Origin of the sequence: Streptomyces sp. NPDC002795, assembly GCF_042888725.1 — a bacterium.
In the GTDB taxonomy this organism is placed as follows: domain Bacteria; phylum Actinomycetota; class Actinomycetes; order Streptomycetales; family Streptomycetaceae; genus Streptomyces.
Genome location: NZ_JBIAQB010000003.1, coordinates 675,500 through 731,877 on the forward strand (window position 1 = coordinate 675,500; position 56,378 = coordinate 731,877).

Consider the following 56,378-nt stretch of genomic DNA (forward strand, 5'->3'; position numbering starts at 1 on the left):
CTCCGAGGGCGCCGACGACGAGCAACTGCCCTGCGGCCGCCTGCTGTCCCAGGTGTGGAGTACGTGGGAGGAGCAGGCGGACGACCCGCACCTGCACGCCTGCCCGTACTGCCGGAGCGCCGTCGAGGATCTCGACCAGCTGGAGTCCGTGGTACGCGACCTGCGCGGGGAACCCCTGGACGAGACCGCCCACGACGACACGGCCGCGCTGACCCGCCGCGTCATGGACGTCGTACGACTCGAACTGCGTCCCGGCCGCCCGCTCCCCCTCGGGGAACCCGACGAGGACCTGTGGGTGATGGAGGCGGTCGCCGCGCGGACCCTGCGCGCGGCCGCGGAGACCGTGCCCGGGGTGCGGGCCGGTTCCTGCCGCCTTCGGCCCCTGCCCGGGCAGGGCGCACCGGATCGGGTCGAGGTCGGACTCGAGATCCACGCACCGTTCGACGCCTCCCTGCCCGACCTCGCGGAGGACGTCCGTACGCGGGTGTGGCAGGCGGCGGACCGCGACCTCGGGATGCCCGTCGGGGCCGTGGACATCCGTGTCACCGACCTCATCGACAGCACGACCGATGGCCAGGAAGGCCGAGCCCGATGACCAGGACCAGCACCCCCGACCAGCTCACCGACGCCATCGCCCGCGCAGTGGCCGATGTGCCCGGTGTGGCCTTCCTCAAGCCCGACCTCGCCGGGCGCCTGCGCAACGTGGGTGGCGGGCCATCCGGTGTGCGGCTCACCCCTCCACAGGGTGCCGACGGCTTCTGGCACATCGAGATCCAGCTCGTCGCGCTCGCCCGATCCCGCGCGGTGGACGTGGCCCGCGCTGTCCGCCGGACGGCGGAGGAACACTTGGCGAGAGCCGTCCCGGACCAGAGCACGCGGGCCCACGCCACCGTCACGGTCACGGGACTGATCTGACCGGGGAAGGTGGTTCGGTACGCGCGGCTTGAGGGGGCCGCCGTGACAGCGTCGGCCCCAGTCGTAGTCGGACGTACTGGCAGTAAAATTTTTTGAGACAAAACTGAAAGTCTCCTGTAGCGTCGCCGCCATGTCCGAGACCGAAGAGTCTGATGTCACGCTCGGGGACCGCCTGCGACGCCGCCGGAAAGCTCTCCAGCTGACGCTGCAACAGGTGTCCGAAGCCACCGGCATCACGGTTGGTTACCTGTCGCAGCTCGAGCGCGGGCGTGCCAATGGAAGTGTCAGCACCTTGCAGAAGATCTGCGGTGTGCTGAAGCTCAATGTCGGTGATCTCTTCGCGTCCAGCGGTACGCCCGCGCAGCCGGTTCTGCGCTTCGCGGACGCCACAAAGAGGCAGTTCGGCAACAAGGCGTCCAAGGTCAAGCTGACCCCGGCGCACTTCGACCACCTCGAAGTGCTGCTCGGCACCTTTGAGCCCGGTGGTGACACCGGCACGGAGCAGTACACGCACGGCGCTTCCGAAGAGCTCCTCGTGGTGCTGGAAGGCCAGGTCGAATTACAGGTCGGCACCGCGGCCTACATTCTCGGCCCGCTCGATTCGGTGAGCTACAACAGCGGTGACCCCCACAAGGTCATCGAACGTACGGGTACACACCCCGCCAAGGTCATGTGGACCATGGCGCCCCCCACCTACTGACCGGCGGATCCCCCAACCGCCTGCGGCCACCCGGGCCGGACGGGCGAACTCCCGTTCCGGCAGCGGCACTTCGTGGCGACGTATCACTCGGCGTCGGCCCGCGATCATCTGACGAGACACCATGGGAGTTGTTTTGTCCGTTACGTCCCCGCAGCGTGACCAGAAGGCGGGATCCGAACTCCGAGGCGTCGCAGGCATGGCGTTCGCCGAACTCTGGGAACGGTTCTCCTTCTACGGCCTGCAGAGCATCCTCGCGTTCTACCTGCTCGACGCGTTGAGCGAGGGCGGGCTCGCCCTGCCCGCCGCCGCTGCGGTCGGCATCACGGGTGCCTATGGCGGCGCCGTCTATCTGGCCCAACTGCTGGGCGCCTGGGCGGGGGAGCGCCTGGTCAGCCCCCATGCACTCGTCCTCGGCGGCGGCATCGTCATCGCCCTGGGCCACATCGTGCTCGCCGTCGCGCCCGGACTGCTCGGGCTGAGCACAGGGCTCGTCCTGATCGTCTTCGGCACGGGAGCGTTGAAGACCAACATCACCTCCATCGTGGGCTTCATCCTCGCGAGCGAGAGTGCGGCCAAGAAGGACGCCGGTTTCTCGTACTTCTACATGGCGATCAATACAGGAGCCGTGCTCGGCCCGCTGACCACGGGCTTCGCCCAGAACCAGTGGGGCTTCCACATCGGCTTCGGGCTCGCCGCGGTCGGAATGATCATCGCACTCGTGCAGTACGTCCGGTCAGCGGGGGCCCTGCCGCCCCGTGCCCGTGAGGTCATCAACCCGCTGCCCGCGGCGGCGATGCGCAAGGCCCTCTGCATCGCTGTCGCCGCGATCGTGGTCGTCACCCTGGCCGCCCTGTCCGGCATCCTCAAGGCCGAGCGGCTCTCCATGATCGTCACGGTGGGAACCCTCATCACCGCCGCCGTCTACTTCGCGCTCATCCTGCGCTCAGGGAACGTGACCTCCTCCGAGCGCCGCCGCGTGAGCTCCTACATACCCCTGTTCCTCGGCGCATCGCTGTACTTCGGGCTGCTCTTCGCGAAGTTCACCGCCATCTCGCTCCTGGTCAAGAGCCGCGTGGATCTCGACATCGGCGACTGGTCGTTTCCCGTCGGCTGGATCACCATGATCTCGTCCGCGTCCGGCGTGGCCATGCTTCCGGTCGGCGCCGCCATCTGGAAGAAGATGGGGTCACGCCAGCCGAAGGCCGGTACCAAGTTCGCCATCGGTCTCGTGCAGATCGGCCTGGGCTTCGCGTTCATCCTGGTGATCTCCGCGCTGTTCGACGGCACCACCATCCCGTTCGGCTACATCGTCGTCTTCATGTTCATCATGGGCAGTTCCGAGATCTTCGTCGGGCCCATCGGCCTCTCCCTGGCCACGCAGATCGCGCCGAAGGCCTTCACCGCGCAGATGGTGGCCATCAACTTCCTCACGCTGGCCCTCGGTTCCTCGCTCTCGGGCCTGCTCGGGCAGTACTTCACCGCCGTCTCGAACAACACCTACTTCCTGACCCTCGCGCTCGGAGCAGTCGCTGCGGGCCTGTCCCTGTACGCGTTTCGCAGGCCCGTCCACCGTGGCCTGTACGCCGGAATCGAGGCCTGACCCGCATGACCACTCCTCGCATCGCCGTGATCGGAACGGGCACCATCGGAGCGCAGACGCTCTGGCAACTCGCCAAGCACGGCGCGGACGTGACCGGCTACGAACTCTTCAGCCCGGGACACTCGCGTGGAGCCGCCGGCGGCGAAACCAGGCTGTTCCGCCACATCGACGTGGAACACCTGGAGTACCTGGCCGTCACCGGCCGGTCGGACCTCATCTGGCGTGAGCTGGAACAGGAATCCGGGCGCACCCTGCGCAACCTGACCGGCGCCCTCGCCATCGGCAGCACCAACAGCCCCGCGACCCACACCGCGCTCAAGAGCGCGGCCGCGCTCGGCAGCCGCGCCGAGGTCTTCAGCCGCGAGGAAGCACAGCAGCGGTTCCCGCAGTACCGGCTGCACGAGGACGAGATAGCCGTCCTCGACAAGGACGCCGGCATCATCTACCCCGAACGCACCGTGCGTACCGCCGCGGACGCGGCTGTCGCACGCGGCGCACGGATCCTGCGCGAATGCCGTGTCACGGCCATCGACCAGGTCGGCAGCCAGGTCGACATCGTGGCCGACAACGGTACGGAGCGCTACGACCGGGTCGTCGTCGCGGCGGGCGCGTGGACCGCCACCCTCCTGCCGGACATGGCCCCGTACCTCGCGACGCGGCGCCTGATCTCGTCCTGGTACCTGCCCAGGGCAGGCAGCACGCTCGACGGAATGCTGCCCTACCTGCGCACGGAACCCGACTACTCCTACGGGCTGCCGACCGCGGACGGCCTGGCCATGAAGCTCGGCGTCGGATTCCGCGACCACCTGCCCATCGAGTCACCGGACACCGCGCCCCTGCGCATCACCGACGAGGACCTCGAACCGATCCGCGCCGTCGCGCGTGACCTCTTCCCGATGCTGGACGACTACCCGATGCGCGCCCAGGCCTACTTCGAGGCCTACACGCACTCACGCATCGAGTTCCTGCGCGAACACCCGGGCATGCCCTCGGTCTTCGTCTGCGCGGGGTTCTCCGGCAAGGGCTTCAAGAACGCCCCGGCCTTCGGCGAACTCGCCGCCCGGGCCGCCCTCGGCCTGCCACCGGAGAACGACGACGCGGCGTTCATCCTCGACGCCGAGCATGTGTCGCTCGGGACGGAGTTCCGTCCGGTGCGAACGAGTCGGGGAAGGTGAAGGCGTGCGGCGCGGAGCCGTGGGCGTTGAGGTGTTCCAGTTTGGACACACCGTCCCGCCAGGTGGGTGTCACGGCGTCGGTGACCCACCAGAACACGTAATTCGCGTGCCCTGTCCGCTCGAACCAGTCGTAACGCCTGTTCAGCGCCTCACGGTGCAGACCGGTGTAGATGGCGTCGACGGCGAGGCGCAGGTCGGTCCAGAGGGAGAGAGTCGCCGCCAGGGCGGTGGTTTCCGGCGTTCTGCCCTTGTCGTACCACGTCGGTACGGCGAACTCTCCCCACGCGCCCCAGTCCGCCTCGAAGAGCGAGCCACGGTCACCGCCTGCCGCTTCGGCATGTGCGAGGTATCCGGGGTGCTGAGCGATCTTCCCGTAGACGGCTCCACCGATGTCGTAGAACTCGCGCGTGAGGGGTGAGGGGTCGGCGAGAGGTGACTTCAGGACGCCGAATGTGTACAGAGCGAGCTGGGGCAATGTGTCTCTCCCGTTCGTGGTGCGCGGCCGGCCACTGAGCGTGTCCCGAGTCATGACCGCGTAGCGGTTCCGCATCCCTCGTCCCCCGCGCCACCCGCCCGCTCGTCCATCGCGGTGCTCCGGTCGTACGGGTCCACCACTGCGCCGTCGCCCGAGTTCAGGGCGTCGGTGAAGGACGGTGTGAGGTAGCCGGTGTAGGTGTCGCAGCCCGCGTTCGTGGTGTCCACGCGGTTCGAGAGGACCGAGAAGGTGCCCGGCTCCGTGATCACCTTCGACGGGTCGGGCCAGTTCATCACCACTTCGCGGCGGACGATGACGCGCGTGACACGGCCGTCGCCCGCCTCCGGGCTCATGACCGGGTACACGTACGTGACGTCGGTGGTGACTCTCAGCGCCCCCTTGTCGCCTTCGCGGTACGTGACGCGGCCGCGGGTCTTGACCACGTCGCCGACCAGTTCCGCCTTCGATGTGTCGAAGCGGCTGAACAGCACGAGCGGGTTGTACTTCTCGCTCGGCGCGGTCAACGCCCTGTCCAGGAAGGCGCGTTCCTTCGGCTGGTGGGGGTTGATGAGGGCGATGGCCTCGGCGGGGTGCTCGCCGCGCAGCACACCGGGGTCCAGGCTCGAAGCGGCGAGGAAGTCCCGGGAGCGTGCGAGGGTCCGGGCGACCTGTGCCTTGCTCATCCAGCCGGTGGCACGGGCCGCGGGCAGTGTGATCCCGGCCGTTCCGGAGGCCCAGCGTGCGGCGGGTGAGCCCCTGAACGGCTCGTCCGACGTGGGGCGCGTGGCCGCCTCGCCCGGCGGCGGCGCCGCGAGCGGTGTCGCCGCGTCGGAGCCGCCACCGAACAAGTCCGTCACCCGTCCCGGGGCGAGTGCCACGACCGCGAGGGCCAGCGCCGCCACCAGGCCGAGCGCGTACCAGCCCTTGCGGCGGCGCGGCCGGGGCGGCTGGTGCGAGCGCCATGGCTCGGGCCGCGCGTCCTCCTCCTGCAAGCGGCGCGTCACCATGCGGGCGCGCGCCGACGGCTCCTTCGGCGCGTCCCGCACACCGTCCTCGGACTCCTGGAGGAAGCGCTCCCAGTCGTCGTCCGACAGCGACGAACCGCTCTGATCCCCACCCGAATTCACTGGTGAACTCCCCTTGTGCCGTGCCGTTTCCGTGGCCGCCCGTCCCTCCCCAGGGCAGGCCGCCGTCGACGGATGATGGCACATGCACGAAAGCCGGGCGACGCCGGAGGGGAGGGACCGTTCCCGAACGGCCCCTCCCCTCCGGCACTCGGCGAACGGTCAGACGCGGTCCGCCGCGATCAGCAGGTACTGGAACGAGCCGTCCCTGTACGAGTTGATGAACGCGTCCTCGATCCCCGTGACCAGCGACGACGTGGCCCGCAGCTCCCAGTACGGGAGAGTGTCGGGGGTGAGGTCGATGACGGTCTGCGGGACGAGGCGGTTGTCGGCCATCGCGCGCAGATACTCCCGGCGCGAGTGGATGTTGCACTCGAAGTGCGCGTTGATCTGGGACACCCACTTCGAGGGCTGGCCGTACCGCGGGTTCCAGCAGCCGGTGATGGTCACATAGCGGCCGCCGACCTCCAGGATGCGGGAGTGTTCGGCGAACAGGTCGTGCAGGTCGACGTACATGGTCGACTCGTTGTTCCACGACGCCGCGATCTGCCCGCTGTCGAACGGGGTGTCCAGCATGTTGCAGACACGCGCCCTGACGCTGTCCTGGATGCCGAGTTCCTCGGCCCGCCCGTTGGCGAAGTCGGCCTGCTTGGCCGAGAGTGTGACTCCCTCGACCTTGCTCCCGAAGCGCTGGTGCGCCATCACCATCGAGCCGCCGCGGCCGCAGCCGGCGTCCACCAGGGTGTCCTCGCGTCCGATGTCACCGAGGTGCCCGAGCAGGTACGAGGCCTGCGCCGACTCAAGGCGGTGCAGCTCGGCGATCAGCTTCTGCTCGTTCGCGCCACCCGCTCCGTCACCGAGCGCGGAGTGGTCGACCGCGCCGATGCCGTAGTGGTGGTGGTACAGACCGTCGACATCGCCGAGCCGCAGATTGACCGGCCGGGCCTCGCCGTCCCAGTAGCGGGCGATGTCCCCCTGATAGGGCGTGGCCGGCTCGGGGATGTACGGGGAGGTGCTGGGGGCCGTGGCGGTGAGTTCGGTGCTGGTCACTGATGAGTCCTTTTCTCTACCAGAAGTCGGGCAGGCTGTAGCGGTAGGTGTTGTTCTGGTGCCATTGGTGGTTGCCGTCGACCCACGCCGCGACGCCCCGCAGGAAGCGCTGGACGTTCGGGAGCGGGCAGGCGGCGGCCAGGGCCGCGGCCTCTGTCTCGAAGGCGTGCATGAGTTCGTTGTGGACCTCGACCGACTTGAGGTAGGCCTCCTTGTCGGACAGGTCCTCGCGTTCCGCGATCACGACCGGCAGGTTCAAGTGCCGTCCGGGAGCGTCGAGTTCCTTCGTGTACGAGTACAGGTCGTTGACGATGGTCGTCGCGTTCCCCGCGAGCGCGATGACCTTCTGCATGTCCGGCAGGGCGTGCAGATCCGCCGGCAGTTCATAGCCGCCGACGGTGTCGGTGATGGTCGGGCAGGGGCGGAAGTTGTTGAACTGACGCATCGCCAGGTACTCCCACACCTCCGGTACGTGGTCGTGCTCGGACCAGGCCGCTTCGGCGAGGTAGCCCATGTGCAGGCGGGCCATGTCGTGCCGATAGCGGTCGGCCTGCGAGGCGCTGCTCGCCTGGACGAAGTACTCCATGGCGGAGCGGTACGCGCGCCGGGGCGCGTCCGCGTACAGCGACTCGGCCCACTGCGGCTGGTACTCCCGCGTCGTGTACAGCGGGTCGAGGGTGGTGTGTGCGAGCAGTAGCCGCGAGCCGAGGCCGACGGGCGAGCCCCCGTGGTCCTCGCAGTAGCAGTCGTCCAGCGCGTTCTCCGCCATCATCAGCCGGGTGGCGAGCATGAGGTGGTCGACAGTGGGTGCGTCCGGGTGACAGCCGACCATGTAGCTGCCCACGGAGAATCCGTCGAACTGCTCCTCCCAGTCGTCGGGGTACAGGTCGACCTCGTCCATCGCCCAGGACTTGATCCTTCGGCTGACCTCCGCGACCCGTACGGGATCGGGATCGGGCGCCGGGTGGTGGTACAGGCCGGGAACGGGTCGGCCCTTCGCGGTACTTGGAGCCGGGTCCGCGGGAGTCGGCTCCGGCCGCGCGGTCAGCCGCAGCCCCGCCGTGCCGAGGCCACTGGGCCCGCGCAGCAGCCGCCCCAAGTCGGCTCCGGCGGAAGGAACTTCGGGCGCCGGCGGCTCGACCGTAGGAGCCTCGGCGGCCTGCGAGGGCACACGTGGCGGGCCGCCCGTGACGGCGCCGATGTCGCGGGCGCGGGCCGCGGCGTCGGCCAGGACCTGCGCCCCGAAGCGGGAGACCGCTTCCGGCAGGCTCGACTGAGGAGGTGTCGGCTCGGGCGGGGGCATCCATGTCTCCTTGAGGGCTCCTTGGTGGGACGGTCGGCGGCGGCCTCGCCCCGCTACCTGCTGGGCCAGCGGCCGATCTGCACGTTCTCCAGCACACCGACCGCGTCCGGCACGAGGATCGCGGCGGAGTAGTAGGTGCTGACGAGGTACTTGGTGATGGCCTGCTCGTCGACGCCCATGAACCGGACCGAGAGCCCCGGCTCGTACTCGTCCGGCAGGCCCGTCTGGTGCAGGCCGATGACACCCTGGTTGTCCTCGCCGGTACGCATGCAGAGGATCGAGCTGGTCCGCTCCTTGGTGACCGGGATCTTGTTGCAGGGCAGGATCGGCACCCCGCGCCAGGCCGGGACCTGCTGGCCGCCGAGGTCGACGTGGTCCGGATACAGCCCGCGCGCGTTGAACTCGCGCCCCATCGCAGCGATCGTGCGGGGGTGCGCCAGGAAGAACTTCGAGCCGCGGCGGCGGCAGAGCAGCTCGTCCAGGTCGTCCGGGGTCGGCGGTCCCGAGTGCGGCTGGAGGCGCTGCTTGAAGTCGGCGTTGTGGAGCAGGCCGAACTCCCGGTTGTTGACGAGCTCGTGCTCCTGACGCTCACGCAACGCCTCGATGGTGAGCCGCAGTTGCTCCTTCGTCTGGTTCATCGGCTCGTTGTAGAGATCGGCGACCCTGGTGTGGACGCGCAGGATCGTCTGGGCGGCCGAGAGCTCGTACTCGCGCGGCCTCGCCTCGTAGTCGACGAACGCGCCGGGCAGTTCGTGCTCGCCCACGTGTCCCGCCGACATCGGGATCTCGGCCTCGCCGCGATGGTTCTGGCCCCGGCCCGCGAGCGACTTGAACGCGTCGATGTGTGCCTGGAGGGGCGGCGCCGCGGACAGCACGGCCGCGAAGTCGGCGCGCGACAGGGTGAGCAGCGTGCCCGCGGTCTCGGCGACCGCGGTCTGCTCCCAGCGGGCGTCCTCGTCCAGGAGCGCGTGGTCCCCGAAGCGGTCGCCGTCGGCGAGTACGTCGAGCGCGACCTCGTCGCCGTAACCACCCTCGGAGAACTGGCTGACACGTCCGTGGGCGATCAAGTGCAGCCGGTCCGCGGGCGCCCCGCGCTCGACCAGTGTCTCGCCGGCCCGGAAGTCGCGCTGCTCGCACCGGTCGGCGATGGCGGTCAGTACGTCGACGTCGTCGAAGCCGCGCAGCAGCGCCAGTTCGCCGAGTTCGCGGGGGATCACCCGGACGTCGGAGCCGTCCTGGATGAACTCGATGGTCCCGTCGCCGACGGTGTACGTCAGGCGGCGGTTCACCCGGTAGACGCCGCCCTTGGTCTCCACCCAGGGCAGCATGCGCAGCAGCCACCGCGAGGTGATCTCCTGCATCTGCGGGGCGGACTTGGTGGTGGTGGCGAGATTACGGGCGGCCGCCGTGCCGAGGCTGGTCTGCTTGGGCAGGGCCGCCGCGGTGTCCGGGGTGGTCGAGTCGACTGTCATCGGGTGAGCTCCCTTTGGTCGGGCGAAAGCGCGCATGCCCGTTGCGACGGGACAGAAAAAGGAAAGGTGGACAATTCACAGGTAATGCGTCCAGAACCAGAATCACCGTAAGGTCCGCCTCGCCCGCCGGGCCAAGGAAAGTCGGCGACATTCGCTCGATGCGATGATCAAGCTCGCGCGGTGTTTGCCTGGGGACCGACGGAACTCGGCCGGTTTTCCCGGCGAGCCCGTGCGGACGCAGGCCCCCGCCCGCGCGGCGGGAGAGGACCGCGGCGTCGCAAACCCGACGGAACTCGGCCAACGGCTGCGCGGACCTCCTTGCCGACCCCGAGCCGGGCGAGGTAGAGGGGTGGCACCGCGGAACCCCGGAACCCACCCGTGCGACGCCACGAGCCACCGCGTTACCCTGGCCGCCGTAACCGGACACGGGGTGCCCCACCCAAGGGCTGAGAACACACCCGTCGAACCTGAACCAGTTCGTACTGGCGGAGGGATGTCTCATGCCTGTGGCGCATGTTTCCAATGGCCTGCCTGCCGACCGCGAGAGCGGCGCCTTCGACGGGCGGATGCCCGCGGCACCCGGCGACCTCGGCATCGAGGGGCACGGCATCGAACCGGTCCCCGAGGGCAACCGCTACGGCGGAGCCGGGCGCCTGTTCACCGTCTGGTTCGCCCCGAACCTCACGATGACCGGAGTCTTCACCGGCACCGTCGGCATCGCGCTCGGACTCGACTTCACCACGGCGCTCGCTGCCGTCGTCCTCGGAACCCTCGTCGGCGCCGTGCCGACCGCCTACCTGGGGACGTGGGGAAGCAGGACCGGCGCGGGGCAACTGCCGCTGGCCGGGCTCGCGTTCGGGCGCGGAGTCGTACTGCCCGGAGTGCTGCAATGGCTGTCGTCCATCGCCTGGGACGCGCTGATCGGCCTGTTCGGCGGTGACGCGCTGGCCCGGCTGTTCGGCTGGCCGTTCTGGGTCGGCGTCCTCGTCATGCTGCTCGCCCAGGGACTGCTCGGTGTCTTCGGCTACGAGGCCATCCACCGGCTGCAGATCGTCATGACCTTCGTGCTCGGCGCCGCGTTCGCGCTCATCGCCTGGCGGCTGCTCGACGGTGTGCACCCCGCCGCCCACGGCTCCGTGCACGGGGCCGACCGCGTCGGCGCGTTCGTCCTGACCAGCACCATCGCGCTGAGCCTCAGCCTGTCCTGGGCGCCGTACGCCAGCGACTTCAGCCGCTATCTGCCCGCCACCACCTCCCGTACCCGCATGTTCTGGTACACGCTCCTCGGGCTGCTGGTGTCGTTCGTGGCCGTCCAGGCGCTCGGCCTGTGGGGCGCCTCCGTGCTCACCGACCAGACGGCGGCCGGGGTCGACAAGATCCTCGGCGGGGGAGTGGTCGGCGGATTCGGGCTCCTCGCGGTGGCGCTGGCCGCGCTGTGCAGCAACGCCATGAACGACTACAGCGGCTCGCTGGCCCTGCAGACCATCGGGGTGCGCATCCCGCGCCCGGCGGCCGCCGCCCTCGCCGCCGCGCTCGGCTTCCCGCTCGTGCTGTGGATGCACGCCGCGGACACCACAGCGCGATTCCAGAATGTGCTGCTGTTCGTCGGGTACTGGATCCCCGGCTTCGTGGCGATCGTCCTCGTGGACTGGCGCGCGCGGGCGAAGGCGCGGGCCGGAGCACCGATCGACCTCGCCGCCGAGCGCGAGCGGCGACAGCCCGCCTGGCCCGCCCTGCTGGCCTTCGCGGCTGCCTTCGCCGCGGCGGTCCCGTTCATGGACACCAGCCTGTACGTGGGTCCGGTGGCCGAAACGCTGCACGGCGCGGATGTGTCGTACTACGTGGCGTTCCTCGTGGCCGCCGCCGTGTACGCGCCGCTGCGGCTGCGGCGACGCGCCTGACCCGCTGTACGAGCCCGAGCACCTCGCACCTCCTGTACTTGGAGCCACCCCATGCCTCACACGTCCCCCAGCCACCCTGGCCGCCCCGATGACCTCGTCGCGTTCGCGGCGCAGGCGCTCGGGCGCGTACAGAACGAGTCACCGCTGGTGCAGTGCCTGACCAACGCGGTGGTCACCGGGTTCACCGCCAATGTCGTGCTCGCGGTGGGTGCCGCGCCCGCCATGGTCGACATCCCGGACGAGGCGGGGCCCTTCGCCCGCGTCGCCTCGGGCGTGCTGGTCAACCTCGGCACCCCGCGCGCCGAACAGCGCGCCGCGATGCCCGAGGCGGCGCGGGCCGCGGCCGAAGCGGGCACACCATGGGTGCTCGACCCGGTGGCCATCGGCGCGCTGCCCGTGCGCACCGCGCTCGCCGCCGACCTCCTCGCGCTGCGCCCGACGGTGATCCGGGGGAACGCCTCCGAGATCATCGCGCTCGCGGGCGCGGGCGGTGGCGGCCGGGGTGTGGACGCCTCCCACGGTGTCGGCGACGCCGAGGACGCGGCAGCGCAACTCGCGCGCACGGCGGGCAGCGTGGTCGCCGTGTCGGGACCCGTGGACTACGTCACCGACGGGACGCGCAGCGCCCGGATCGCCAACGGGGACGCCCTGTTGACCCGCGTGACCGGCGGCGGCTGCGCGCTGGGCGCCGTGATGGCCGCGTTCGCCGCGGTCGACGAGGACCGGTTCGCGACGACCGTCGCCGCCACCAGCGCGTACACCGTCGCCGCCGAGTCCGCGGCGCGGACGGCGGCCGGTCCGGGCAGCTTCGCCGTCGGATTCCTGGACGCGCTCGCCGCGCTCACCCCGGAGGACCTGGCGAAGCGGGCGGAGGTGTCATGACGGCACGTACTCAACCGATGGGTACCGGAGCCGACTTGTCGGTGTATCTGGTCACCGACCCGGACCAGTGCGCGGCCCGCGGCCGCACCGTGGCCGAGACCGTCGAGCGGGCCGTGGCCGGAGGTGTCACCGCCGTACAGATCCGCGAGAAGCACGCGAGCGGACGGGAGTTCCTGCGAACCGTCCTGGACGTCGCCGAGGTCCTCCCCGACCATGTCGCGCTGATCGTCAACGACCGGGTCGACGTGTTCCTGGCCGCGCGCTCGCACGGCGCACGCGTCACCGGCGTCCACGTGGGCCAGTCGGACCTGCCCGCGGCCTCCGTACGCCAACTCATCGGATACGAAGCCGTGTTGGGCCTGAGCGCCGCCACCGCCCACGAGCTGCACACCGCCGCGACGTCCCCGGCGCGCGTCGACCACGTCGGCATCGGCGCCCTGCACGCCACCCGCACCAAGGCCGACGCCCCTGAACCACTCGGCCGCGACGGCTTCGCCGCACTGGCCGGGCTCAGCGAGCTGCCCGCCGTGGCCATCGGTGGTGTCACCCCCGACGACCTGCCGTACCTGCGGGCCGCGGGCGCGGCTGGAGCCGCCGTCGTGTCCGGCATCTGCGCCGCCGACGACCCACGCGCCGCGGCCCGGTCCTACGCCGACGCGTGGGCCGGCGGCCCGCACCCGCGTACCCATACCCGTAACCGTGCCCGAAAGGATGCCTCCGCATGACCGAGACACCTGTCACCGAGGCCCCCGCGGTCGCGCCGCCCCGCGTGCTGACCATCGCCGGGTCCGACTCCGGCGGAGGCGCCGGGATCCAGGCCGACCTCAAGACCATGCTGGCCCTCGGCGCGCACGGCATGAGCGTGCTCACCGCCGTGACGGCCCAGAACTCCCTTGGCGTGCAAGGCGCTTGGAGCCTCCCGCTGGACGCCGTGCGCGCCCAGTACCGCAGCGTCGTCGACGACATCGGCGTCCAGGCGCTCAAGACCGGCATGCTCGCCGACCCCGACATGGTCGTCACCGTCGCCGAGCTGCTGGCCGAGGCGCAGGCCCCCGTCGTCGTGGACCCCGTCAGCGTCTCCAAGCACGGCGACCGGCTGCTCGCCGACAACGCGATCGACGCCGTACGGGACCGGCTGCTGCCGGTGGCGACGGTCGTCACCCCGAACCTCGACGAGGTCGCCGAACTCACCGGCGTCGCGGTCGAGTCGGACACCGCGGAACGAGACATGCGGCGGGCAGCCGAGCGACTGCTGGCCTACGGGCCCCGCTGGGCGCTCATCAAGGGCGGCCACCTCCCGGGCGAGGCGGTCGACCTGCTGACCGACGGCGCGGACGAGCACTGGCTGCGCTCGCCGCGCCACAACAACGCCCACACCCACGGCACCGGCTGCACCCTCGCCTCGGCCGTCGCGGTCGGCCTCGCACAGGGGCACGGCGTGCCGGAGGCGGTGCGACGGGCGAAGGAGTATGTCACCGGGGCGATCGCGGCGGGGTTCGCGCTGGGGGCCGGGATCGGTCCTGTGGACCATGGGTGGCGGTCCCGCGAGACCGGCTGATGGTGTGTCAGTCGCGCGCTTCGTGGACCACGTCCCCCGCCACCACGACGAGTTCCGCGACGGTGCCGGGGATGTCCTCGGGGGCGGCCCGGAGGATGTCGCGGGAGAGTACGGAGAAGTCCGCGACCTTGCCCACGGACAGTGAACCGCGCTCGTTCTCAAGGAAGTTGGCGTACGCCGAACCCATCGTGTACGCGTGCACGGCGGTGGCCACGTCGACCGTCTCCTCGGGCATCCACGCCTGCCCGCCGGCCAGCGGCTTGCGGGTGATGGCCGTGTAGATGCCGATCATCGGGTCCATCTCCGCGACATTCCAGTCGCTGGAGAACGCCAGCGTCGCGCCGGCCGCGTCGAGTGTGCGCATCGGCCACGCCTTGTGCCAGCGGCCCGCGCCGACGTTCGCCGCCCAGTCCTGTCCGGGCCCCGCGATCTCCGGTGCGCAGTGCCGAGGCTGCATGCATGCGACGACGCCGAGTTCGGCGAAGCGCGGTGCGTCCGCCGGGTCCAGGCACTCGACGTGCACGACCTGGTGGCGGGCGTCGCGCGGGCCGTTGACGGCGCGGGCCTGCTCGACGGCGTCCAGGACGGTGCGGATGCCCCGATCGCCGGTGGCGTGCACGAAGCACTGGAAGCCGCGCGCGTCCAGCTTCGTGAGCAGGTCGGCGAAATCCTCGGCCGGGTAGAACGTCTCGCCCCGGTGGCCCGCGCAGCCGGTCGCGTACGGTTCGAGGAGCGCGGCCGTACGCGGCTCCACGACATCGTCGATGTAGAGCTTCAGCGGGCCGAGCCGCATGTGCTCGTCGGAGTACGCGTGCGTGGCGGCCTCGAAGTCGTCGAGGTCCGCGTCCGAGGTGCCGCGCGGGTGGAACAGGGCGGCGACGAGCCGTGAGCGCAGCCGCCCCTCGGCCCTCGCCCGCTCGAACAGCGCCAGGTCGTCCAGGGAGTTCTGCGGCTCGACCACCGTGGTGATGCCGAACCGGATCGCGTCGTCGAGCGACCGCACGAGCCGCCCGTACTGCCGCTCCGGGGACGCCCACGGCACACCGAGCTCGCGCAGCGCCCGGTGTCCTTCGCGGGACAGGCCGCGCACGGCGAAGTCCCTGACAAAACCGGTCGGTTGACCCGTCGCAGGGTCGGTCTGCGCGACCCCGAAGGGCAGTTCCGTACGGTCGGCGCGCACGCCGAGCCGGTCCAGGGCCGCCGTGTTGAGCCAGGCCGTGTGCACGTCGTAGCTCAGGACCATGGCCGGGATGTCGCCGGTGACCGGGTCCAGGTCGGCGGCCGTGGGCATCCGGCCGTCCGGCAGCGCCGAGTAGTCGAACGCCTCGGCCTCGATCCAGGTGGCATCCGGGTGGTGCTGGCGCCAGGCGGTGATGCGGTCGTGGATCTCCGACAGGCTTGCCGCGCCAGCGAGTTGGACACAGGCGTCGTCCGAACCGAGCCGGACGTGGTTGTGGGCGTCGATGAACCCGGGCAGCACGAGCCGCCCGCCCGCGTCGACGACCCGGGTGTCCGGGCCCGTCCAGCGCCCGGCGTCCGTGTCGTCGCCGAGCCACACGATCCGCCCGTCACGCACGGCGAGCGCCTCGGCCGCGGGCAGTTCCGGATCGACGGTGTGGATGCGGGCGCCGCGCAGGACGAGGTCGGCGGGTTCGGGGGCGTGGTGCTGTGCGGGTGCCATGGGGATGCGGCTCTTTCTCGTACGAGGGTGTCTCGGGGGAGGTGTGTGGTTACGCGGTGTGCGGGCGCGCGCTGGTGCGGGCCAGCGCCGCGTACACGACGGCCGCGACGACGGCGCCGGCGGCGCTGAGGTCCATGCCGCCGAGCGGGGCCACGAGTGGACCGCGCCACAGGGCGCTGTCGCAGGTGAGCGCCGCGAAGGCCATGCCGGTGAGCAGGGCGGTGAGGCCGGCGGGGCTGAACCCGGCGCGGTACCAGTAGCGGCCCGCGCGCCCGGTGTGCAGGGACTCGGCGTCGTAGCGGCAGCGGCGCAGCACCATGTCGGTGAGGAAGACGCCGCCCCACGGCGCGAACACGATGACGAGCAGCGACAGGAACGACAGCAGCGACTCCGTGAAGTCGACGAGGAACAGCGCGGCGAGGGAACCGGCGGCCGTCACCGCCGCGCTGATCAGGATCGCCTTCGCGCGGCTCCAAGGGATGCCCAGAACCTGGAGGTTGAGGCTCGACGAGTACAGCGTGATGATCGAGTTGGTGACCGAGCCGCCGAGTACCAGGGCGAGGAACAGCGGCTGGAACCAGCCGGGCATCAGCCCCTGCGTCCCGGCCACCGCGTCCGTGAGGTCGGCCTGCGTCGCGGCCGCCGCGCCGGCGACGCCGAGGGCCACGGAGGAGATGAGCCCGCCGAGTGCCCCGTTCCAGGTGAGCGCGCGCATCGTGGTCGTGGTCGGCAGGTAGCGGGTGTAGTCGGCGGGCATTGGCACGTAGCTGATCGGCCCGGCGAGGACCACGACGAACGCGAGGGACCAGGCGGCCGCACCGCCCGGCGCGGGCGCGGCGCCGGTGTCCGTGCCCGGCAGCAGGAACAGCAGCATCGCAGCGAACCCGATGGTCAGCGCGTACGCCAGCCAGCGCTCGGCCCACTGCACGGTGGCGTGGCCCCACAGCGCGACGGCGAAGGTGAGGGCAAGGGTGGCGGCGAGGCTCGCGGCGCGGGCGGCCGTTCCGTGCCAGCCGAGTTCGGCGCAGATGGCCTGGAGGGCGAGGACGCCGACGACCGTGTTCACGATCGTGTAGCCGATGCTGACGATCCAATTCAGCAGGCCCGCGGGCCAGTTGCCGCGCACGCCGAACGCGGCACGGGAGATCACCAGGGTCGCCGTGCCGGTCCGTACGCCGCTCATGCCCGCCGCGCTGATGGCGAAGAACGTGAGCCCGCCGAGGACGACCGCGAGCACCGCCTCCCAGAAGGACAGGCCGAAGGAGACGGCGAGCGCGCCGTTGATGACGTAGGTGAACGTCAGGTTCGAACCGAACCAGAGCCAGAACAGGTCCCGGGCGCCGCCGTGCCGTTCGGACTCCGGGATCGGGTCGATGCCGTGCTCCTCGACCTGGAACACCTCGTCCCGGGGCGCCTGTGGAGGTGTGTCCGGCGCGGGGGCGCTGTGCGCGGCCGGGTGTGCCGTCATGCCGTCGCCTCTCGTTCTTCGTCGCAAGGGAACGGCTTGAATGCCGTTCAAGAAACTTGAATGGCATTCAAGATGCGGCGGGGTAGTGTCCTACGTCAAGAGGTAGGCTGCGATCAGTACGAACAGCGGTGAGGGGCGGCGCGAATGGCGGGGTCGACGACGGCACGGCCGGGGCGGTCGGGCGGCGATCTGCGGACCCGTACGCTCCAGGAGGCGACGGCCGTCGTCGCCGAGCAGGGCCTCGCGTCCCTGACCATGGCCTCGCTCGCCAAGCGGCTCGGCACCAGTGGCGGGCACCTGCTCTACTACTTCCGCTCCAAGAACCTGCTGCTCGTCGAGGCCCTGCGCTACAGCGAATCCGCGCTCACCGAGGAACGTGCGGCGCTGCTGGCCCGCCGCGTGACCCCGGCCCGCCGACTCGACCTCTACCTCGACCTGTATCTGCCCGCAGGTCCCCGCGACCCGCGTTGGATGCTCTGGATCGAACTGTGGGCGCGCTCCGGCGCCGACGGCGAACTGCGCGCTGCGCAGCAGGAGTTGGACCAGGGCTGGCAGCGCGACCTGGAGGCGATCCTCGCCAAGGGGGTGGACCGGGGCGCCTTCGCCGTCGACGACGTCCCCGGCCGCGCGGCCCAACTCCTCGCACTGCTCGACGGGTTGAGCACCCGGGTCGTCCTGGGTCAGCCGGGCGCGGACCGGCCCGGGGCGGTGTCGGCGGCGCGCTCCGCGGCGCGGGCGCTGGTCCCGGCCGCCGGCTGACGACTCGCCGCCGCGTTGCGGCCAGTCGTCAGCGGCCCGGCCGGCTGCCCGGCACCGGCGTGGCGTCGGGCTCACGGGTGGCCATCGCCATCGCCATGAACAGTGCGACGAACCAGAACAATCCGGTGAAGGCGCCGATCACATTGACCACGACGACCAACCGCAGGCGCTGAACCCTCCGGTGACGGGCGACGAGCGACGGCACGCTGAGGACGGCCAGCGCCACGAGCGCCGGACGGCCCGTGGGGGCATGTGCGGTCAGCCCCCGTACACGTCCTCCACGTACCGCCCCTCCGCCATCAGCTCGGTGAGCCACTGCTCCGCCGCGGACTCGTCGGCGCCCGGTGTGCGTTCGCGGTGCAGTGTGCGGAACGCGGCGCGGACGCCGGGTGCCATCCGGGCGCCGTCCCCGCACACGTACACCCGCGCCCCCGCGTCGAGGAGGCGGCCGATCTCGGCGGACTCGGCGGCGATGCGGTGCTGGACGAAGGCGTGGCCGTCGACCGGGGCGTCGCTGAAGACGGGGCGCAGCGAGATCGCGCCCGCGGTGTCGGCGGCGCGGAGTTCGCCGGCGTGCATAAAGTCACGCTCGGGGTGGTCGCAGCCGAAGTAGAGGAGGGCGGGCGGAAGTTGGGTGTTCTGGGCCGCTCGTTCGGCGATCACTCCGCGGAACGGGGCGAGGCCCGTACCCGCGGCGATCATGATGACCGGCTCGGGGGCGTCAGGCCCGATGCGGAAGGCGTCGCGGCACGGCTGGACACGGCCCAGGACGGTGTCGCCGGGGAGGGCCCCAGCCAGGTGGTGTGAGCCTGTGCCCCGGTAGCGGCCGGTGCCGGACGCGGCGGGCGCGTCGAGCACGGACACCATCAGGTCCACGTGGCCGGGGAGGTCGGCCGGGGTGGACGAGATGGAGTAGTGGCGCGGGCGCAGCGGCGGCAGCAGGCCGAGCAGCAGGTCCCAGCCGAGGACGTCACGCAGCGCCGGGTGGTCCTCGACCAGCTCCAGGAAAGTGCGCGGGTCGTCGGCGGGCAGCTCCCGCAGCGCGGCGGCCTCCGGCGGGCAGGGGTTGGCGGCGGCGAGCGCGGCCACCTCGTCGGGGCCCGGCCGGTGCTGCAACTCGACGTGGAACGTAAGCAGTTCACGCACCGTCACGGGTCGGTCCAGCGGAAGGGCGTCGCGGCGCGGTCGGGCGTCACGGATGTCGAGCAGCGCGTCCGGGTCGAGGTCGAGGACCTTCAGCGCGCGGTCGACGAGGCCGTCCTCGTGCGCGGGCAGGACGGCAAGGTGGTCGCCGGTCCGGTACGACACACCATCGGGCAGCGCGAGCCGCACGAACCGCTTGACGCGGGGGTGGCCGGGCGCCGTCAGGTCGCGCGCCTCGGTGACGGTGAACGGAACGAGCTCGTGCCTGGTCGCGGCGGCGGTCAGCGGTCCGCCGGTGATCTCGCGGATCTCGTAGGGCGCCGTGGGTGTGTCGGTGGCGGTGGCCTCCGGGTCCCCGTACCGCTCCAGGAGCGCGGTACGCAGGTCGGCGGTGAAGGTGCGGACGGTGCCGCCCAGGTCGCCGGAGGCGTCGGCGGCGGCCCGCTCGCACAGCCGCTCGGCGCCGAGCGCGGCCAGGCGCTCGTCGATGCGGGTGGGGAAGTGCTGGTAGGTGGCGGCCCAGTTGCGGTCACCGACACCGAGCACGGCGTACGAGACACCTTCGTGAGGCGCCCCGGTGTCGAGGCGGGCGGCGAACTGCCCGGCGTCGTCGGTGGGGCGGCCGTTGTAGGACGCGGCGACGATCACCACGGGACGGTCGGTCGGAAGGCCCTCCGCGTAAGCGTCCAGCGGGGCGACCTCCGTCTCGCAGCCCAACGCGGCGGCCTCGTCGGCGAGCTGGGCTGCGAGGCCTGTGCAGGTGCCGTAATTGCTGCCGTGCAGGAACAGGGCGCGGGTGCCGGGGAGTACCCGGGCCGGCAGTGTGTCGGCCGCCAGGTCCGTTTCGGGCCTGGCGGTGGCGCCGGGCAGGGGACTGTGCCGGCGGTCGGCCGGGGTGCGCGGGGCGAGCGTGAGGGTGAAGCCGTCCGGCTTCAGGGTGAGGGTCTCCTTCACCGTCAGCTCGTAGTCGGCGTGGTCGACGAGCCGGTAGCGGTGCACGAGCATCGCGAGCAGCATCGTCGCCTCGTGCAGCGCGAACTGCCGCCCGATGCAGGCCCGTTCACCCGTACCGAAGGGCAGATACGCGTGCGGCGAACGCGCTGCCTCCGCCTCCGGCGTGAACCGGTTCGGGTCGAAGCGCTCCGGGTTGTCACCCCACACCGGCTCGCGGTGCAGCATCGGCGCCAGCACGGTCACCCCCTGCCCCGCGCGCAGCGGGATGCGGCCGCCGAGCAGGGTGTCCTCGCGGGCCTCCCGGCTGAACGCGGCTGCGGTGGGCCACAGGCGCAGCGCCTCGTTGAGGACCTGCCGGGTGTACGTGAGGCGGCCGACCTCGTCGAAGTCCGGCTCCGGGTCCGTGGTGTCACCCCACAGGGCGTCCACCTCACGGCGTACGAGATCGAGGACGGCCGGGTTCTTGGCGAGGTAGTACAGGGCGAAGGACATCGCGCCCGACGTCGTCTCGTGCCCGGCGATCAGGAACGTGATGACCTGATTGCGGATGTTGGCGGTGTCCAGCGTGGAACTGTCCCGCGGGTGCTCGGCCGTCAGCATCAGGCCGAGCAGGTCGTCGGTGTGCCGCTCGCCGCTCTCGACGCGCGCGCTGATCACCTCGTCGACGACCTGGGCGAGATAGTCGGCGTCGGCGCGGAACGCCGCGTCGGCGGCCTCGTAGTCACCGCCGGGCACCCGCGCCAGGCGCTTCATGCTCCACTCCAGGCAGCGCACCATCGCCTCGACGAACGGGTGCGGCTCACTGCTCTCGAAGGACGCGAAGTCGTAGCCGAACCCGGCGAGTCCGATGGTGTCGAGCGTCATCCGTGTCATGTCACCGGGCACGTCGACCGGGCTGCCGTCGGCGGCGGCCACGTCCCAGGACTCGACGAGGCGGCGCGCGACCTCGTACATCACCGGGTGGTACGTACGCATGGAGCCGAGCGCGAAGGCCGGCATCAGGATGTCGTGGGCGCGCGCCCAGTTCGGCTCGTCGTTGTACGCGGTGAACAGGCCGTCGGCGGCGAACTCGCGGACGTTGCGCAGCGCGGGGCCGATGCTCTTCGCGAAGCGGGACTCGTCGGCGAGCTCGGTGACGAGGTCGAGGTCGGAGACGAACAGGGCGTCCCGCCCGTGCACCCGCCGCACCAGCCGCGGACCGTGCTCCCGCATCAGGCCCATGATCTGTTGCAGCGGTCCGGGGCCGAGGCCGGTGGCGGTGACGTCGACGACGGGGACACCGGCGGCGGCGTAGGCGCTGTCGTCGGGCGTGGGGGGAACCGGCATGGTGGGGTGCCTTTCGCGGAGGGGAGCCTGCGGCCTCCAGCTTGATCCGCTTCCCCTGCTGGTCAGCGCCGGTTGACTACATGATTGTGTAGTAGCTGACGGTGTATCGGCCTTGTGCCCGGGTGCCGTCCATGGCACAGGCGACACGTACGGGTGGTGGGAGGCGAGGCATCGGTGGACACCGGGAACGCCGTGGTGTGGCGCAATCGCGCGATGGTGCTGTTCGACCGGATCCCGATGCCGGTCGCGGTGTGCGATCCCTACGGCGACGTACGGCTGGTGAACGCAGCGTTCGCCCTGGAGTGGGGAACCACCGCGGGACGGCTCAAGGGGCGTGCGATCCTCGACCTGTTCGCGCCGGTCGACGCGGCGCAGGTCGACCGGATCGCGCAGGCGCTGAAGGCGCGCCGCCGCTCGCGCTACACGGTGGCGGTGGCCTGGCACGGCGGCGACGGGGTGCGGCGCCAAGGCGAGTTGATCGTCGACACGGTGGGCGAGACCGCGAACAGGGCGCCCGATCTGCTGGTGACGGTACGGGTGCTCGACGCGGCCGTGGTGTCCGCCCGGACACCGTCCGCCACCGCGCCGCCGCACCCGCAGGAGGCGCGGATCCTCGCCCTGCTGGCCGCGGGCGCCACGACGGCCCGCGCGGCCCGCGAGACCGGCCTGACGACGGACGGCGTCACCTACCACCTGCGCCAACTGTCGCGCCGCTGGGGCGCGTCGAACCGCACGGAACTGGTCGCCCGCGCGTACGCGGAGGGCGTCCTGGCCGCGGGAGTGTGGCCGCCGCGGCTCGCGACGCCGGTGAACACGCACGACGCAGACGGGACGGACACGTAAAAGCCCGGGCCGCCCACGACACACGCGGGCGGTCCGGGCTCTTGCGTAGACGGTGGTTACACCGGGCTCTCGCTCGACTCCGAGGCCCCCAGGTCCACGTTTTTCGTCTCCTTGCTGCACAGCAGCGCCACGAACGTGAGGACGGCCATCGCCGACAGGTAGACACCGACCAGCCACGGAGAGCCGTCGCCGGCCTCCCACAGCGCCACCGCGATGAACGGGGCGACGGCCGCGCCGAGCACGGAGCTGACGTTGTACGAGATGCCGGAACCGGTGTAGCGCACGGACGTCGGGAACATCTCCGGGAGCAGCGCACCCATCGGCCCGAAGGTCAGGCCCATCAGCGTGAAGCCGAGGACCAGCCACAGCACCACACCGAGCGTGCCGAGCCCGATCAGCGGCACCCACACCAGGCCGAACACGAAGATGCCCGCGGTGATCCAGGCCAGCGTCCTGCGGCGGCCGTACTTGTCCGCCAGCGGACCGGAGACGAGCGTGAACGCGGCGAAGAAGACCACGCCGAAGATCAGCATCAGCACGAACGTCGTGTAGCTGTACCCGAGTCCGGGCACGGCGGCGTTCTTCGCGGTGCGGCCGTAGCTCAGCGAGAACGTCGTCATCAGGTAGAAGAGCACGTACGTGGCCAGCATCGCGAAGGTGCCGAGGATCAGCTGCTTCCAGTGGTGCTGGAACACGGTCGCCAGCGGCAGCTTGCGGACCTGCTTCGTCTCCTGCGTCTTGGTGAAGACCTCCGCCTCGACCAGGCGCATCCGCACCCACATGCCGATCGCGACCATCACGGCCGAGAACAGGAACGGGATCCGCCACCCCCACGAGAGGAACGCCTGCGACGGCTGCGACGGGTCGGCGCCCGCCGCGGACGGCAGGAGGGCGGCGATGACCAGGAACAGGCCGTTGCCGATGATGAATCCGAGCGGCGCGCCCAGCTGCGGGAACGTGCCCCACAGTGCCCGCTTGCCCGGCGGCGCGTTCTCCGTGGCGACCAGCGCCGCACCGCTCCACTCGCCGCCGAGCGCGAAGCCCTGCGCGAGCCGCATCAGCACGAGGAGCGCGGTGGCGACCCAGCCGATCGACCCGTACGTGGGCAGCACGCCGATGAGGAAGGTGGCGATGCCCATCGTGAGCAGCGAGACGACCAGCGTCTTCTTGCGGCCGAGCCGGTCACCGAGGTGTCCGAAGAAGGCGGCACCGATGGGCCGGGCCACCATCGCCGCGCCGAACACGGCGAACGACGACAGAAGCGCGGTGGTCGGGTCGCTGCTCGGGAAGAACAGCGCGGGGAAGACGAGTACGGCTGCGGTCGCGTAGACGTAGAAGTCGTAGAACTCGATCGTCGTCCCGATGAGGCTGGCGATCAGGACCCGCGAGCGCGGGTTGACCGGCGCGGCCGGGTTCGGGCCGGACGTGGGGGACGGCGCGGCGGACTTGGCAGGTGCCGGGCCGGTGGCAGAAGCGGACATCTCGGGTCAATCCCAGGGGCGTTGCGGTGTACGTCCACCGGCGCTCGACGCCGGCGACCCTCGTACCGATCGGACGGTACGAGGATCACAACCCTTCCATGTGTCTCACTTACCGGTAATGGGTGTTCGATATATGAGACACGGAGCAGGAGGGTGCTCCGCCTACACGGCCATCCACCGCTCCAACCCGGCGGCATCCAGCGGCAGTTCGGCCGACAGCACCTCCGACCCGGCCTCGGTCACCAGGATGTCGTCCTCGATGCGCGCCCCGATGCCGCGCAGCTCCGGCGGCACGGTCGTGTCATGGGCGTGGAAGTACAGCCCCGGCTCGACCGTGAGCACCATGCCAGGGGTCATACGGGCGCCCTGGTACGCGGAGTAGTCGGCGCGGGCGCAGTCGTGCACGTCGAGGCCGAGGTGATGGCCGATGCCGCACACCAGATAGCGGCGGTGGTGCTGGCCCTTGGGGGAGAGGGCCTCGTCCACGGAGACCGGCAGCAGCCCCCAGTCGTCCAGGCCGCGCGCCACGACCTCCATCGACGCCGTGTGGAAGTCGGTCCACTCCCGCCCCGGGCCCACGGCGTCGAGCCCGGCCCGGTGCGCGCGCTCCACCAGGTCGTGCACGGAACGCTGGGCGGAGGTGAAGCGGCCGGAGGCCGGGAAGGTGCGGGTGACGTCGGCCGTGTAGTAGCTGCGCGTCTCGACACCCATGTCCAGGAGCACCGCCGCGTCCTCGGCCACGGGGCCGTCGCAGCGCACCCAGTGCAGGGTCGCCGCGTTGCGGCCGCTCCCCACGATGGTGGCGTAGCCGGGGCCGTTGCCGTACGTGCGGGCGTAGCGGTCGAAGGTGCCCTGGAGCCAGCGCTCGCCACCGCCGCGCACGGCCGCCGGGAACTCGCGGACCACGGCCCGGAACCCCTCGACCGTACGGTCCACGGCCTCGCGCAGCTGGCCGACCTCCCACGCGTCCTTGACCATGCGCAGCTCGGAGAGCGTACGGCCGAGGTCGGGGGAGGCCGCGACGCCATGGCGGCGAGCCGTCTCCGGATCCAGCGGGCCGGTGAGCAGCGGCCCCTGCGCCGCGCACGCGGCGAGTGCCTCGTCCAGGGCGCCCGGTGCGGCCGTCTCCAAGCCCAGCGCTCCGCGCCAGTCGTCCAGGCCGGGGGCCGGGCCCACCCACAGTTCGCCGTGCGCCGCGTCCGCGAAGAACCCGGGCTCGCCCGGCCGGGCCGGCGGCGGCAGATACAGCACCGCGTCGTGACCACCGGGCACGGGCCGCAGCACCAGCACGGCGTCCTCGACCGCGCACCCGGTCAACCAGTAGAAGTCGCTGTCGGGCCGGAAGTCGTACGCGGTGTCATTGCTGCGCACCGGGGCGCGTCCGGCGGCGATCACGAGCGGCCGCCCGGCGAACTCCGCACTGAGCCGCGCACGGTGCGCGGCGGCCGCCTCGGCGGCACCCGGCACGGTCGGCGGCGTACGGTCGGCCTCGTCCCAGCCCTGCCCCATGTACGCGGTGAAGTCCGGCAGTTCGGCCAGGCGCGGCATCCGGGGGTCCGGGGTGCTGGGGCGGGGGACGGAGCTGCCGAGGGTCGTGTCGGTCATGCCGGATCCACTTCTTGGTAGTGCCGTTGCGTCGACGTCGGCGCAACGAACGAGAAACTGTTCGGAACACCAAACGCATCGTGCGGCATAGTGTTCGTCAAAGCGAACGCTGTCAAGGGAGTCAGGGAGAGGCTATGGACGTTCCTCAGGAGTCGGTCCGCGACATGGTGGCGACCAATCTCCGCCGCGCGAGGACACAGCGCGGCCTGTCGATCTCGGAGCTCTCGCGACGCTCCAAGATCGGCAAGGCGACGCTCTCCCAACTGGAGTCCGGCACGGGAAACCCCACCATCGAGACGGTGTTCAGCCTCTCGCGCGCCCTGGAGGTACCCGTCTCCGACCTCCTGGAGACACGGGCGCCCGGCGGCCTGACCGTCGTGCGCGCCAAGGAGGTCGAGGTACTCAGCGGCGAGGGCGTCGACCTGCGGCCGCTGCGCCGGATGGACTTCGGCGACCTGGTCCTCGAGGTGTACGACCAGGTGGTACGGGCCGACAGCAGGCAGGACTCGCTCGGCCACGTGGGCACCGAGCACACCATCGTGCAGACCGGCCGGCTCCAGGTCCGCGTCGACGGCGACGAGGTGGAGCTCGGCCCCGGCGACTATGTGGGCTTCGACGCCACGCTCCCGCACTCCTACACGGCGCTCGACGGCGACGTGCACTCGGTGCTGCTGCTTCAGTACCGGCCGCACGAGCACGCCCACTTGGGGATCCCGCACCCGAAGAGGGGTGCCTCCGAGCCCCAGGGCGACTGAGCACCGCACGCAACCGCACGCATTCTTTGATCACTCACCGCGGACCCGTTGACACCCCCTGACGGGCCGTCCTAGCCTCCGAACTGTTCGATGAAACGAACGGAGGCAGTTCGATGCACGGAACGCGGGCGGTCAATCGGGCGGTCAATCGGGTGGTCATTCTCGGGGCCGGAATCGTCGGAGCCGCCTGTGCGCGGGAGCTGGCCCTCGCGGGCTGCGCCACCACGGTCGTCGACCGCGGCCGCCCGGCCGCCGCGACCACCGCGCACGGCGAGGGCAACATCCTCGTATCCGACAAAGGCCCAGGCCCCGAACTCGAGTTGGCGCAACTGTCCCGCCGCCTATGGCCGCAGATAGTCGCCGAAATCTCCGAACACACCCCAGACATAGATGACTTGACGGAATGGGACCCCAAGGGCGGCATCGTCGTCGCCACCACCGACGACGGCGCCCGCGCACTCGCCAAGTTCGCCGACTCCCAACGCGCCGCAGGCGTACGGGCGGACACTCTGGACGCCGCCTCCCTCGCCGCCGCCGAGCCGTACGTCACCCGCGACCACACAGCGGCGATCCACTACCCCGAGGACGCCCAGGTCCAGCCCGCCGGCGCCGCCGCCGCCCTCCTCGCCGACGCACTACGGGCAGGCGCGACCCTGCGCACCCACTGCGAGGTGCACGGCGCCGTCACCCGCTCCGACCGCCTCACCGCCGTCCGCACATCCGACGGCGACCTCATCGAGGCGGACATCTTCATCAACGCGGCAGGCCCCTGGTCGGGCGAACTCTCCACCCGCCTCGGCGCCCCCATCGACGTCCGCCCCCGCCGCGGCGACGTCCTCGTCACCACACCCCTCCCGCCCACCGTCTTCCACAAGGTCTACGACGCCGACTACGTGGGCGCCGTCGGCAGCAGCGCCGAGGACCTGCAGACCTCCGCCGTCGTCGAATCCACCCGCGCGGGCAGCGTCCTCATCGGCTCCTCCCGCCGCCGCGTCGGCTTCGACGACCGGCTCAGCGTCGAGGCCCTGTCCGCGATCGCCGCCAAGGCACTGCGCCTCTTCCCGTCCCTCACGGACGTACCGGTGATGCGCGCCTACGGCGGCTTCCGCCCCTACGTACCCGACCACCTGCCCGTCATCGGACCCGACCCGCGCCTCGCCGGGCTGTGGCACGCGGGCGGCCACGAAGGCGCGGGTATCGGCCTGTCCGTCGGCACCGCACGCCTCGTGCGGGACCTGCTCCTGGGCCGGCCGGCCGAGATCGACGCGACGCCGTTCCGGGTGGACCGGCCGGCCGTCCTGGGACGCACACAGAAAGGCAGCGCGGCATGAGCCCACGACGCATACCGGCGGCCACGGACGCCGTCGGGCGGCGCGAGACGCCGCTGACGATCACCGTCGACGGCGAGCCCGTCACCGGAATCGAGGGCCAGTCCATCGCAGGTGTCCTGCTCGCCTCGGGCCGCCGCTCCTGGCGCCACGGCCGCTCCGGCGCACCCCGCGGCGTCTTCTGCGGCATCGGCGCCTGCTTCGACTGCCTGATCACGGTCGGCCCCGAGCGCGACGTACGGGCGTGCCGCAGGCGGGCGCGGGACGGGGACGAGGTGCGCACACAGGCACGCGGAGGCGGCGAGGAACTGTGACGCCGAACCACGACCGCACCGAAGTCCCACGTCACAGTCCCCTTACGGCCCCTCTCAACCCGAACCCCACGGAGGGCACATGACACGCCACGTAGTGGTCGTGGGCGCCGGGCCCGCCGGGCTCGCCGCCGCGGATGCCGCGCTCGGTGCGGGGGCGCGGGTCACCCTGATCGACGAGGCCGAGCAGCCCGGCGGCCAGTACCACCGGATGCTCCCCGAGGCCTACGCGGCCGCCCGGCCACAGCACCTCCACCACGGCTGGCGCGCCTTCGACGAACGCCGCCGCCGGGTCCTCGCCCACCCGCGCTGCGCCTGGTGGTCCGAGACCGCCGTGTGGGCACTGGAGCGCCCCGATCCGGCCGAGCCGGGACCGCCGCGCGTGCATGTGCTGCGCGGTCCGGCCGACGGCGGCGGCCGGGACCGGCACACCCTCGACCCCGACGCGCTGGTGCTCGCGGTCGGCGCCCACGACCGCGTACTGCCCTTCCCCGGCTGGGAGTTGCCCGGCGTGTACACCGCGGGCGCGGCGCAGGCGCTGGTGAAGGGGGAGCGGGTGGTGGTCGGCGACCAGGTGGTCGTCGCCGGGAGCGGGCCGTTCCTGCTGCCGGTGGCCGCGTCGCTGATCGAGGCCGGGTCGCGGGTGCGTGAGGTGCTGGAGGCCAATACGTCAGGCACTCTCGCACGGGGCTGGGGGCGGCGGCCCTGGGAGCTGGCCGCGCAGGCCGGGAAGGCGGCCGAACTCGCCGAGTACAGCTCCGTGTTGGCGCGGCATCGGGTGCCGTACCGCGCTGGGCGTACGGTCGTCGAGGCGCGCGGTGATGGGTGTGTGGAGGAGGTCGTCATCGCTCGGTTGCGTGCCGACTGGTCGGTTGTGGCGGGTAGTGAGCGCACAGTCGCGGTCGATGCGGTGTGTGTTTCGCACGGGTTCAGTCCGCAGTTGGAGCTGCCGCTCGCCGCGGGGTGTGCGCTGCGCGCCACCCCGGCCGGGGAGTTCGTCGAGGTCGACGGTGACCAGCGCACCACCTGTCCCGATGTGTACGCGGCCGGGGAGATCACCGGCATCGCTGGCGCGCCCGCCGCCCGGGTGGAAGGTGCGCTCGCTGGGTGGCTGGCCGCGGGTGGTGACCGTAATGCCGTCGCTGTGAGGCGGTTGCGGACCAGTCGTGATCAGGGGCGTGCCTTCGCCGCCCGCCTTGCCCGTGCGCATCCCATTGGCGCCGGCTGGTCCGGGTGGCTGCGGCCCGAGACCGTGGTGTGCCGGTGTGAGGAGACGGACTACGCCACCGTGTGCCGGGCCGCCACCGACGAGTCCACCGCGGCCCCACGCGCCGCCAAGCTCGCCACCCGCGCCGGACTCGGGCCGTGCCAGGCCCGGATGTGCGGGCCCACCGTCGCCGAGATCGGTGCGCGGCTGCGCGGGCCGGGTGACGACGACCGTGTAATCGAGGGCCTGCCTCCGGCCAGTGAGCATCGGCGGCCCATCGTTCGTCCGATCCGGCTCGGCGATCTGGCCGCCGGTCCCGGAACCCGTTCCATGTCCGACAGCAACTCCCGTACAGAGGAGAGCAGTTCATGAGTGACATCAAGCAGCAGAAGCAGGGTTCCATCGGTCTCGGTGGTGTCGTCGTCGCCACCGCCCTGCCCTACTACGAGGACGCCTCCGCCCCCGCCGGGCTCGCCGTCGACTACGACCGCTACGCCGAGCACTGCCGCTGGCTCATCGACAACGGCTGCCGTGGTGTCGGGCCCAACGGGTCCCTCGGCGAGTACTCGTCCCTTACGGATGGGGAGCGCAGGAAGGTGGCCCGGACCGCCATCGAGGCGGTCGGTGACGATGGCGTCGTCGTGGTGGGGGTGCATGGGGTCGGGGCCCATCAGGCGAAGCACTGGGCCGAGGTGGCGGCGGAGGACGGGGCTGACGGTGTGCTGTGTCTGCCGCCCACCCTGTATCGCGCCAACTCCCGTGACGTCATTGACCACTTCGAGGCGGTGGCTTCTGTCGGGCTGCCGGTGATGGTGTACAACAATCCCTTCGACACGAAGGTCGATCTCACGCCGGAGCTGCTCGGGGAGATCGCGCGGATCGACAACATCGTCGCCGTGAAGGAGTTCTCCGGTGACGTGCGGCGGGTGCTGGAGATCAAGGAGAAGGCGCCCGGGCTCGACATCATCAGTGGTGCTGATGATGTGGTGCTGGAAAGTCTGTTGATGGGGGCCACGGGGTGGTTCGCCGGGTTCCCGAACGTGTTTCCCGCCGAGTCCGCCCGGCTGTACGACCTGGCGCTCGCGGGGAAGGTGGAGGAGGCGCGGGCGTTGTACGAGCCGCTGGTGGCCGCCTTCCGGTGGGACTCGCGGACCGAGTTCGTGCAGGCCATCAAGTTGGGGATGGAGAAGGTCGGCCGGTTCGGCGGGCCCTGTAGGCCGCCGCGCGGGGCGCTGCTGCCCGAGATGCGCGAGCAGGTCGAGGCGGACATGGCCCGTGCGATCGCCTCGCTCGACGACCGGGAGGCGTGATGCGGTCCGTCCGCACGCTGAGTGCCGTCGACTCGCACACCGAAGGCATGCCCACCCGCGTCGTCACCGGCGGCGTGGGGCCCATACCCGGTGACACCATGGCCGAGCGGCGTACGTATGCCTTGGAACACCTCGATGAGCTTCGGCGGTTCCTCGTTGATGAACCGCGTGGCCACGCCGCGATGAGTGGTGCCGTGCTCCAACCCCCGACCCGTCCCGACGCGGACTGGGGTGTCCTGTACGTCGAGGTCAGCGGCTTCCTGCCGATGTGCGGGCACGGCACCATCGGCGTCGCCACCGTGCTCGTCGAGACCGGGATGGTGGAGGTGAGTGAGCCGGAGACCGTCGTCAGGCTCGATACGCCTGCCGGGCTCGTCGAGGCGCGGGTGGCTGTTCGGGAGGGGGTCGCTGAGCAGGTGACCTTGCGTAATGTGGAGTCCTTTGCGCTGGAGCTGGATGCCACCGTGAAGGTGCCCGGGTACGGCGAGGTGCGCTACGACATGGCGTACGGGGGGAACTTCTACGCGATCACTGAGCTCGACCAGCTCGGTCTGCCCTTCGACCGGGCCCGCAAGGACGACATCCTCAAGGCCGGGCTCGCCATCTCCGACGCCATCAACGAGCACAACCGGCCCCGGCATCCCGTCGACCCGGTCATCGGCGGCTGCAAGCACGTGCAGTTCCTCGCCCCCGACTCGACCGCCCGGCACTCGCGCAACGCCATGGCGATCCAGCCCGGCTGGTTCGACCGCTCGCCGTGCGGCACCGGCACCTCGGCCCGGATGGCGCAGCTGCACGCACGGGGTGAACTCCCGTTGCACACCGAGTTCGTGAACGAGTCGTTCATCGGGACGCGATTCACCGGACGGCTCGTCGGTGCGGCCGAAGTCGGTCAACTGGGCGCTGTCGTACCGGAGTTCTCGGGACGCGCCTGGATCACCGGCACGGCCAACTACCTCCTCGACCCGCGCGACCCGTTCCCGCACGGCTTCGTGCTCTGACCCCGAAGAGCCCCTGAAGACCCATGAGGAGTAGGCACCGTGTCCCGTACGACCACCAACCCACCCCGTGACCCGGCCGGGCCCGACGGCAGACTCCTCTCTCGCGCCGGCATCTTCCGCCTCAAGCCCGTCGACGGCTCGGAGGAGGTGAGCAGCGGAGGTCTGCAACGCACCATGGGGCTCTGGCAGTTGGTCGCCCTCAGCCTCGGCGGCCTGGTCGGCGCGGGAGTGTTCTCGCTGGCCGGCGTCGTGGCCAACGAGGACGCCGGGCCCGGCGTGATGCTCTCGTTCCTCATCGCCATCGTCGCCAGCGGCGCGGCCGCCCTCTGCTACGCCGAGTTCGCCGGCTCCATCCCGAAGGCGGGCTCCGCCTACACCTACTCCTATGCAGCGCTCGGCGAGTTCGTCGGCTGGGCCATCGGCTGGGACCTGCTGCTCGAATACACCGCGATCGTGGCCGTGGTCGCCATCGCGGTGTCCGGGTACTTCTCGTACATCCTGGAGCATGTGGGCATTGATGTGCCGACCTGGATGCTCGGAGCGCCCGGGACCGGGTCCGGACATCGTGTTGACCTGTTTGCTCTGCTGTTGTGTCTGTTGCTTGCGTTCGTGCTCTCGCGTGGGACGAAGGAGTCGGCGCGGTTCGAGACGATCCTTGTTGTGGTGAAGCTGGGCATTGTCGCGCTCGTGGTCGTCGCCGGGGCCTTTCATATCAAGGCCGGGAACTACACGCCGTTCCTGCCCTATGGGGTGGGTGGCGCGTTCACCGGAGCGGCCACCGCGTTCTTCGCCGTCTACGGGTACGACGCCATGAGTGCCGCCGCGGAGGAGAGCGCCGAGGCGAAGAAGGTGCTGCCGAAGGCCATCATCATCTCGCTGGGCATCGCCGCGTTCATCTATATCGCGGTGTGTGTCGTGCTGTTGGGGATGCAGAGCTATCGGGACATCGATGTGGCGAGTCCGTTCTCCAGTGCGCTGGCGGCCGTTGGGCTTGGTGGGCTCGGGCTTGTGGTGGCCGTGGGCGCCGTCATCGGCATCACCACGTCGGCGTTCGCCAACATGCTGGCGGTGTCCCGGGTCTGGTACTCGATGAGCCGTGACGGGCTGCTGCCGCGGTACTTCGCGCGCAACCACCCGCGCAGGCACGTGCCCACGCGGGTGATCTGGCCCGTCGGCATCGGCTCCGCGCTCATCGCCGGGTTCCTGCCCATCCGGGAGGCCGCCGACCTCACCAACATCGGCATCCTGATGGCGTTCATCGTGGTGGCCATTGCTGTTGTTGTGTTGCGGAAGACCCGGCCCGATCTGCCGCGTACCTTCCGTACGCCGCTGGTGCCCTGGGTCCCGGCGATCGGTGTCGCGTTCTCCGTGTGGCTGATCAGCAACCTGGACTGGGTGACATGGGCCCGGTTCGCGGCGTGGATGCTCATCGGGGTCGGTGTCTACGCGGCGTACGGGTACCGGAACTCGGTAGAGCACCGGGCAGGTCAGCGCAGGTAGGCGAGGCCCGGGTGGGCCTGCCGGTACGCGTCGACCAGGCGGCGTGCCACGTTCGCCGAGTCCACCAGCGGGTGCAGCGCGAACGCCTTCACCGCCGTCGCCCGCGATCCCGAGCGGGCGGCGGCGAGGATCTCGCGTTCGACCGCCTTGACGGAGGTTACGAGGCCCGTGGCATGGCCCGGCAGCGGGTCGACGGCGACGGGGTGCGCTCCGTTGGCGTCGACCAGGCACGGGACCTCGATCACGGCGTCCGCGTCGAGGGCCGAAAGGGTCGTGCGGTTGCGGACGTTGAGGATCAGCGTGGTGCGCTCGTCGCGGGCGATGGCCCGCATCAGGTCGAGCGCCACCTTCTCGTAGCCGCCGGACTCGGTGAGGGACGCCTCGTCGCGCTCGCCGGCGCCCGCCGCCTCCCGGTTCTCCGCCATGTACGTGGCCTCGCGCTCGGCCCGCGTCGCGTCCCACGTCTTGAGCGGCGGGGCCGCCGGGTCGCGCATCCGGTCGTAGAAGCGGGACTGCTGGACGTGCAGGAACGCGCCGCGCGTGGCCTCCGCCTCCTGGTACGCGTGGACCGCCTCGCGGTTGAAGTAGTAGTAGTGCAGGTACTCGTTGGGGATCGAGCCCAGTTCGCGCAGCCACTCCGTGCCGAACAGCTTGCCCTCCTCGAAGGAGCCGAGGAGTGTGTCGTCGGCGAGGAGGCGGGGCAGTTCGTCGCGTCCGTTGACCTTCAACGCGCGTAGCCAGCCCAGGTGGTTGAGGCCCACGTAGTCGACCCACGCGTTCTGGGGGTCGGCGTCGAGCGCTCGTGCCACGCGCTTGCCGAGGCCGACAGGGGAGTCGCAGATGCCGATGACACGGTCACCGAGGTGTGTCGAGAGGGCCTCCGTGACCAGGCCCGCAGGGTTGGTGAAGTTGATGAACCAGGCGTCCGGGGCGAGTTGGGCGACGCGGCGTGCGATCTCCTCGACCACCGGGAGTGTCCGCAGGCCGTACGCGAGGCCGCCCGCGCCGACCGTCTCCTGGCCCAGCACGTCCTCGGCGAGCGCGATCCGCTCGTCCGCCGCGCGCCCTTCGAGGCCACCCACCCGGATCGCCGAGAACACGAAGTCGGTGCCGCGCACCGCCTCGTCGAGGTCGGTGGTGACGGTGACCTTCGGCGCGTCCGGCACCCCTTCGGCCTGTTCGGCGAGGACTCGGGAGATCGCGTCGAGGCGCTGACCGTCCAGGTCGTAGAGGGCGACCTCGGTGACGCGGCCCTCCGCGTGGTCGGCGAGCAGGGCCCCGTACACGAGGGGCACCCGGAATCCGCCGCCGCCGAGAATCGTCAGTTTCATACGTGGACTACTTTCACGCCGGCCTCCGTGAGCGCCGTACAAGTCGGCGCCGGGGCGGAGGAGTTGGTCACGAGAACGTCGAGGGAGTCGGGGCCGCACACCTTGGCCATGCCGGTGCCGGGGAACTTGGAGGAGTCGGCGAGGAGCACCGTGCGGTCGCTCGCCGAGATCATGGCGCGCTTCACCGGGACCTCCACCACGGTGGTGTCCATCACCTGCCCGTCCGGGCGGACGCCGCTGGTGCCGAGGAACAGCCAGTCGGCGTGCAGCTGGCGCAGGTTGTCCTCCGTGAGGAAGCCGACGAGGGAGCGGTACTCGCGACGGACCATGCCGCCGAGCAGCACCAGGTCGATGCCGGTGTCGTCGGCCAGCTCCTCGTACACCACCAAGTTGCTGGTGATGACGGTGAGCCGGCGGCCGTGGAGCTGGCGGGCGAGGCGGTACGCGGTCGTCCCGATGTCGAGGAGGACGGACTGTCCTTCCGATATCAGGGACGCGGCGTGCTCGGCGATGGTGTCCTTCTCGGGGACCCGCACCTGCGCGACCTCGGAGAAGGGCTGGTCGCCCTCCTCCATGACGGCGCCGCCGTGCACGCGGGTGAGGAGCCCGTCCTCCTCCAGTTTCACCAGGTCGCGGCGGATGGTCGCCGGGCTCGCGGTGAGCTGCTCGGCGAGCTCGGCGACGGACGCGGGCCCACCGGAGCGCAGCGCACGCAGGATCAGGTGGTGTCGTCGCTCTGCCAGCATGCGGCGCACACTACTCGTCAAATTCAAGCAATTCCATGCTCACATTTGTCCAGAGCTTGATTGTGTGGTGCCGACATGAGTTCATCCGGTGCTCACCATCCGTACCGTCTGCACTCGTAGCGTCCCTGCGTACCGTCCGCCCCCGCCATCGAACCCAGGAGCCGCCGACATGACCGATCCCCTCTCCAGCCCCGTCTCCCGACGCCGTGCCCTCGCCCTCGGTGCGGGCGCCGTCGGCGCCGCGGCCGCGGGCTCCCTGCTGCCGCCCTCCCTTCAGCGGGCCCTGGCCGCGGAGCCACCGGCCGGCGGGCTCGACGCCATCGAGCACGTGGTGATCCTCATGCAGGAGAACCGGTCCTTCGACCACTACTTCGGCATGCTGCGCGGCGTACGCGGCTTCGGGGACCGCAACGCGGTCCAACTCGCCGACGGCAAGCCCGTGTTCGAGCAGCCCGATGGCGCGAAGAGAGTCCTGCCGTTCTCCGTGCGCGCGGCCGCAGAGGCGCAGCAGCACGACCTGCAGTACATCGACGCCCTCAACCACGACTGGAACGGCGGCCACAAGGCCTGGAACAACGGCTGGATGAATCAGTGGGTCTCCGCCAAGACCTCGGCCACCATGGCGTATTACGACCGCTCGGACATCCCGCTCCAGTACGAGCTCGCCGACACTTTCACCATCTGCGACGCCTACCACTCCTCCATGCACAGCTCGACGAGCCCCAACCGCAACTACCTGTGGAGCGGCAACTCCGGCGACGAACCGGGCGGCGGGCGCGCCATCGGCAACGACGCCTACGCCGAGGGCACGCACAAGGGCTACGACTGGCCCACCTTCGCCGAACTCCTGGAGAAGGACGGCCGCAGCTGGCAGACGTACACCGAGTGGGAGAACTTCACCGACAACCAGATCGAGTTCTACGCCTCCTTCAAGTCGGTCGCCCGCAAGGCGCTGGCGAAGACCGGCGGGCACACGTACATGGAGTCGTTCTACGCCGCCGTTCGCAAGGCTGACGACGCCGACGACGCGGCCGGGCGGGAGCGGCTGCTCGGGCTCCTGGAGGAGGGCGTCGAGGCGCTCACCAAAGCCGAGCGCAGCCTGTTCGAGCGCGCCCTGCGCCGCGTGCCCACCGGCAAGCTCGCCGAGCGCTTCGCCGCCGACGTCGCCGCCGGGAAGCTGCCCGCGGTCTCGTACCTGGTGCCCTCCGCGGTCGACTCCGAGCACCCCAGCGTCTCCGTGCCCGCCGCGAGCGCCAGCGTCCCGTACAAGGTGCTCGACGCGCTGGCCTCGCACCCGGACGTGTGGCGCAAGACCGTCGTGCTGATCAACTACGACGAGAACGACGGCTTCTTCGACCACGTCCCGCCGCCCGTGCCCGAGCCGGGCGACCCCGACGAGTGGTGGCAGGGGCAGCCCACCGGGCTCGGCATCCGCGTGCCGATGCTGGTGATCTCGCCCTGGTCGGTGGGCGGGTACGTGTGCTCCGAGGTGTTCGACCACACCTCCGTCAACCGCTTCCTGGAGAAGTGGACCGGCATCGAGGACCCGAACATCACGCCGTGGCGCCGCCGGATATGCGGCGACCTGACCTCCGCGTTCGACTTCGACACGGCGGAGAAGCAGCCCGCCGTGCGGAACCCGGGCCCGGTGCCACCGGCCGCCGCCCGCTGGAAGCCGACCCCTCCGGCCGACCAGAAGATGCCCGTGCAGGAGCCCGGCACCCGCCCCGCGCGCCCGCTGCCGTACCAGACGGACGCGTACGCACGCCTCTACGACGGCCGCGTCGAGGTCACGCTCTCCAACACCGGTGAGTCCAGCGCCCACTTCGCGCTCTACCCCTACGAGGGCGAGTTCGACGTGCCGCAGCACCGGGACGTCTCCGGCACCCGCGCGCTGACCGTGACACCGGCCAAGGACCGCTACCGGTTCACCGTCACCGGACCCGGCGGCTTCCGCCGCGAGTTCGCAGGCCTCGCCGCGTCCACCGCCGAGGTCACATCGACCGTCCGCTCCAAGACCCGCGAGCTGCGCATCAAGCTGGCCAACCACGGCACCGAGGCCAAGGTGTTCACGGTCCGCCCGCAGGCCTACGTCCGCGCCGCCGACGCCGCGGCCCTGACCCGCCAGGTCCGCGTCGCGCCCGGCGACAGCACCACCGTGACGCACCCCGCCGCGAAGGCCCAGGGCTGGTACGACCTGGTGGTGCGCTGCGAGGACGAACCCGACTTCGCTCGGCGCCTGATGGGCCACATCGAGAACGGGCGGCCCTCGGTGTCCGGGTGACCCTGGGGGACGCCTCCCGTGGGAAAAACGGTCGCCGGGCCCGGGCGTACGTGGCTACGCTCGCCCCGGCCGGAGGCCGCTCCCGCGAAAGGTGACGATGAGCGTACGCAAGCTGCACCAGGACGAGCCGGACATCGACGAGGCGCTCGTCCGCGCGCTCGTCGACGAGCAGTTCCCGCGGTGGGCGGACCTGCCCCTGAAGTACGTCGACTCGCACGGTACGCAGAACGTGCTGTACCGGCTCGGCGAGGAGTGGGTGGTCCGGCTGCCGCGCCTGGCCGGCGTCGTCCCGGAGCTGGCGGACGCGCGGCGGTGGATGCCGTATCTGGCGGCCCGGCTGCCGGTGCCCGTACCGGAGCAGGTGGCCGAGGGGGAGCCGGGGCACGGCTTTCCGTGGCCGTGGGCGGTGCACCGCTGGCTGCCCGGCGCGAACCCGGCCGTGGGGCGGCTCGACCGGCCCGAGGCGCTGGCCGAGGATCTGGCGGGCTTCGTCACGGCGATGCGCGCGATCGACACCGAAGGGGCGCCGGAGTCCTTCCGCGGGCGGCCGCTCGCCGAACGGGCCGACGGAACCCGCGAGGTGATCAACCGTCTGGACGGGACGATCGACTCGGCGGCCGCCCTCGCGATCTGGGACGAGACCGTGAGCACCCCGGGCGCGGGCCGCGCCGTGTGGCTGCACGGGGATCTGCAACCCGGCAACCTCCTGGTGTCGGACGGCGGCCGGCTCGGCGCGGTCATCGACTTCGGGTGCATGGGCACGGGGGACCCGGCCGTCGACCTGATCACCGCCTGGTACGTCCTGGCAGGGCCGGAGCGGCGGATCTTCCGGGAGGCCGCGGCGGTCGACGACGACACGTGGGTGCGCGGCCGTGGCTGGGCGCTGACCATCGCGGTGCACGAGCTGGCGTACTACCGGGACTCGAACCCGTTCATGGTGCGGACGGCGTCCCGCGTGGTCGGCGAGATCCTCGCCTGCGCCGACCACGGCTGACAGGTCCTAGACGGGCGGCGCGAGCGGTGCTTCTTGCTTGTCGCGCTGATGCGGGATGACGATCGACGGGCTGCCCGTCGTCAGCGCCACCGTCCGCACCGGCGACGGGATGGAGATGCCCTCCGCGCGGAAGCGCGCGTGCAGCCGCTTGATGAACTCGTGCTGGATCCGGTACTGGTCGCTGAACTCACCGACGCCCAGGATCACGTTGAAGCTGATCCGGGAGTCGCCGAACGTGTGGAAGCGCACCAGCGGTTCGTGCTCGGGCACCGCGCCCTCGACCTCCTTCATCACCTCGGCGACCACCTCGACCGTCACCCGCTCCACTTCCCCCAGGTCGACGTCGTAGCCGACCCCGGCGAGCACGGTCAGGGTCATCTCCTGTTCCGGGCGGCTGAAGTTGGTCATGTTCGTGCCCGACAGCTGCGTGTTCGGGATGATCACGAGGTTGTTGGAGAGCTGGCGCACCACCGTGTTGCGCCAGTTGATGTCGACGACATAGCCCTCCTCGCCGCTGCTCAGCCGGATGTAGTCACCGGGCTGCACGGTCTTCGAGGCCAGGATGTGCACGCCCGCGAACAGGTTGGCGAGCGTGTCCTGAAGGGCGAGCGCCACGGCCAGGCCACCCACGCCGAGCGCGGTGAGCAGCGGCGCGATGGAGATCCCCAGGGTCTGCAGAACCACCAAGAACCCCATCGCGAGCACCACGACCCGCGTGATGTTCACGAAGATGGTCGCCGAACCGGCCACGGCCGCACGCGACTGCGCGACCGCCCGCACGAGCCCCGTGATCACCCGCGCCGCCGTCAGCGTCGCCACGATGATGAGCAGCGCCGTGAGCGACATGTTCACGTTCCGCCCCGTACGCGGGGTGAGCGGCAGCACCTCGGCGGCCACGGCGGCGCCCGCCGCGACCGCGGCCCACGGCACCAGCGTGCGCAGCGCGTCGACGATCACATCGTCCCCGGCCCACCGCGTCTGCCCGGCACGCACACCGAGCCAGCGCAGCAGAGTGCGCAGCAGCAGCCCCGCCAGCAGACCGCCGAAGAGGGCGACACCGGCGAGGATCAGGTCGTGGAGTTCGACGCCGCGGCTCATCGCGCACCTCCCGCACGCAGGTCGAACAGTGCGGTGGAGTCGGATATGTGATGCTTCGTCACGTGGTACCTGCTCGTTCGGGGCCGGGAGCGGCGCACCGACCGGTATCGCGGTCGCGGGCGCACTGCGGACATACTGCCGTACGTGCCCGAAGTGTGGAGAGGGTGGGGACCTCAAGTGTGCGCGAACCGCTGGCCGCCGCTGACATCGGCGTGAACGCGCTGTCGCGCGCTTTGAGTCGCCCGGAGCCGGTGATCCCGCGCGGCCGGCCACGAGGCCGGGGAGCGGGCCCTACAGGCGCTCCACGGCGCGGAACGCCGACAGGCATGCCAGCAACCGGCGCGCGGGCGGTGTCAGTTCGCCCACGAGGAGCGGTTCGCCGCCGTTCAAGCGGCCGATCAGGGCGCCCAGTTCGCGCGCCGTGAGGCCGGTCCGCGTGACGTGTCCGCACGCCGCGACGAGGCGGTGTCCCCCGGCCCGCGTCCACACCACGCGCTCCGTGGCCCGCACCGAGTCGTCGTCGGTGAAGTACCCGGGCCGCGTGGGCGCCGGCGCCGGGCGAAGGCCGCCGTCCGTGGCGTGCCGCAACACCTCGTGGGCCAGGCGCCGGTGGAGCGGCGCGGGGCGGGCCTCCCGGCGGAGGTGGCCGAGCGTCGCCGCGAGGGCCGGGGGCAGGGTGCCGGGCAGGTCGTCGGGTGCGTCATCGTCCGGTACGAGGGTGTCGACGGCGCTCCATGTCCCTTGTGGGGGCACGTGGTTGGCGGGCGGTGAGGGGGTGCGCGGGACGGTGATGCGCACGGTCGTGGCGGGGGAGCGGGGCGCGTGCATGGTGTGCTCGTGGTCGGCCGGCCAGTACAGCAGGTCTCCGGGGGCGGCCGTGGTCGTCCAGTACCGGTTCTCCGGTCCCGTGAGGTGGACCTGATGGCGGCCGTGGAGGACGTAGAGGAACGTTGCTGCACGAGGATCGGGACGCGGGGGCGTGGACGTCCCGTGGCACAGCGTCGTGCCGACGGCTGCAAGGGGCTGCCCGACCCGGTCCCACAGATCGGCCAGGAAGGCCCGCTCCCTGGCCCACAGCGGATGGTGCCCCGCGTGCAGATCCCGGACGGCGAGGGTGAAGGGTGTGTCGCCCAACTGCCGTCCGAGTCGGCGGTCGTAGGCGGCGAACGAACCGTCCTCCGGCCGTGGCAGCAGATCACCGGGTTCGACGAGGCGGCGCGGCCCCACCGCGAACCGGACCCGTTCGTCGGCGTCCGCCGTGGTGTGGTGTGCGGCGGCCACGGTGCCCTCGAAGACCTCGTGGGGCTCGAAGGGTCCGGCGCCGTGGGTCGGGCGGAGCAGCGCGGGCCGGCGGTCCCAGTGGTCCGCCGCGAGCCGTTGCCAGTCGACCGACCGGCCGACGGGGCCGAGGACGTCGATCGGGAGGGCGGCGCCCGCCCTCACGGGTACGGCTCCAGTGGTGTGACCGCGACGGCCCGTGAACGGCACAGCTCGCGGAGCAGTTCGTCCAGGTGGGGGCCGGACAGCCCCGAGGCGCGCGCCAGGTCGGCCACGGTGGTGTCTTGGTGTGTCGTGCGCAGACAGGAGAGCACGCGGTCGGCCGCGCGGCCCCGGACCGGCCACACATGGCCGTTCGCCGCCCACAGCGCGTCGTCCGGGCCGGTGGCGACCCGGACGATCTCGCTGACGCACAGCAATCGGTGCCGGGAGGTGAGGGGCACGGCGGGCCGCGGCGCGGGCGCCGGGTTCAGGCCTGCCGCGGAGCGCAGCCCGGCCCAGCGTGCGAGCAGGGCCCGCTCGACGTCCGGGTCGGTGAGCACCTCCGTGAACAGCCGGGCGGAATCGGCGAGTTGGGCGGGGAGCGCCAGTCGTCCGTCGGCTCTCGCGGGCAGCGGATGGGGGAGTGTCACCGGGCTGTCCGTGTGCGGGTCGCGTCTTCGCGTCAGCGCGCGGACGGCTTCCGTGACCAGGGGCAGGGCCGAGGCCGTCCGGGCGGGCACGCTCACCCGCAGCGTCGTGCACGGTCCCGTACGGTGATCGAGGTGCCGGCTCCCGGCGGGCCAGTGCATCAAGTCCCCCGCACCGGCCCGGAGTTCGTACTCGGTGCCGGTGTGCTCGGGGCGTACCCGCACGGTCAGTTCGCCGTCGATGACCCAGGTGAGGGACGCGGCGCCGGGGTCGCCCGCCTCGGTGGCGGAGTGGTGCCGGTCGCCGACGGCCAGCTCTGCGGTCACCGGGACCGCGGGCCACCCGACGTACCGCCAGAGCCCTGCCAGGGCGTCCCGTACCCGTGACCACGCCGAGAAGTCCCGGTGCAGCGGATCGGTGGCGGTCAGCAGCCAGCCGTCGCCGCCGAGCTGCGGCGCGCGGGAGAGGCGCGCGATGTACTCGCTGAGGCTCCGGTCGGCCCGGCCGGGCAGCAGTGGCCCCGGCTCGCACAGGATGCCGTCGGCCGTGGCCAGGCGCAGGGGTGTGGAACCGGGGTGCTCGGCCGCCGTGCGGAGGAGCGCGTGGGCGTCGGCCGGGTCGAGGCCGGGCGCCGGGGTGTCGGAGACGACCACCGGGTCCCTGGCCCAGTGTGTCTCGGCGAAGCGCCGCAGCGCGGGGTCGTGGGGAGCGGTCCTGCGGGCGGAGGTGTGCCGTGACTTCATCGGGTGGGGATCTCCTCGGTCCCACGTCGGGTGGTGCCGGGTTCGCGACCCTGCCAGAGCGCTTCCTGCCGCGTCAACGCTTTGCGAAGAACCGGTGAACGCGTGCGGGGAGGGAGGGGGAGGCGAGTGGCGTCCAGGGGTCGGTTGGCGCCGGAAAGGTGTGGATCTTGTGAATTGGCGGGTTGACGCCTGCCGGAATACGCGACTCCGCCCCATTTGGGTAGGCGGGCCGCATGGCATGGTGGGCGCGCTCGTTCAGATGTCCAGGAAAGGCCCCTCATGCCCCTCGCATTGTTCCGCCGTAAGGGCGCCGGTTCGGCAGGGCGGGGAGGTGGGCCCGTCCACTCCATGCCGCAGGGCGCGGGTGGCGTGCACTGCGAGGTGACCGACCCGTTCGGTCAGCCCATGCCGGGCGCCGAGGTCACGGTGACCCAGTCGCAGAGCGGGCGCGTCTCCGTGAAGGCCACGACCGACCCCTTCGGCCTGGTCTTCGTCACGCTGCAGCCCGGCCGCTACAGCATCCTGATCGCGGCCGAGGGCCTGGAGCCGTTCCAGCAGACGGTCGAGATCGTCGCGGGCGAGACGCTGCCGCTCACCGGCATCCAGTTGCACGTGGGCCGCTCGCCGGAGCTGCCGCAGCCCGGCACCTGGATGTTCGACCCGCCGCACACCGCGATCCGCTTCATCGCCAAGCACGTCGGCATGGCCCACGTCCACGGCCGCTTCACGAGCTTCGAGGGTGGCATCCAGATCGCGCCCGACATGGCGGACTCGCGCGTCGAGGTCCGTATCCACGCGGCGTCGATCACCACGGGCAACAACACCCGTGACAACCACCTGCGCTCCGCCGACTTCCTGGATGTCGAGAACTACCCGTACATCCACTTCAGCTCGGACCGCTTCATCTACCGCGGCGGCTCCAAGTGGACCGTCCAGGGCGCCCTCACCATGCACGGTGTGAGCCGCACGGTCGACCTCGAGACCGGCTACCTCGGCGTCGTCAACGGCGGCTACGCCGAGGAGCTGCGCTGCGCCGCTCTCGCCACCGCGGAGCTGCACCGCGAGGACTACACCCTGAACTGGCGCACGATGCTCGCCAAGGGCATCGCCGTCGTCGGCCCCACGGTCAAGCTCGAAATGGACCTCCAGGCCATGCACCGCAGCGCGGACACGCCCACGCCGCCGGAGTAGCACGCCGACCCGCGTATGCGCACCGTCGCGCCGCGTGGTCAGGGGCCCGCTCGCGGCAGGGTGGCCCCCTGTGGAATGGTTAACAGGCGAAATGTCCCATTCCGCCCCTGGAGGTCCCATGTCCTCGAAGCGTCGCCGGAAGAAGAAGGCACGCCGCAAGCACGCGGCGAATCACGGCTCCCGCCCGCAGTCCTGACCGCGGCGGCGGGCCCGGGGTGGGGTCACACGCGCTGTGCGACCCCACTGCCGACCGCGGACGCCCACTCCGTGACCAGCGACTCGTACTCGGCGCGGTCCTCGGGGTTCAGGCGCCCATCGGTGCGCGCCCACAGGTCACGAATCTGCTCGTTGACCACGTCGGCGGACCGTACGGTGCGTGGGGCTGGAATGGCGGACATGTGAAAGAGCGTAGGGGATCCGTACGTGTATTCGCTGCGGTCCGTCACGTGGCTATCGCCATGTGTGAGTTTCGTCATGCCTGTCGGCGTGATGACTCCTGTCCCGCTCAAGTGGCCCGGTCCCATACGCCACTTCAGCTCTTGCGGCCCACCGCCCCGTACATCGGCACCGGGGATCCGTCCCGGTCCTCGTCGACGGCCAACTCCGGGTGCCAGTCGGGGAGCCAGACCACGCCGGGGTCCACGAGATCGAGTCCGGTCCCTGTGAAGAACTTCGTCATCTCCTCGTGCGTGCGCGGCGCGAGTGTGACCCCGCCGGCCGCGTACATGTCGATCGCCTGCTGCGTGCGCGACGGGTCGTAGTCCGCGGCCACGTGCGACAGGACCAGGTGGCTGCCCGAGGGCAGCGCGTCCACGAAGGTACGGACGATGTCGTACGCGCCCTGGTCGTCGGGGATGAAGTGCAGGAGAGCGATCAGCGACACCGCGATCGGGCTCTCGAAGTCCAGGATCTCCCGCGCCAGTTCGAGGATCCGGTCCGGTTCGCGGGCGTCGGCCTGGACGTAGCGTGTGACCCCCTCCGGGGTGCCGCGCAGCAGCGCCTCCGCGTGCCGCAGCACGATCGGGTCGTTGTCGACGTACACGACGCTCGCCTCGGGTGCCGCGCGTTGCGCGATGCGGTGCAGGTTCGGCTCGGTCGGGATGCCGGTGCCGATGTCGAGGAACTGAGTGACGCCGCCGCGCGCCGCGAGCATCCGGGTCGCGCGGTGCATGAACCAACGGTTGTGCCGCGCCGCGTACTTGGCGGTCGGCTCCAGCGTGGTGATCTGCCGGCCGAGCTCCTCGTCCACCGGGTAGTTGTCCTTGCCGCCGAGGTACCAGTCGTACACCCGCGCCGGGTGCGGCCTGCTGGTGTCGATGCGCGGTGGGGTGGGGGATGTGTCGGGCGTCGAGGGCATGGGTGGCTGCAACTCCCTTGTCGTCCGGGCATGTTCGAGCACGTGCACGAGCATCCTGCCGTACGGGTGCGGAATGTGTGGCCGCAATGGGAGAGGACGGCGGGGCGGAGTCGAATCCGAGGCGGGAGCGTGAGCCCGGGTGGAGTGCGCATCGCCGGCTCAGTGCTGCTCCGGCCCGTCGCCCTCGAACGCCCCGTGCCGCCCCGCCCCCGCCGCGAACCGGCCCGCCCCTTCGAGCGCCCCGCCCAACACGCCCATGCCGTAACGGAGTTCCGCGCCCATCGCCGCCGCCTCGTCCCGCCCGTGCTGCTCCCGCAGGGACGACCGGTCGCTGCGCAGGCAGTCCTGCGGGAAGGCGGCGATCTGCGCGGCGAGCGTCTCCGCCGCCGCGCGGGAACCGCCGGGCGGTACGAGGCGGTTGGCGAGGCCGATCTCGTACGCCTCCTTCGCCGGGACGGGGCGGCCGGTCAGGATCAGGTCGCTCGCGCGGCTCTCGCCGACGAGGCGGGGGAGCCGGACCGTGCCGCCGTCGATCAGCGGGACGCCCCAGCGGCGGCAGAAGACACCGAACACCGCGTCCTCCTCCACGACCCGCAGATCGCACCAGAGGGCGAGTTCGAGGCCGCCCGCCACCGCGTGCCCGGCCACGGCCGCGATGACCGGCTTCGTCAGGCGCAGGCGCGTCGGACCCATCGGGCCCTCCCCGTCCTCCGCCACCCGGTTCCCGCGCTCCGTGCCGATCGCCTTGAGGTCGGCGCCCGCGCAGAACGTGCCGCCCTCGCCCCACAGCACGGCGACCCGCGCCGCGTCGTCCGCCTCGAACGCGCGGAAGGCGTCGGCCAGTTGGCTCGCCGTCGGCCCGTCGACCGCGTTGCGGGCCTCGGGGCGGGACAGGACGACGGTGGTGACGTGGCCTGCGCGTTCGACACGGACCGGCATGAGAACTCCCGGGGTCAGGTGACGGTGAGCTTCAGCTTCGCATCCGCCGTCGAGCTGCTGCCCACGTACAGCTCGAACGTGCCCTCCTCGACCCGGAATTCGCCGCTGGAGTCGTTCGTCCAGAAGCCGAGATCCTCCGCGCCGAGCCGGAACCGGACCGTCGTCGACGCGCCCGCCGCCAGCGTGACCCGCTTGAACCCCCGCAGCCTGCGCACCGGTTGGGTCAGGGAGGCCGCCACATCGCGTACGTACAGCTGCGCGACCTCGTCGCCGGAGCGCGAGCCGGTGTTGCGGACCTCGACCGACACCTCGAAGGTGTCGCCCTTGCGCAGAGCGCCCGCCGGGATGGAGGAGCGGCTCAGCTTCGGCGCGCCGAAGGCGAACGTGGTGTAGCTGAGGCCGTACCCGAAGGGGAACTGCGGCGTCGGCGGCAGGTCCAGGTACTTCGACGTGTACTTGTTGTCCTTGTCGTACGGGCGGCCCGTCGACTCGTGGTTGTAGTGGATCGGGATCTGGCCGGTCGTGCGCGGGAAGGAGACCGGCAGCTTGCCGCCGGGGTTCACCGCGCCGAACAGGACGTCCGCGATCGCGTTGCCCGCCTCGATGCCGGGGTGCCAGGCCTCAAGGACGGCCGGAGCGCTGTCCAGCCAGTCGCCGACGGTGAACGGCCGGCCACCCACCAGAACCACCACGAACGGCTTGCCGGTCTCCGCGATCGCCGCGATCAGCTTCTCCTGCGCGCCCGGCAGCGAGATGTCGCTGCGGGCCGCGGCCTCGCCGCTCATCGACGCGGGCTCGCCGACGACCACGATCGTGACGTCCGCCGACTTGGCCGCCGCCACCGCGTCGGCGATGCCGCCGGTGTCCTTGCCGTCCGGGTCGACGCCGCGCGCGTAGCCGACCTTGGCGCCCGGCGCCGCCTTCTTCACCGCGTCGAGCACCTTCACCGCGGGGAACTTCTCGGCCGACGCGGGCACCACCCACGTACCGAGAAGATCCGCGGAGTCGCCGAACGGGCCGACGACGGCGAGGGATTTGACGGTCTTCTTCAGCGGGAGCGTGTCCTTCTCGTTCTTCAGCAGGACCATCGAGCGGGACGCCGCCGTGCGCGCCGCCTTGCGGGCGTCCGCCGACGGCTCGTCGATCGCCTTCGACTCCTCCACGTACGGGTCGTCGAACAGGCCGAGCTCGTACTTGAGGCGGAGCACGCGGGCCACCGCGTCGTCGATGCGCCGCTCCTTGATCTTCCCGGCACGCACCAGCTTCTTGCCGTTGGTGAGGAGATGGGTGCTGGTCATCTCCATGTCGACGCCGGCGTTGAGGGAGAGCCTGGCGGCGTCCGCGCCGTCCTCGGCGAAGCCGTGCGCGATCAGCTCCTGGACGCCCGTGTAGTCGCTGACGACCAGGCCCTCGAACCCCCACTCCTTCTTGAGGATGTCGGTGAGGGTGTGCGCGTTGCCGTGCGCGGGGACGCCGCTGATGGTGTTGAAGGAGGCCATCACCGTGGCGACGCCCGCGTCCAACGCCGCCTTGAACGGCGGGAGATAGAGGTTGCGCAGGCGGGACTCGGACACGTCGACCGTGTTGTAGTCGCGGCCGCCCTCCGCGCCGCCGTACGCCACGAAGTGCTTCGCGCACGCGGCGACGGTGTCCTTCGAGCCGTACCCCGAACCCTGGTAGCCCTTCACCTTGGCCGCCGCCAACTGGGCGGTCAGGTACGGGTCCTCGCCGTTGCCCTCGGCGATGCGGCCCCAGCGCGGCTCGTGCGTGACGTCCATCATCGGCGCGAACGTCCAGTGCACACCGTTGGAGCGGGCCTCCTTGGCCGACACCTCGGCGTCCGAGCGGGCGACGTCCGGGTCGAAGCTGGAGGCCTGGGCGAGCGGGATCGGGAAGTTGGTCCAGAAGCCGTGGATGACGTCGAGCCCGAGCAGCAGCGGGATGCCGAGCCGGGACTCCTCTACGGCGAGGCGTTGCAGCTCGTTGGTGGTCTTGGCGCCGAAGATGCTGAACACGGAGCCGACCCGCCCGGCCCGCGCCGCGTCCTCGACGGCCTTCGTCGTGCCGGAGCCCGGATTGAGGTCGTAGGACCAGGGAAGCTGCTGGAGCTGGCCCAGCTTCTCTTCGAGAGTCATACGGGCCAGCAGGCTCTGGATCTTGCTCTCGTACGGGCTCGGCTGCCGCTTCACCGCGGCGGTCGCGCCGCCGGCCTGGCTGGTCACGACGGTACTCGCGGCGGCGGTGACGCCGATCGCGGACAGCAGGGTGCGCCTGTGCAGCTGCGGCATGTGTTCGCTTCCCGATAGGCCGAGTCCCGCAACTTGTGTGGCGGGCACAAGAATTGAAGCGAAGTTACGTTCCGGTTACTCAAGGGTCAAGAGGTGCGGCCGGGGTGTCGTCCGGCTCTTGACCTCAAGATTGGTTGAGGTCTTAGTGTCATCGGCATGAGCATGGAGAGCACAGCCTGGACGCAGCTGTACAGCGTCATGAATGCCCAGGACGGCGGGCCCAAGGGCCGTCCCTTCGCCCGAGCGACCCTTCGCAGGATCGCCGAATTCGCCCGGCCGCACCGGCGCCGCATCGCCCAGTTCGTGTTCCTGAGCATCCTGACCGCACTGCTCGCCGTGGCGACACCGATGCTCGCGGGCTCGGTCGTCAACGCGATCGTCGGCGGTCACGACGAGGGCCACGTCATCCGCCTCGCCGTCCTCATCGCGGTCATCGCGCTCGCCGAGGCGGGGATCGGGCTGCTGGCCCGCTGGCTCTCGGCGAACCTCGGCGAAAGCCTCATCCTCGACCTGCGGACGGCCGTCTTCGACCACGTACAGCGCATGCCCGTCGCCTTCTTCACCAGGACCCGCACCGGAGCCCTGGTCAGCCGCCTCAACAACGACGTCATCGGCGCGCAGCGCGCCTTCAGCAACACACTGTCGGGCGTGGTCGGGAACGTGGTCACGCTGATCCTGACCCTGGCCGTCATGCTGACGCTGTCCTGGCAGATCACGCTGCTCGCTCTTGTCCTCCTGCCGGTCTTCGTACTCCCCGCCCGCCGCATGGGCTCCCGCATGGCCCGCCTCCAGCGCGAGGCCGCCGCACACAACGCGGCCATGGGGACGCGGATGACCGAGCGGTTCTCCGCGCCCGGCGCCACACTGATCAAGCTGTTCGGGCGCCCCGGCGACGAGTCGGCGGAGTTCGCTGAGCGCGCGCGGCGGGTGCGCGACATCGGCGTCCGCACCGCCATGGCGCAGTCGGCGTTCATCACCGCGCTCACCCTGGTCTCCGCCCTCGCCCTCGCACTCGTGTACGGCCTCGGCGGCTACTTCGCGCTGACCGGCACCCTGAAGGCGGGCGCGGTCGTCTCCCTGGCGCTGCTGCTGACCCGCCTGTACGCGCCGCTCACCTCGCTCGCCGGCGCCCGCGTCGAGGTCATGAGCGCCCTCGTCAGCTTCGAGCGGGTCTTCGAAGTGCTCGACCTCAAGCCGCTCATCGAGGAGAAGCCCGACGCCCGCGCGATCCCGGAGGGCCCGGTCGCCGTCGAGTTCGACGACGTCCGCTTCGGCTACCCCTCCGCCGACAAGGTGTCCCTCGCCTCCCTCGAAGAGGTCGCCTCCCTCGACACACGCGGCGGCGCCGAGGTGCTGCACGGAGTCTCCTTCCGGGCCGAACCCGGCCAGACAGTGGCGCTCGTCGGCTCGTCCGGAGCCGGAAAGTCGACCATCGCGTCGCTGCTGCCGCGGCTCTACGACACCGATGGCGGGGCCGTCCGCATCGGCGGCCTCGACGTCCGCGACACCAGCGCGGTCTCGCTGCGCGCCACGCTCGGCATGGTCACGCAGGACGGACACCTCTTCCACGAGAGCATCCGCGCCAACCTGCTGCTCGCCCGCCCCGAAGCGAGCGAGGCCGACCTGTGGGACGTGCTGACCCGCGCCCGCCTCGCCACGCTCGTCCGCGACCTGCCGGACGGCCTCGACACGGTCGTCGGCGAACGCGGCTACCGGCTCTCCGGCGGCGAACGCCAGCGCATGACCATCGCCCGGCTGCTCCTCGCCCGCCAGCGCGTCGTCATCCTCGACGAGGCCACCGCCCACCTCGACAACACCTCGGAGGCAGCCGTGCAAGAGGCCCTCGCCGAGGCCCTGGAAGGCCGCACGGCCGTGGTCATCGCCCACCGCCTGTCGACGATCCGCTCCGCCGACCTGATCCTCGTGGTGGAGGACGGACACGTGGTGGAGCGCGGCACGCACGTGGACCTGGTGGCAAGGAACGGCCGCTACGCGGAGCTGTACCGGACACAGTTCGGCGGAGCGGAGGTCGCGGAAGCGGCGTAATCCAAGCCCCGCCGGCGATTGAGGCGCGGGGTCCGGGGCAGAGCCCCGAGACGTAGGCACGGCGCCGCGCACCCTGCAATTGGCCCGCAGCAACGACCAGTTGACGACTCCCACCGCAACGTGACCCCGGGTTACCCTGACCGCATGCTGGTAGGCCGCACAGCGGAATGCACGCGCCTCGCCGACCTCGTCGACGGGGCGCGCACCGGGCACAGCGCCGCCCTGATCGTCCGCGGCGAGGCGGGCATCGGAAAGACCAGTCTCCTCGGCTACGCCGAGTCCGTCGCCCGCGACCTCACGCGGCTGCGCACACAGGGCATCGAAGCGGAGCGCGAACTGCCGTACGTGGGGCTCGCGGACCTGTTCCGGCCGGTCACCGACCACCTCGACCGGATCCCCGAACGGCAGGCGGCCGCCCTCACCGGCGCGCTGGCCCTCGGCCCGGCCGCCGCGCAGGACCGGTTCGCGGTCGCCGCGGGAACGCTCAGCCTGCTGGGCGCGATCAGCGAGTCCGGTCCTGTCCTCGTCGTCGTCGACGACGCCCAGTGGCTCGACCCGTACTCCCTGGACGCCCTCGCCTTCGCGACCCGCCGCCTGGGCCGCGAAGGCGTGGTCGCCCTCTTCGCCACCCGCGACAACGAAGAGACCGCGTCCCGCCTCGCGCCCGTGGACTCCCTCAGCCTCCAGGGCCTCGACGCCGGGGCGGCCCGCGAACTCGTCGCCGAGGAGGCCGCTCAGCCGCTGCCGCCGCACGACATCCAGTGGCTGCTGTCCGAGGCCCGCGGCAACCCGCTCGCCCTCGTCGAGCTCCCCGCCCTGCTCGCCCATGGCGGCCACCGCCCCGACAGCGGCGCCCCGCTGCCCATCGGCGACATCCTCGCCCGCACCTTCCACAGCGCCATCACCCGGCTCCCCGACACCACCCGGGACGCCATGCTGCTGCTCGCGGTCCTCGGCCCCCGCCCCCTCGCCGGAACCGAACGGGTGCTGCGCGCCCACGAGTTGACCTACGCGGACCTCGAACCGGCCGAGCGGGCCGGCCTGATGACGGTCGAGGAAGGCGCATACATCTTCCGCCACCCGCTCGTCCGCTCCGGCGTCTACCACGGCGCGACCGCCGTCCGCCGCTGGCGTGCCCACCGCACCGTCGCCCGGGCCCTCCAGGGCGCCCGCGCCCCCGCCGCGCTCGAACGCTACGCCTGGCACCTGTCCGAATCGGGCGCCGACCCCGACGAAGAGGTCGCCACCGCGCTCGCGAAGGCGGCGTCCGGCGGCCCCGCCAGCCTCACCTTCCCGCTCGCCGCCCGCCTGTACGCCCACGCCGCCCGCTTCACCCCCGACGACGAGGGCAAGGCGCGCCGACTGCTCGCCGCCGCCCGCGCCGCCCAGGCCGCGGGCTCCCTCGACGAGGCCGCCGGCCTCCTGGACCGCGCCCTCGACCACGCCGCACACGAACGCACCCGCCTGGACCTGCGTCAACTGCGCTGCTACGTGGACATCCAGCGCGGCCGGCCCGCCCGCGCACGCGAGCAGCTGCGCGCCGCCGTCGACCAGGCCCGCCGCGTCGACCCCGCGCTCGCCGCCGTCATGCTCGGCGGCATCACCCTCACCGAACTCGCCATCGGCGACCTCACGGCGGCCCGTGCCACCTCCGCCGAGTCGATGCAGCTCGCGGACGCCTCCGGCGACGAGGCGGCGGCCCTGCCGGTGCGCCTGCTGCACGCGCTGGTCGAACTCCTCGGCGGCAACGCGGAGGACGGCCGCGCCCTGCTCCACGACCTGGAAAAGCCCCTGGCCGTACCGGACCTGTCCTTCCCCTACCCGGTCTCTGGTGTCGGAGGCCTGTGCTACCTGGCCACCGAAGAGCTCGACCAGGGCCACGCGCTCCTCGACCGCGCGGTGCACGCGGCCCGCTCCTCCAGCACGGTCGGCCTCCTCGCCCATCTCCTCGGCACGCTCTCCGTCGTCGAGTTCTGGCGCGGCGAGTGGAACGCCTCACTCGCCCACGCCGACGAGTCCGCGCGGCTCGGCGAGGACACGGGCCGTGTCATCGAGGTGTGCCGCGCACTGGCGGCCCAGGCCCGTACGGAAGCGGCCCTGGGGCGCGAAGCGGACTGCCGCAGCCACGAGGCGCAGTGCCGCTCCCTGGCCCTGGCCGCCGAACTCCCCATGGACGCGGCACGCGCGCGTGGCGCGCTCGGCCTCCTCGAACTGGGCCTGGGCCACTACGAGGAGGCGGCGGCCCACCTGGAAGAGGTACGCGCCTTCTCCCTCGCCAACGGCCGCGGCGACGGCCTCTACCTCTCCTGGGCCGCCGACCTCGCCGAGGCCTACGTCCATCTGCACCGCACCGACGAGGCGTACGAGGTGCTGCGTGTCCTGGACCACGAGGCGGGCCGCGGCAGGCGTCCCCTCACCGCCGCGGCGGCCGCCCGCTGCCGCGGCATGCTCGAACCGGCCTACGTGGAGCGGCACATGGACCGGGCTCTCGCCGAACTCTCCGACATCCCGGCCCCGTTCGAGCGGGGCCGCACCGACTTCGCGTGCGGTGAGCTGCTGCGCCGTCTCGGCCGCCGCAGCGAGGCCCGCCGCCGGCTGCAACGCGCCCTCGCCACCTTCGAACGCCTCGGCGCGGCCGGCTGGGCGGTCCGCGCCGCCGCCGAACTCCACGCCGCGGGCGGTGACCGCATCCACTCGGGCCCGACGCCCCTGGACGGCCTCACCCCGCAAGAACTCCGCGTGGCCCTGGCGGTCGGCCGCGGTGTCACCAACCACGAAGCGGCGGAACAGCTCTTCCTCAGCGTCAAGACGGTCGAGTTCCACCTCGGCAACATCTACCGAAAGCTGGACGGGGTGCACCGCAGGACCCAACTCGTGCGCCTGCTCAGCGAGTCGGCGCACCCGTGAGCGCCTCTGAAGCACACACGGAAAGTGGGGGTGCCCGCACCGGGCACCCCCCGTCCCCCGTATCCCCCGTGGGTTCCCCGTTGTTCCCCCGTCGGATCCCCCGTGTCGAAAGCCCCCGTGTGCTTTCGTGTCTCCACGATGGACCCGGCCGGACCCCTGGGCCACGGGGAAAACCCTGGGGTCGGGGGCCAGGGGGATACGACGATCGGTGTAGACGGGGCAACGGCGCAGGTCACCCGGCGGCCGCCGACGCGTCGTAGCGGTAGATCCACCCACTGCGCAGCAGCGGATCCGCGTCCCCGAGCGCCGCGTCCCGCTCGCGCTGCTCCGGGCCGTCCGGGAGGTGGTTGTCCTCGGCGCGGGAGTGGCTGGCCCGCTGGAGGCGGGTCGTGCGAGGGAGACGCTCCGTTTCGTAGCGCGACAGGGCCTCGTCGGGGGCCCCGGGGTTGGCGGTAAGGCAGCGGGCCAGGACCGCCGCGTCCTCCAGGGCCTGCGCCGCGCCCTGGCCGTAGAAGGGGAACATGGCGTGTGCGGCGTCACCGAGGAGCGTCATGCGGCCCCGGGTCCAGGAGGGCAACGGCGGGCGGTCGTAGAGCGCCCAACGGCCCGGCACTGAACCGGACGTGATGAGGGAGGTCACCCGGCCGTCCCAGTCGGCGAACTCCGCGTGGAACTCCTCGACCGTCGCCGTCGCGCTCCACGACTCCTCCGTCGCGTCCGTCGCCGGGGCGAACGCCACCACGTTCACGCCGTCGCCGCCGGAGATCGGATAGTGCACGAAGTGGCGGCCCGGGCCGAGCCACAGCGTCTGCGCGCGGCGCAGTGCGAAGGCGGGAGCCGCGGCGGCGGGGACCACCGTACGGAATGCGCACAGGCCCGAGAACCGGGGCGCCTCCGGTTCGGCGACCGTCCGGCGGACGAGGGAATGCATGCCGTCCGCGCCGATCACCAGGTCGGCGTCGGTGCGGGTGCCGTCGGAGAAGGCCAGCCGCACCCCATCGGCGTGCGGCTCGACGGCCGTGCAGCGCGCGCCGAGCCGCACCGCTTCGTCCGGCACCGCCGACCTGAGCGCGTCGAGCAGATGGGCGCGGTGCGCGGTGTACGTACGCTCCCCGTAGAGGCGCTCGCACACGCCGTCGAGACGCTCCACGGACAGCACCGTGCCGTCCTGCCAGCGCCTGAACTCCCAGCCCCAGTCCAGGGGTACGGACCGGCGCAGCGCGGACTCCGCCACGCCCAGCGCGCGCAGCGGCCGCACCGCGTTGGGCGCGAGTACCAGACCCGCGCCGACCTCGGTGAGCGCGGACGCCTGCTCGTGCACGGTCACGCTCAGCCCCGCGCGATGGAGGAAGGCCGCGGCCGCCATGCCGCCGATCCCACCGCCCACGATCGCGATCCGCGGTCCCGTCTGCTGCTTGTCGCGCACTGCTTCCTCCTGGATCCCTACCGTGTACGCCCTTGCCCCCGACGTCACGCTCCCGCCGGGGTACTGCTGTTCTCCGGCTCCGCCCCTGCGCCCGCCAGCGGCCCGTCCCGTGCTGTCCCCTTGAACATCGCCGCAAGCCCCGCCCCGAGTACCGCCGGGACCACGAACGCGTAGAAGCTGGCCTTCGGCCAGGTGAACAGGACGGTGACCGCGCCGAGGTAGCTCGGGCCGACGATCGCCCCGATGCGGCCGATCCCGAGACTGAACCCGAGCCCTGTGCCGCGGAGTTGGGCCGGGTAGTAGTGGGCCACCGCGATGTTGACCAGGTTCTGTGTCCCCAGCGCGCCCAGCCCCGCGACCGCGGACGCGAACAGCAGCACCGGGCGGGGCTGCGGCGTGCTCAGCGTGATCATCGCGAGTGCGGCGAGCAGAAAGCTGGCCACCGTGGCGGCCTTGAGGAAGCCGCGGTCGGCGAGTACGACAGCGGCCAGCGTGCCCAGGACCGCGCCCACGTTGAACGCGATGGAGAACTCCAGGGACGAGCTGAGGTCGTAGCCGTTTCTGACCATCAACGTCGGCAGCCAGGTGCCCGCCCCGTAGACGAGCACGAGGCCGGTGAAGGTGGCCGCCCAGAAGAGGAGGGTCGCCCTGCGGTGCCGGGCGACGAGGATCTCGCCCAGGCGGTTGGCGGAGACGGACGCCTCCTCGGTCTCCCGCGCCGCCGCGGGAAGCACCGCCGGTACGACGCGCCACACCACCGGGACGAGCACCAGCGGGAAGACGCCGAAGAGGAACAGGGTGTGGAAGTCCCAGGCGGGCAGCAGCACACGGCCGAGGACGCCCGTGATGATGCCGCCGAAGGCGAGACCGGTCAGAGCGGTGCCGACGTGCAGATTGCGGCGCGCGGGCGTGGCGGACTCGCTCACGAAGGCGGTGACCAGCGGGATGAGCGCCCCCAGGCCGATGCCGGTGGCGAAGCGGGTCGCGGCGAAGAAACCGAGCGTCCCCGCGACCGAGCTGAGCAGCATCCAGAGGGAGAGCCAGGTCAGGCCGATCACCATCGGCAGGCGCCGCCCGTACAGGTCCCCGGCCCAGCCCGCCGCGACGGAACCCAGGGGCATGCCGAGCGCGGTCAGGCTGCCCAGCAGCCCCAGGGTGGACTGGGTGACCTCCCAGCCGGGGTGGTCGAGGAGGGAGGGGCCGACCGCGCCGAGGATGAACAGGTCGTACCCCTCGATGCACAGCACGGCCAGACCGAGCGCCGTGGCCGTGCGCGCCCCGGTGGTACGCATCGTGGTCACTGGAGACGCCCCTGTTGCCACTGGCGCACCCAACTGCGGCCGTAGTCATTGCCGTGCGGGGTGCGCAGCACGGTGTGGACGTGAAAAGGCTCGGGGGAGTCGTAGTCGAGGAACACGCCGCAGTGGTGGTCGAGTTCGGCGAGGACCACGGGGGACTGGACGCGGTAGTAGAAGACGTCGTCCGGTCCGTGACCGCCGATCCAGCAGAACCACGTCTCGTCGAGGTGTGCGCGAACTTCCCGCATCCGGGCGGCGCGTGGGCCCGCCGGCAGGAGCTTGTGGAACTCCTCCACGATTCCCGCCACCAACTCTCGGGCAGCGGGCGGCATGTCACGCACACACACGCCCTCGAAGGGGATCACGCGGTTGTCCTGGAAGGCGCCGGCGAGATGCCGCTCGTCACCGGGATGCACCCGGTCCTCCGGCATCCCTGGATCGACCATCCGCTCGTACACGGTGGCCGCAGAGCGCAGTTCGGGGGTGAGTGCCGTCATGACCTGTCGGCCCAGCGTGATCCGTTCGGTGAAGGCGGGAGGTCCGGCGTGCGGACCGGCGTCGATCCGGTTGGGCTCCGCCCCGAGAAAGACCGGCCCTATGGCGGAACGGCCCTCTACGACAAGGCAGTTGACTGCACAGTGGTGGCCGAACAGCTGCCATCCCCACGGGGCGGTCTCGTCGGGCGTGCCGTACAGGGCGAAGTTGTAGCTGAACTCGCCCAGGATGTTCTCCAGGCCGACGACCTCTCCGAGGAAGCCGTTGATCCGCATCATCGTGCGGACCTCCTCGTACCCCTGCGCGCTCAGGGACTTCCGTACGAGGGCGAGCGCCGCGCGGCGCACCTGTGGCGGCTGGAGTTCGAGCCGCAGACCGGTGTCGAACTGGATGAACTCCGGGTTGGCCCACGTCTGCCACTCCACCGCGTCCACCGCGTACCGGATCCGCTCCCGGCTCTCCGTGTCCAGAGTGTCGAGCAACTCCCGTGCCGCGGTGAC

Annotated in this window: 46 protein-coding genes and 1 riboswitch (2 of these 47 running past the window's edge); of the genes, 23 read left to right on the forward strand and 23 right to left on the reverse strand. The window is 71.4% G+C overall.

What is annotated here, in order from left to right:
* From ACFYWS_RS12500 to ACFYWS_RS12520, 5 genes are all read left to right on the forward strand, one after another.
* On the forward strand, positions 1-595 hold the 3' portion of the coding sequence (locus ACFYWS_RS12500) for an Asp23/Gls24 family envelope stress response protein (protein ID WP_389273621.1). 32 nt of this gene lie to the left of the window's left edge; only the last 595 of its 627 coding nucleotides appear in the window; the start codon falls outside the window, past its left edge; the stop codon is at positions 593-595.
* Complete coding sequence (locus ACFYWS_RS12505; RefSeq protein WP_389273624.1) at positions 592-915, forward strand: hypothetical protein; 324 nt, start codon at positions 592-594, stop codon at positions 913-915. Before ACFYWS_RS12500 ends, ACFYWS_RS12505 begins: the two co-directional genes overlap by 4 nt.
* 130 nt (positions 916-1,045) lie before the next feature.
* The gene (locus tag ACFYWS_RS12510; protein WP_389273627.1) at positions 1,046-1,615 is read left to right on the forward strand and encodes a helix-turn-helix domain-containing protein; all 570 of its coding nucleotides are present in this window, start codon (positions 1,046-1,048) and stop codon (positions 1,613-1,615) included.
* A gap of 196 nt (positions 1,616-1,811) precedes the next feature.
* The gene (locus tag ACFYWS_RS12515) at positions 1,812-3,215 is read left to right on the forward strand and encodes a peptide MFS transporter (protein WP_389273630.1); all 1,404 of its coding nucleotides are present in this window, start codon (positions 1,812-1,814) and stop codon (positions 3,213-3,215) included.
* 5 nt (positions 3,216-3,220) lie between these two features.
* Positions 3,221-4,390 (forward strand): FAD-dependent oxidoreductase, encoded by a 1,170-nt coding sequence (locus ACFYWS_RS12520; protein WP_389273632.1) that lies wholly within the window; start codon positions 3,221-3,223, stop codon positions 4,388-4,390.
* On the opposite strand, the gene ACFYWS_RS12525 is transcribed toward ACFYWS_RS12520, so the two are convergent.
* The 5 genes from ACFYWS_RS12525 to ACFYWS_RS12545 form a co-directional block, all read right to left on the reverse strand.
* Entirely contained in the window at positions 4,320-4,865 is a 546-nt protein-coding gene (locus tag ACFYWS_RS12525; RefSeq protein ID WP_389273635.1) for a DUF3291 domain-containing protein, read from the reverse strand. The genes ACFYWS_RS12520 and ACFYWS_RS12525 overlap by 71 nt on opposite strands.
* Before the next feature lie 50 nt (positions 4,866-4,915).
* Positions 4,916-5,992 carry a hypothetical protein gene (locus ACFYWS_RS12530; protein WP_389273638.1) on the reverse strand — a complete coding sequence of 359 codons (1,077 nt, stop codon included), beginning with the start codon at positions 5,990-5,992 and terminating at the stop codon, positions 4,916-4,918.
* A gap of 159 nt (positions 5,993-6,151) precedes the next feature.
* Entirely contained in the window at positions 6,152-7,039 is an 888-nt protein-coding gene (locus tag ACFYWS_RS12535) for a geranyl diphosphate 2-C-methyltransferase (protein WP_389273641.1), read from the reverse strand.
* Positions 7,040-7,055: 16 nt separating this feature from the next.
* On the reverse strand, positions 7,056-8,342 hold the full coding sequence (locus ACFYWS_RS12540; protein ID WP_389273644.1) for a family 2 encapsulin nanocompartment cargo protein terpene cyclase: 1,287 nt from the start codon (positions 8,340-8,342) through the stop codon (positions 7,056-7,058).
* Between the two features lie 53 nt (positions 8,343-8,395).
* Complete coding sequence (locus tag ACFYWS_RS12545) at positions 8,396-9,814, reverse strand: family 2B encapsulin nanocompartment shell protein (RefSeq protein WP_389273647.1); 1,419 nt, start codon at positions 9,812-9,814, stop codon at positions 8,396-8,398.
* A gap of 416 nt (positions 9,815-10,230) precedes the next feature.
* Positions 10,231-10,325: riboswitch (TPP riboswitch) on the forward strand.
* Between ACFYWS_RS12545 and ACFYWS_RS12550 the strand changes: the two genes are divergently transcribed.
* From ACFYWS_RS12550 to thiD, 4 genes are all read left to right on the forward strand, one after another.
* Complete coding sequence (locus tag ACFYWS_RS12550) at positions 10,315-11,715, forward strand: purine-cytosine permease family protein (protein WP_389273650.1); 1,401 nt, start codon at positions 10,315-10,317, stop codon at positions 11,713-11,715. Its footprint overlaps the riboswitch before it by 11 nt.
* Before the next feature lie 51 nt (positions 11,716-11,766).
* Positions 11,767-12,597 (forward strand): hydroxyethylthiazole kinase, encoded by an 831-nt coding sequence (gene thiM, locus ACFYWS_RS12555; protein WP_389273653.1) that lies wholly within the window; start codon positions 11,767-11,769, stop codon positions 12,595-12,597.
* Entirely contained in the window at positions 12,594-13,322 is a 729-nt protein-coding gene (gene thiE / locus ACFYWS_RS12560) for a thiamine phosphate synthase (protein WP_389273656.1), read from the forward strand. Before thiM ends, thiE begins: the two co-directional genes overlap by 4 nt.
* A complete protein-coding gene (gene thiD / locus ACFYWS_RS12565; protein ID WP_389273659.1) occupies positions 13,319-14,155 on the forward strand; it encodes a bifunctional hydroxymethylpyrimidine kinase/phosphomethylpyrimidine kinase in 837 nt (278 codons plus the stop codon). The genes thiE and thiD overlap by 4 nt, the downstream gene beginning before the upstream one ends.
* A gap of 7 nt (positions 14,156-14,162) precedes the next feature.
* Here the strand turns inward: thiD and ACFYWS_RS12570 are convergent, their stop codons facing one another.
* Positions 14,163-15,836 carry an amidohydrolase gene (locus tag ACFYWS_RS12570; protein ID WP_389273662.1) on the reverse strand — a complete coding sequence of 558 codons (1,674 nt, stop codon included), beginning with the start codon at positions 15,834-15,836 and terminating at the stop codon, positions 14,163-14,165.
* A gap of 49 nt (positions 15,837-15,885) precedes the next feature.
* Positions 15,886-17,304: a purine-cytosine permease family protein gene (locus tag ACFYWS_RS12575; protein ID WP_389273665.1), complete on the reverse strand. Its 1,419-nt coding sequence runs from the start codon at positions 17,302-17,304 to the stop codon at positions 15,886-15,888.
* 144 nt (positions 17,305-17,448) lie between these two features.
* Between ACFYWS_RS12575 and ACFYWS_RS12580 the strand changes: the two genes are divergently transcribed.
* A complete protein-coding gene (locus tag ACFYWS_RS12580) occupies positions 17,449-18,063 on the forward strand; it encodes a TetR family transcriptional regulator C-terminal domain-containing protein (RefSeq protein WP_389273668.1) in 615 nt (204 codons plus the stop codon).
* A gap of 28 nt (positions 18,064-18,091) precedes the next feature.
* Here ACFYWS_RS12580 and ACFYWS_RS12585 read toward each other — a convergent pair whose 3' ends face one another.
* Together ACFYWS_RS12585 and ACFYWS_RS12590 are read right to left on the reverse strand one after the other, a co-directional pair.
* A complete protein-coding gene (locus tag ACFYWS_RS12585) occupies positions 18,092-18,289 on the reverse strand; it encodes a superinfection immunity protein (protein ID WP_389273671.1) in 198 nt (65 codons plus the stop codon).
* Between the two features lie 32 nt (positions 18,290-18,321).
* A complete protein-coding gene (locus ACFYWS_RS12590) occupies positions 18,322-21,486 on the reverse strand; it encodes a cytochrome P450 (RefSeq protein WP_389273674.1) in 3,165 nt (1,054 codons plus the stop codon).
* A 213-nt stretch (positions 21,487-21,699) separates the two neighbouring features.
* Between ACFYWS_RS12590 and ACFYWS_RS12595 the strand changes: the two genes are divergently transcribed.
* Positions 21,700-22,329, forward strand: coding sequence for a PAS domain-containing protein (locus tag ACFYWS_RS12595; protein WP_389274117.1), 630 nt, complete (start codon positions 21,700-21,702; stop codon positions 22,327-22,329).
* A gap of 56 nt (positions 22,330-22,385) precedes the next feature.
* Here ACFYWS_RS12595 and ACFYWS_RS12600 read toward each other — a convergent pair whose 3' ends face one another.
* A complete protein-coding gene (locus ACFYWS_RS12600; RefSeq protein WP_389273677.1) occupies positions 22,386-23,810 on the reverse strand; it encodes an MFS transporter in 1,425 nt (474 codons plus the stop codon).
* A 162-nt stretch (positions 23,811-23,972) separates the two neighbouring features.
* Entirely contained in the window at positions 23,973-25,415 is a 1,443-nt protein-coding gene (locus ACFYWS_RS12605) for an aminopeptidase P family protein (protein WP_389273680.1), read from the reverse strand.
* A 134-nt stretch (positions 25,416-25,549) separates the two neighbouring features.
* On the opposite strand from ACFYWS_RS12605, the gene ACFYWS_RS12610 reads away from it, so the two are divergent.
* The 7 genes from ACFYWS_RS12610 to ACFYWS_RS12640 all read left to right on the forward strand — a co-directional run bounded on the left by ACFYWS_RS12610 (position 25,550) and on the right by ACFYWS_RS12640 (position 32,827).
* The gene (locus tag ACFYWS_RS12610) at positions 25,550-26,170 is read left to right on the forward strand and encodes a helix-turn-helix domain-containing protein (RefSeq protein ID WP_389273683.1); all 621 of its coding nucleotides are present in this window, start codon (positions 25,550-25,552) and stop codon (positions 26,168-26,170) included.
* A gap of 113 nt (positions 26,171-26,283) precedes the next feature.
* On the forward strand, positions 26,284-27,501 hold the full coding sequence (locus ACFYWS_RS12615) for an NAD(P)/FAD-dependent oxidoreductase (protein ID WP_389273686.1): 1,218 nt from the start codon (positions 26,284-26,286) through the stop codon (positions 27,499-27,501).
* Positions 27,498-27,812, forward strand: coding sequence for a (2Fe-2S)-binding protein (locus tag ACFYWS_RS12620; protein ID WP_389273689.1), 315 nt, complete (start codon positions 27,498-27,500; stop codon positions 27,810-27,812). The genes ACFYWS_RS12615 and ACFYWS_RS12620 overlap by 4 nt, the downstream gene beginning before the upstream one ends.
* A 79-nt stretch (positions 27,813-27,891) precedes the next feature.
* Positions 27,892-29,388, forward strand: coding sequence for an FAD-dependent oxidoreductase (locus tag ACFYWS_RS12625; protein ID WP_389273692.1), 1,497 nt, complete (start codon positions 27,892-27,894; stop codon positions 29,386-29,388).
* Positions 29,385-30,326 (forward strand): dihydrodipicolinate synthase family protein, encoded by a 942-nt coding sequence (locus tag ACFYWS_RS12630; protein WP_389273695.1) that lies wholly within the window; start codon positions 29,385-29,387, stop codon positions 30,324-30,326. Before ACFYWS_RS12625 ends, ACFYWS_RS12630 begins: the two co-directional genes overlap by 4 nt.
* A complete protein-coding gene (locus tag ACFYWS_RS12635) occupies positions 30,326-31,327 on the forward strand; it encodes a proline racemase family protein (RefSeq protein ID WP_389273698.1) in 1,002 nt (333 codons plus the stop codon). Before ACFYWS_RS12630 ends, ACFYWS_RS12635 begins: the two co-directional genes overlap by 1 nt.
* 111 nt (positions 31,328-31,438) lie before the next feature.
* Entirely contained in the window at positions 31,439-32,827 is a 1,389-nt protein-coding gene (locus ACFYWS_RS12640) for an amino acid permease (protein ID WP_389274120.1), read from the forward strand.
* Here ACFYWS_RS12640 and ACFYWS_RS12645 read toward each other — a convergent pair.
* Both ACFYWS_RS12645 and ACFYWS_RS12650 read right to left on the reverse strand, forming a co-directional pair.
* Positions 32,815-34,158, reverse strand: a complete 1,344-nt coding sequence (locus ACFYWS_RS12645; protein WP_389273701.1) for a 6-phospho-beta-glucosidase — start codon at positions 34,156-34,158, stop codon at positions 32,815-32,817. The genes ACFYWS_RS12640 and ACFYWS_RS12645 overlap by 13 nt on opposite strands.
* Positions 34,155-34,904 carry a DeoR/GlpR family DNA-binding transcription regulator gene (locus ACFYWS_RS12650; protein WP_389273704.1) on the reverse strand — a complete coding sequence of 250 codons (750 nt, stop codon included), beginning with the start codon at positions 34,902-34,904 and terminating at the stop codon, positions 34,155-34,157. The genes ACFYWS_RS12645 and ACFYWS_RS12650 overlap by 4 nt, the downstream gene beginning before the upstream one ends.
* 169 nt (positions 34,905-35,073) lie before the next feature.
* On the opposite strand from ACFYWS_RS12650, the gene ACFYWS_RS12655 reads away from it, so the two are divergent.
* On the forward strand, positions 35,074-37,188 hold the full coding sequence (locus tag ACFYWS_RS12655) for a phosphocholine-specific phospholipase C (RefSeq protein WP_389273707.1): 2,115 nt from the start codon (positions 35,074-35,076) through the stop codon (positions 37,186-37,188).
* A gap of 97 nt (positions 37,189-37,285) precedes the next feature.
* Positions 37,286-38,182, forward strand: a complete 897-nt coding sequence (locus ACFYWS_RS12660; RefSeq protein WP_389273710.1) for an aminoglycoside phosphotransferase family protein — start codon at positions 37,286-37,288, stop codon at positions 38,180-38,182.
* A 6-nt stretch (positions 38,183-38,188) separates the two neighbouring features.
* Here ACFYWS_RS12660 and ACFYWS_RS12665 read toward each other — a convergent pair whose 3' ends face one another.
* From ACFYWS_RS12665 to ACFYWS_RS12675, 3 genes are all read right to left on the reverse strand, one after another.
* Entirely contained in the window at positions 38,189-39,280 is a 1,092-nt protein-coding gene (locus tag ACFYWS_RS12665) for a mechanosensitive ion channel family protein (protein ID WP_389273713.1), read from the reverse strand.
* Between the two features lie 291 nt (positions 39,281-39,571).
* Positions 39,572-40,723 (reverse strand): hypothetical protein, encoded by a 1,152-nt coding sequence (locus tag ACFYWS_RS12670; protein ID WP_389273716.1) that lies wholly within the window; start codon positions 40,721-40,723, stop codon positions 39,572-39,574.
* The gene (locus ACFYWS_RS12675; RefSeq protein WP_389273719.1) at positions 40,720-41,931 is read right to left on the reverse strand and encodes a hypothetical protein; all 1,212 of its coding nucleotides are present in this window, start codon (positions 41,929-41,931) and stop codon (positions 40,720-40,722) included. Before ACFYWS_RS12675 ends, ACFYWS_RS12670 begins: the two co-directional genes overlap by 4 nt.
* 279 nt (positions 41,932-42,210) lie before the next feature.
* On the opposite strand from ACFYWS_RS12675, the gene ACFYWS_RS12680 reads away from it, so the two are divergent.
* The gene (locus ACFYWS_RS12680) at positions 42,211-43,122 is read left to right on the forward strand and encodes a YceI family protein (RefSeq protein ID WP_389273722.1); all 912 of its coding nucleotides are present in this window, start codon (positions 42,211-42,213) and stop codon (positions 43,120-43,122) included.
* A gap of 221 nt (positions 43,123-43,343) precedes the next feature.
* Here the strand turns inward: ACFYWS_RS12680 and ACFYWS_RS12685 are convergent, their stop codons facing one another.
* The 4 genes from ACFYWS_RS12685 to ACFYWS_RS12700 all read right to left on the reverse strand — a co-directional run bounded on the left by ACFYWS_RS12685 (position 43,344) and on the right by ACFYWS_RS12700 (position 47,706).
* A complete protein-coding gene (locus ACFYWS_RS12685; RefSeq protein WP_389273725.1) occupies positions 43,344-43,520 on the reverse strand; it encodes a hypothetical protein in 177 nt (58 codons plus the stop codon).
* 134 nt (positions 43,521-43,654) lie between these two features.
* Positions 43,655-44,479: an SAM-dependent methyltransferase gene (locus ACFYWS_RS12690; protein ID WP_389273728.1), complete on the reverse strand. Its 825-nt coding sequence runs from the start codon at positions 44,477-44,479 to the stop codon at positions 43,655-43,657.
* Between the two features lie 159 nt (positions 44,480-44,638).
* Positions 44,639-45,418: a crotonase/enoyl-CoA hydratase family protein gene (locus ACFYWS_RS12695; protein WP_389273731.1), complete on the reverse strand. Its 780-nt coding sequence runs from the start codon at positions 45,416-45,418 to the stop codon at positions 44,639-44,641.
* 14 nt (positions 45,419-45,432) lie between these two features.
* The gene (locus tag ACFYWS_RS12700) at positions 45,433-47,706 is read right to left on the reverse strand and encodes a glycoside hydrolase family 3 N-terminal domain-containing protein (RefSeq protein WP_389273734.1); all 2,274 of its coding nucleotides are present in this window, start codon (positions 47,704-47,706) and stop codon (positions 45,433-45,435) included.
* Positions 47,707-47,862: 156 nt separating this feature from the next.
* On the opposite strand from ACFYWS_RS12700, the gene ACFYWS_RS12705 reads away from it, so the two are divergent.
* On the forward strand, positions 47,863-49,752 hold the full coding sequence (locus ACFYWS_RS12705) for an ABC transporter ATP-binding protein (RefSeq protein WP_389273737.1): 1,890 nt from the start codon (positions 47,863-47,865) through the stop codon (positions 49,750-49,752).
* A gap of 144 nt (positions 49,753-49,896) precedes the next feature.
* On the forward strand, positions 49,897-52,659 hold the full coding sequence (locus ACFYWS_RS12710; protein ID WP_389273740.1) for an AAA family ATPase: 2,763 nt from the start codon (positions 49,897-49,899) through the stop codon (positions 52,657-52,659).
* Positions 52,660-52,891: 232 nt separating this feature from the next.
* On the opposite strand, the gene ACFYWS_RS12715 is transcribed toward ACFYWS_RS12710, so the two are convergent.
* The 3 genes in view from ACFYWS_RS12715 to ACFYWS_RS12725 are tightly spaced (at most 44 nt apart) and all read right to left on the reverse strand, a layout consistent with a single transcriptional unit that may run on beyond the window.
* Positions 52,892-54,085 carry an FAD-dependent oxidoreductase gene (locus ACFYWS_RS12715; RefSeq protein ID WP_389273743.1) on the reverse strand — a complete coding sequence of 398 codons (1,194 nt, stop codon included), beginning with the start codon at positions 54,083-54,085 and terminating at the stop codon, positions 52,892-52,894.
* A gap of 44 nt (positions 54,086-54,129) precedes the next feature.
* Positions 54,130-55,377, reverse strand: a complete 1,248-nt coding sequence (locus ACFYWS_RS12720) for an MFS transporter (RefSeq protein WP_389273745.1) — start codon at positions 55,375-55,377, stop codon at positions 54,130-54,132.
* A 5-nt stretch (positions 55,378-55,382) separates the two neighbouring features.
* A protein-coding gene (locus ACFYWS_RS12725; protein WP_389273748.1) for a DUF3500 domain-containing protein crosses the window boundary here: on the reverse strand, positions 55,383-56,378 show its 3' portion. It continues 255 nt past the right edge of the window; 996 of the gene's 1,251 nt are visible here — the last part of the coding sequence; its start codon lies beyond the right edge, outside the window; the stop codon is at positions 55,383-55,385.

What these genes read in the sequence shown, in the direction of transcription:
- ACFYWS_RS12505 (WP_389273624.1), top strand. Translation starts at nt 592, where the DNA reads ATGACCAGGACCAGCACCCCCGACCAGCTCACCGACGCCATCGCCCGC.
- ACFYWS_RS12510 (WP_389273627.1), top strand. Translation starts at nt 1,046, where the DNA reads ATGTCCGAGACCGAAGAGTCTGATGTCACGCTCGGGGACCGCCTGCGA.
- ACFYWS_RS12515 (WP_389273630.1), top strand. Translation starts at nt 1,812, where the DNA reads ATGGCGTTCGCCGAACTCTGGGAACGGTTCTCCTTCTACGGCCTGCAG.
- ACFYWS_RS12520 (WP_389273632.1), top strand. Translation starts at nt 3,221, where the DNA reads ATGACCACTCCTCGCATCGCCGTGATCGGAACGGGCACCATCGGAGCG.
- ACFYWS_RS12540 (WP_389273644.1), bottom strand. Translation starts at nt 8,342, where the DNA reads ATGCCCCCGCCCGAGCCGACACCTCCTCAGTCGAGCCTGCCGGAAGCG.
- ACFYWS_RS12545 (WP_389273647.1), bottom strand. Translation starts at nt 9,814, where the DNA reads ATGACAGTCGACTCGACCACCCCGGACACCGCGGCGGCCCTGCCCAAG.
- ACFYWS_RS12550 (WP_389273650.1), top strand. Translation starts at nt 10,315, where the DNA reads ATGCCTGTGGCGCATGTTTCCAATGGCCTGCCTGCCGACCGCGAGAGC.
- thiM (WP_389273653.1), top strand. Translation starts at nt 11,767, where the DNA reads ATGCCTCACACGTCCCCCAGCCACCCTGGCCGCCCCGATGACCTCGTC.
- thiE (WP_389273656.1), top strand. Translation starts at nt 12,594, where the DNA reads ATGACGGCACGTACTCAACCGATGGGTACCGGAGCCGACTTGTCGGTG.
- thiD (WP_389273659.1), top strand. Translation starts at nt 13,319, where the DNA reads ATGACCGAGACACCTGTCACCGAGGCCCCCGCGGTCGCGCCGCCCCGC.
- ACFYWS_RS12570 (WP_389273662.1), bottom strand. Translation starts at nt 15,836, where the DNA reads ATGGCACCCGCACAGCACCACGCCCCCGAACCCGCCGACCTCGTCCTG.
- ACFYWS_RS12575 (WP_389273665.1), bottom strand. Translation starts at nt 17,304, where the DNA reads ATGACGGCACACCCGGCCGCGCACAGCGCCCCCGCGCCGGACACACCT.
- ACFYWS_RS12580 (WP_389273668.1), top strand. Translation starts at nt 17,449, where the DNA reads ATGGCGGGGTCGACGACGGCACGGCCGGGGCGGTCGGGCGGCGATCTG.
- ACFYWS_RS12590 (WP_389273674.1), bottom strand. Translation starts at nt 21,486, where the DNA reads ATGCCGGTTCCCCCCACGCCCGACGACAGCGCCTACGCCGCCGCCGGT.
- ACFYWS_RS12595 (WP_389274117.1), top strand. Translation starts at nt 21,700, where the DNA reads ATGGTGCTGTTCGACCGGATCCCGATGCCGGTCGCGGTGTGCGATCCC.
- ACFYWS_RS12600 (WP_389273677.1), bottom strand. Translation starts at nt 23,810, where the DNA reads ATGTCCGCTTCTGCCACCGGCCCGGCACCTGCCAAGTCCGCCGCGCCG.
- ACFYWS_RS12605 (WP_389273680.1), bottom strand. Translation starts at nt 25,415, where the DNA reads ATGACCGACACGACCCTCGGCAGCTCCGTCCCCCGCCCCAGCACCCCG.
- ACFYWS_RS12610 (WP_389273683.1), top strand. Translation starts at nt 25,550, where the DNA reads ATGGACGTTCCTCAGGAGTCGGTCCGCGACATGGTGGCGACCAATCTC.
- ACFYWS_RS12615 (WP_389273686.1), top strand. Translation starts at nt 26,284, where the DNA reads ATGCACGGAACGCGGGCGGTCAATCGGGCGGTCAATCGGGTGGTCATT.
- ACFYWS_RS12620 (WP_389273689.1), top strand. Translation starts at nt 27,498, where the DNA reads ATGAGCCCACGACGCATACCGGCGGCCACGGACGCCGTCGGGCGGCGC.
- ACFYWS_RS12625 (WP_389273692.1), top strand. Translation starts at nt 27,892, where the DNA reads ATGACACGCCACGTAGTGGTCGTGGGCGCCGGGCCCGCCGGGCTCGCC.
- ACFYWS_RS12630 (WP_389273695.1), top strand. Translation starts at nt 29,385, where the DNA reads ATGAGTGACATCAAGCAGCAGAAGCAGGGTTCCATCGGTCTCGGTGGT.
- ACFYWS_RS12635 (WP_389273698.1), top strand. Translation starts at nt 30,326, where the DNA reads ATGCGGTCCGTCCGCACGCTGAGTGCCGTCGACTCGCACACCGAAGGC.
- ACFYWS_RS12645 (WP_389273701.1), bottom strand. Translation starts at nt 34,158, where the DNA reads ATGAAACTGACGATTCTCGGCGGCGGCGGATTCCGGGTGCCCCTCGTG.
- ACFYWS_RS12650 (WP_389273704.1), bottom strand. Translation starts at nt 34,904, where the DNA reads ATGCTGGCAGAGCGACGACACCACCTGATCCTGCGTGCGCTGCGCTCC.
- ACFYWS_RS12655 (WP_389273707.1), top strand. Translation starts at nt 35,074, where the DNA reads ATGACCGATCCCCTCTCCAGCCCCGTCTCCCGACGCCGTGCCCTCGCC.
- ACFYWS_RS12660 (WP_389273710.1), top strand. Translation starts at nt 37,286, where the DNA reads ATGAGCGTACGCAAGCTGCACCAGGACGAGCCGGACATCGACGAGGCG.
- ACFYWS_RS12665 (WP_389273713.1), bottom strand. Translation starts at nt 39,280, where the DNA reads ATGAGCCGCGGCGTCGAACTCCACGACCTGATCCTCGCCGGTGTCGCC.
- ACFYWS_RS12675 (WP_389273719.1), bottom strand. Translation starts at nt 41,931, where the DNA reads ATGAAGTCACGGCACACCTCCGCCCGCAGGACCGCTCCCCACGACCCC.
- ACFYWS_RS12680 (WP_389273722.1), top strand. Translation starts at nt 42,211, where the DNA reads ATGCCCCTCGCATTGTTCCGCCGTAAGGGCGCCGGTTCGGCAGGGCGG.
- ACFYWS_RS12685 (WP_389273725.1), bottom strand. Translation starts at nt 43,520, where the DNA reads ATGTCCGCCATTCCAGCCCCACGCACCGTACGGTCCGCCGACGTGGTC.
- ACFYWS_RS12690 (WP_389273728.1), bottom strand. Translation starts at nt 44,479, where the DNA reads ATGCCCTCGACGCCCGACACATCCCCCACCCCACCGCGCATCGACACC.
- ACFYWS_RS12695 (WP_389273731.1), bottom strand. Translation starts at nt 45,418, where the DNA reads ATGCCGGTCCGTGTCGAACGCGCAGGCCACGTCACCACCGTCGTCCTG.
- ACFYWS_RS12700 (WP_389273734.1), bottom strand. Translation starts at nt 47,706, where the DNA reads ATGCCGCAGCTGCACAGGCGCACCCTGCTGTCCGCGATCGGCGTCACC.
- ACFYWS_RS12705 (WP_389273737.1), top strand. Translation starts at nt 47,863, where the DNA reads ATGAGCATGGAGAGCACAGCCTGGACGCAGCTGTACAGCGTCATGAAT.
- ACFYWS_RS12710 (WP_389273740.1), top strand. Translation starts at nt 49,897, where the DNA reads ATGCTGGTAGGCCGCACAGCGGAATGCACGCGCCTCGCCGACCTCGTC.
- ACFYWS_RS12720 (WP_389273745.1), bottom strand. Translation starts at nt 55,377, where the DNA reads ATGCGTACCACCGGGGCGCGCACGGCCACGGCGCTCGGTCTGGCCGTG.